The organism is Caulobacter sp. UNC279MFTsu5.1 (assembly GCF_900114015.1).
Classification (GTDB): domain Bacteria; phylum Pseudomonadota; class Alphaproteobacteria; order Caulobacterales; family Caulobacteraceae; genus Caulobacter.
Genome location: NZ_FORN01000046.1, coordinates 1 through 46,905, shown reverse-complemented (window position 1 = coordinate 46,905; position 46,905 = coordinate 1). Strand labels below are relative to the sequence as shown.

At 67.3% G+C, this 46,905-nt stretch carries 42 protein-coding genes and 1 pseudogene; 20 read left to right on the top strand and 23 right to left on the bottom strand.

All coding sequences use genetic code 11. The features are described from left to right. Positions 1 to 286, bottom strand: a pseudogene (locus BM066_RS20945) (transposase); the annotation flags it as partial. 250 nt (positions 287 to 536) lie between these two features. Then, entirely contained in the window at positions 537 to 1,049 is a 513-nt protein-coding gene (locus tag BM066_RS20940; RefSeq protein WP_018061299.1) for a hypothetical protein, read from the bottom strand. Positions 1,050 to 1,393: 344 nt separating this feature from the next. On the opposite strand from BM066_RS20940, the gene BM066_RS26690 reads away from it, so the two are divergent. Both BM066_RS26690 and BM066_RS20935 read left to right on the top strand, forming a co-directional pair. Then, complete coding sequence (locus BM066_RS26690; RefSeq protein ID WP_018061300.1) at positions 1,394 to 1,714, top strand: hypothetical protein; 321 nt, start codon at positions 1,394 to 1,396, stop codon at positions 1,712 to 1,714. After that, a complete protein-coding gene (locus BM066_RS20935) occupies positions 1,711 to 2,367 on the top strand; it encodes an MFS transporter (RefSeq protein WP_026176427.1) in 657 nt (218 codons plus the stop codon). The genes BM066_RS26690 and BM066_RS20935 overlap by 4 nt, the downstream gene beginning before the upstream one ends. 146 nt (positions 2,368 to 2,513) lie before the next feature. Here BM066_RS20935 and BM066_RS20930 read toward each other — a convergent pair whose 3' ends face one another. Next, complete coding sequence (locus BM066_RS20930) at positions 2,514 to 3,968, bottom strand: efflux transporter outer membrane subunit (protein WP_026176428.1); 1,455 nt, start codon at positions 3,966 to 3,968, stop codon at positions 2,514 to 2,516. Between the two features lie 94 nt (positions 3,969 to 4,062). Here BM066_RS20930 and BM066_RS20925 point away from each other — a divergent pair, with 94 nt between their 5' ends. From BM066_RS20925 to BM066_RS20915, 3 genes are all read left to right on the top strand, one after another. Beyond that, positions 4,063 to 4,686: a TetR/AcrR family transcriptional regulator gene (locus BM066_RS20925; RefSeq protein ID WP_026176429.1), complete on the top strand. Its 624-nt coding sequence runs from the start codon at positions 4,063 to 4,065 to the stop codon at positions 4,684 to 4,686. A gap of 77 nt (positions 4,687 to 4,763) precedes the next feature. Beyond that, on the top strand, positions 4,764 to 5,855 hold the full coding sequence (locus BM066_RS20920; protein WP_089930167.1) for an efflux RND transporter periplasmic adaptor subunit: 1,092 nt from the start codon (positions 4,764 to 4,766) through the stop codon (positions 5,853 to 5,855). Then, positions 5,852 to 8,944: an efflux RND transporter permease subunit gene (locus BM066_RS20915; RefSeq protein ID WP_089930166.1), complete on the top strand. Its 3,093-nt coding sequence runs from the start codon at positions 5,852 to 5,854 to the stop codon at positions 8,942 to 8,944. Before BM066_RS20920 ends, BM066_RS20915 begins: the two co-directional genes overlap by 4 nt. Positions 8,945 to 9,371: 427 nt before the next feature. On the opposite strand, the gene BM066_RS20905 is transcribed toward BM066_RS20915, so the two are convergent. From BM066_RS20905 to BM066_RS20845, 13 genes are all read right to left on the bottom strand, one after another. Beyond that, entirely contained in the window at positions 9,372 to 10,277 is a 906-nt protein-coding gene (locus BM066_RS20905; protein WP_089930165.1) for a LysR family transcriptional regulator, read from the bottom strand. Positions 10,278 to 10,375: 98 nt separating this feature from the next. After that, positions 10,376 to 11,356 carry a fumarylacetoacetate hydrolase family protein gene (locus BM066_RS20900; RefSeq protein WP_089930164.1) on the bottom strand — a complete coding sequence of 327 codons (981 nt, stop codon included), beginning with the start codon at positions 11,354 to 11,356 and terminating at the stop codon, positions 10,376 to 10,378. Beyond that, positions 11,353 to 12,282, bottom strand: coding sequence for an NAD-dependent epimerase/dehydratase family protein (locus BM066_RS20895; RefSeq protein ID WP_089930163.1), 930 nt, complete (start codon positions 12,280 to 12,282; stop codon positions 11,353 to 11,355). Before BM066_RS20895 ends, BM066_RS20900 begins: the two co-directional genes overlap by 4 nt. A 6-nt stretch (positions 12,283 to 12,288) precedes the next feature. After that, on the bottom strand, positions 12,289 to 12,849 hold the full coding sequence (locus BM066_RS20890) for a cupin domain-containing protein (protein ID WP_089930162.1): 561 nt from the start codon (positions 12,847 to 12,849) through the stop codon (positions 12,289 to 12,291). 21 nt (positions 12,850 to 12,870) lie between these two features. Further along, positions 12,871 to 14,025: an alpha/beta hydrolase family protein gene (locus tag BM066_RS20885; protein WP_018061311.1), complete on the bottom strand. Its 1,155-nt coding sequence runs from the start codon at positions 14,023 to 14,025 to the stop codon at positions 12,871 to 12,873. Positions 14,026 to 14,036: 11 nt separating this feature from the next. After that, complete coding sequence (locus BM066_RS20880) at positions 14,037 to 14,939, bottom strand: VOC family protein (protein ID WP_018061312.1); 903 nt, start codon at positions 14,937 to 14,939, stop codon at positions 14,037 to 14,039. A 27-nt stretch (positions 14,940 to 14,966) separates the two neighbouring features. After that, complete coding sequence (locus BM066_RS20875; protein WP_018061313.1) at positions 14,967 to 16,082, bottom strand: FAD-dependent oxidoreductase; 1,116 nt, start codon at positions 16,080 to 16,082, stop codon at positions 14,967 to 14,969. Positions 16,083 to 16,191: 109 nt separating this feature from the next. Next, a complete protein-coding gene (locus BM066_RS20870) occupies positions 16,192 to 16,683 on the bottom strand; it encodes a hypothetical protein (RefSeq protein WP_089930161.1) in 492 nt (163 codons plus the stop codon). A gap of 4 nt (positions 16,684 to 16,687) precedes the next feature. Further along, positions 16,688 to 18,838 (bottom strand): TonB-dependent receptor, encoded by a 2,151-nt coding sequence (locus tag BM066_RS20865; protein WP_255367675.1) that lies wholly within the window; start codon positions 18,836 to 18,838, stop codon positions 16,688 to 16,690. Between the two features lie 443 nt (positions 18,839 to 19,281). Continuing rightward, complete coding sequence (locus BM066_RS20860; RefSeq protein WP_026176544.1) at positions 19,282 to 19,908, bottom strand: site-specific integrase; 627 nt, start codon at positions 19,906 to 19,908, stop codon at positions 19,282 to 19,284. Between the two features lie 175 nt (positions 19,909 to 20,083). Further along, positions 20,084 to 21,379: a dienelactone hydrolase family protein gene (locus tag BM066_RS20855; RefSeq protein WP_255367674.1), complete on the bottom strand. Its 1,296-nt coding sequence runs from the start codon at positions 21,377 to 21,379 to the stop codon at positions 20,084 to 20,086. Between the two features lie 528 nt (positions 21,380 to 21,907). Continuing rightward, positions 21,908 to 25,270 (bottom strand): TonB-dependent receptor, encoded by a 3,363-nt coding sequence (locus tag BM066_RS20850; protein ID WP_018062036.1) that lies wholly within the window; start codon positions 25,268 to 25,270, stop codon positions 21,908 to 21,910. A 182-nt stretch (positions 25,271 to 25,452) separates the two neighbouring features. Next, positions 25,453 to 25,830, bottom strand: coding sequence for an exonuclease domain-containing protein (locus BM066_RS20845; protein WP_018113012.1), 378 nt, complete (start codon positions 25,828 to 25,830; stop codon positions 25,453 to 25,455). A gap of 51 nt (positions 25,831 to 25,881) precedes the next feature. On the opposite strand from BM066_RS20845, the gene BM066_RS20840 reads away from it, so the two are divergent. The 3 genes from BM066_RS20840 to BM066_RS20830 all read left to right on the top strand — a co-directional run bounded on the left by BM066_RS20840 (position 25,882) and on the right by BM066_RS20830 (position 27,057). Continuing rightward, positions 25,882 to 26,205, top strand: coding sequence for a hypothetical protein (locus tag BM066_RS20840; protein ID WP_018062034.1), 324 nt, complete (start codon positions 25,882 to 25,884; stop codon positions 26,203 to 26,205). Next, on the top strand, positions 26,202 to 26,798 hold the full coding sequence (locus BM066_RS20835) for an alpha-ketoglutarate-dependent dioxygenase AlkB (protein ID WP_049801096.1): 597 nt from the start codon (positions 26,202 to 26,204) through the stop codon (positions 26,796 to 26,798). Before BM066_RS20840 ends, BM066_RS20835 begins: the two co-directional genes overlap by 4 nt. A gap of 70 nt (positions 26,799 to 26,868) precedes the next feature. Further along, a complete protein-coding gene (locus BM066_RS20830; protein ID WP_018062032.1) occupies positions 26,869 to 27,057 on the top strand; it encodes a hypothetical protein in 189 nt (62 codons plus the stop codon). Between the two features lie 25 nt (positions 27,058 to 27,082). Here the strand turns inward: BM066_RS20830 and BM066_RS20825 are convergent, their stop codons facing one another. Further along, the gene (locus tag BM066_RS20825) at positions 27,083 to 27,985 is read right to left on the bottom strand and encodes a LysR family transcriptional regulator (protein ID WP_049801098.1); all 903 of its coding nucleotides are present in this window, start codon (positions 27,983 to 27,985) and stop codon (positions 27,083 to 27,085) included. 194 nt (positions 27,986 to 28,179) lie between these two features. On the opposite strand from BM066_RS20825, the gene BM066_RS20820 reads away from it, so the two are divergent. From BM066_RS20820 to BM066_RS20800, 5 genes are all read left to right on the top strand, one after another. Then, positions 28,180 to 28,914 carry an SDR family NAD(P)-dependent oxidoreductase gene (locus BM066_RS20820; RefSeq protein WP_018062030.1) on the top strand — a complete coding sequence of 245 codons (735 nt, stop codon included), beginning with the start codon at positions 28,180 to 28,182 and terminating at the stop codon, positions 28,912 to 28,914. Between the two features lie 53 nt (positions 28,915 to 28,967). Continuing rightward, entirely contained in the window at positions 28,968 to 29,567 is a 600-nt protein-coding gene (locus BM066_RS20815) for an NADPH-dependent F420 reductase (RefSeq protein ID WP_018062029.1), read from the top strand. 751 nt (positions 29,568 to 30,318) lie between these two features. Next, positions 30,319 to 30,885 carry a carboxymuconolactone decarboxylase family protein gene (locus BM066_RS20810; RefSeq protein WP_018062027.1) on the top strand — a complete coding sequence of 189 codons (567 nt, stop codon included), beginning with the start codon at positions 30,319 to 30,321 and terminating at the stop codon, positions 30,883 to 30,885. Then, a complete protein-coding gene (locus tag BM066_RS20805) occupies positions 30,878 to 32,095 on the top strand; it encodes a patatin-like phospholipase family protein (RefSeq protein ID WP_018062026.1) in 1,218 nt (405 codons plus the stop codon). The genes BM066_RS20810 and BM066_RS20805 overlap by 8 nt, the downstream gene beginning before the upstream one ends. Next, the gene (locus BM066_RS20800) at positions 32,092 to 32,874 is read left to right on the top strand and encodes a 3-hydroxybutyrate dehydrogenase (RefSeq protein ID WP_018062025.1); all 783 of its coding nucleotides are present in this window, start codon (positions 32,092 to 32,094) and stop codon (positions 32,872 to 32,874) included. Before BM066_RS20805 ends, BM066_RS20800 begins: the two co-directional genes overlap by 4 nt. A gap of 188 nt (positions 32,875 to 33,062) precedes the next feature. Here the strand turns inward: BM066_RS20800 and BM066_RS20795 are convergent, their stop codons facing one another. Beyond that, positions 33,063 to 33,686: a TetR/AcrR family transcriptional regulator gene (locus BM066_RS20795; RefSeq protein WP_018062024.1), complete on the bottom strand. Its 624-nt coding sequence runs from the start codon at positions 33,684 to 33,686 to the stop codon at positions 33,063 to 33,065. Between the two features lie 144 nt (positions 33,687 to 33,830). Between BM066_RS20795 and BM066_RS20790 the strand changes: the two genes are divergently transcribed. The 6 genes from BM066_RS20790 to BM066_RS20765 all read left to right on the top strand — a co-directional run bounded on the left by BM066_RS20790 (position 33,831) and on the right by BM066_RS20765 (position 42,243). Then, positions 33,831 to 35,228 (top strand): efflux transporter outer membrane subunit, encoded by a 1,398-nt coding sequence (locus tag BM066_RS20790; RefSeq protein ID WP_018062023.1) that lies wholly within the window; start codon positions 33,831 to 33,833, stop codon positions 35,226 to 35,228. A 28-nt stretch (positions 35,229 to 35,256) separates the two neighbouring features. After that, positions 35,257 to 36,408, top strand: a complete 1,152-nt coding sequence (locus tag BM066_RS20785) for an HlyD family secretion protein (RefSeq protein ID WP_018062022.1) — start codon at positions 35,257 to 35,259, stop codon at positions 36,406 to 36,408. 40 nt (positions 36,409 to 36,448) lie between these two features. Continuing rightward, positions 36,449 to 38,002 carry a DHA2 family efflux MFS transporter permease subunit gene (locus BM066_RS20780; protein WP_026176540.1) on the top strand — a complete coding sequence of 518 codons (1,554 nt, stop codon included), beginning with the start codon at positions 36,449 to 36,451 and terminating at the stop codon, positions 38,000 to 38,002. Between the two features lie 156 nt (positions 38,003 to 38,158). Beyond that, on the top strand, positions 38,159 to 38,767 hold the full coding sequence (locus tag BM066_RS20775) for a TetR/AcrR family transcriptional regulator (protein WP_026176539.1): 609 nt from the start codon (positions 38,159 to 38,161) through the stop codon (positions 38,765 to 38,767). A gap of 508 nt (positions 38,768 to 39,275) precedes the next feature. After that, positions 39,276 to 40,829 (top strand): DUF1593 domain-containing protein, encoded by a 1,554-nt coding sequence (locus BM066_RS20770; protein WP_018062019.1) that lies wholly within the window; start codon positions 39,276 to 39,278, stop codon positions 40,827 to 40,829. A 25-nt stretch (positions 40,830 to 40,854) separates the two neighbouring features. Continuing rightward, a complete protein-coding gene (locus BM066_RS20765) occupies positions 40,855 to 42,243 on the top strand; it encodes a glycoside hydrolase family 43 protein (RefSeq protein ID WP_018062018.1) in 1,389 nt (462 codons plus the stop codon). 268 nt (positions 42,244 to 42,511) lie between these two features. Here the strand turns inward: BM066_RS20765 and BM066_RS20760 are convergent, their stop codons facing one another. Next, positions 42,512 to 43,477: a hydroxypyruvate isomerase family protein gene (locus tag BM066_RS20760; protein WP_255367673.1), complete on the bottom strand. Its 966-nt coding sequence runs from the start codon at positions 43,475 to 43,477 to the stop codon at positions 42,512 to 42,514. A 175-nt stretch (positions 43,478 to 43,652) separates the two neighbouring features. Here BM066_RS20760 and BM066_RS20755 point away from each other — a divergent pair, with 175 nt between their 5' ends. Next, complete coding sequence (locus BM066_RS20755; protein WP_018062016.1) at positions 43,653 to 43,883, top strand: hypothetical protein; 231 nt, start codon at positions 43,653 to 43,655, stop codon at positions 43,881 to 43,883. A 56-nt stretch (positions 43,884 to 43,939) separates the two neighbouring features. On the opposite strand, the gene BM066_RS20750 is transcribed toward BM066_RS20755, so the two are convergent. From BM066_RS20750 to BM066_RS20735, 4 genes are all read right to left on the bottom strand, one after another. Next, on the bottom strand, positions 43,940 to 44,173 hold the full coding sequence (locus BM066_RS20750) for a hypothetical protein (RefSeq protein ID WP_018062015.1): 234 nt from the start codon (positions 44,171 to 44,173) through the stop codon (positions 43,940 to 43,942). Then, positions 44,170 to 44,865 (bottom strand): YoaK family protein, encoded by a 696-nt coding sequence (locus tag BM066_RS20745; RefSeq protein ID WP_089930158.1) that lies wholly within the window; start codon positions 44,863 to 44,865, stop codon positions 44,170 to 44,172. The genes BM066_RS20750 and BM066_RS20745 overlap by 4 nt, the downstream gene beginning before the upstream one ends. Further along, positions 44,862 to 45,278 (bottom strand): DoxX family protein, encoded by a 417-nt coding sequence (locus tag BM066_RS20740; protein WP_026176538.1) that lies wholly within the window; start codon positions 45,276 to 45,278, stop codon positions 44,862 to 44,864. Before BM066_RS20740 ends, BM066_RS20745 begins: the two co-directional genes overlap by 4 nt. A 2-nt stretch (positions 45,279 to 45,280) precedes the next feature. Beyond that, on the bottom strand, positions 45,281 to 46,905 hold a 1,625-nt coding region (locus BM066_RS20735; RefSeq protein WP_089929135.1), incomplete at its 5' end, for an amidohydrolase.

The following is a 46,905-nucleotide window of genomic DNA, read 5'->3' as shown; positions in this document are numbered from 1 at the left end:
TCCCGATGCGCCGCGGGCGTCACCACTTTTTTCCCAGCAGATCCTTCAACGCGACATTGTCGAGCATCGCGTCGGCCAGCATCCGCTTGAGCTTGGCGTTCTCGTCTTCCAGGGCCTTCAGCCGCCGCGCCTCCGACACGTCCAGCCCGCCGTACTTGGCCTTCCACTTGTAGAAGGTCGGCGAGCTCAGCCCGTGCTTGCGGCACAGGTCCGCCACCGCCACGCCCGCCTCCTGCTCGCGCAGGATCCCGATGATCTGTTCTTCCGTGAACCGTGATCGCTTCATTCGTCCGTCCCTTTCCTGGAGCGGACTCTAGTTATTTCTGGAGGAGTTTCAGGGGGTCACGTCACCAGAAAGCGGACATTCGCCAAGCTGGCTGCGGATGGTCCGCTTCCTCGCGGACCTAGGGTGATGAGAGCCGACCCGAGGCGTCGCGCAAACCGATGTATAGAATTAGATCAGCGTCGGCGGAACGTCGGCGCCAACGCGAGAATGGCTGCAACCTTGCGGGGCGCAACCTCCACCTGAGGACGCGTCACGTGATCCCGAGCTTAGCCAGCGCCTGATCCAGGATCGCCAGATGAGCCTGGCAGATGGGCTCGAGCGCCGCGGCGTTGAGCGACGCGGTATAGGATGCCCAGTCCATCTTGGCCGTGCTAGCGGGATCGTCATTCACTTGGTTTTCGAAATAGATCCGCCAGTCGTTCTCGACCACATCGCTTAGCCTCAGATCCTCGTCGACCATGCGGGCCAGCAGGCCCTCACTCAGAAGGCCCTTTCTTGGCCGCTGAACGAGCCACCCCTGCTCCTGCGCCCTCTGCCAGACTGCAGCCGGCCAGAGCTCTTCGAGAGTCACGGGGAGTGCCACACCCAAATCGCAAGCCGCCTGCAAATGGTCGGGGGTCTGAAGCTTCAGCAACGAGACGTGCTTCCACTTGATGGCTTCCGCTTCGAAGCGCCCGACGGCGTCCAGACCGGCGAAGTCGCAGTCGACGATGAGCGCATCGGCGTAGGAGCCTTGCACGAACGCCGTCAGGCTCGGCGCCACTTGGTATTGAGCACGGGAAAACAGCTGGTTGGTCTTTAGGCTGCCAGTCAGACCCAGCGCATCGAAATAGGCCCCGTCGACACCGAAGCAATGCCGGCCGCTCTGGCGCCGCGCGGTGACTTAGACCTGGCGGCCGCGCCGCCCGTGGAAAACGCCAGATCGCCGGCCCTGTTTGGGAGAGCGAGGTTGGCGCCGCCTTGAGCAAGTCGTAAGCCTATTGGTTTGATTTAAAACTAAATTGTAAGCACTGCGCGATCGTGCGAGCGTCCATCAACGCCCGCCAGAGGCGTCGCAAGCGCCTCCGCCAACGCAGGCGGCGGTTTCCAGAGACCTTGGGGAGTAACATGCGCCAAGAGCAAGACACGCCGATCAGCGTCGCCAGCTTGCTCGACGGACGCTTCAGCCTGGTCCAGCTTGGTGTGGTCGTTCTCGCGGCGCTGGCGATCATCCTCGACGGCTTTGACGGCCAACTCATCAGCTTCGCCATCCCATCCATCGTGAAGGAGTTCGGCGCCTCGCGAACCGAATTTGCGCCGATCGTGGCGATCGGGCCCGTTGGCGTGGGCCTTGGCGCCCCCTTGCTGAAGGACACACTGGGGAGCGTAATGCGGCCAAGCTGGACCTCGGCGGGGTCGCTCTCCCCATCGCCGCGCTCGGAGCCTTGATCGTGCCGCTGATCGAGGGACGCGAGGCCGGCTGGCCGCTATGGTCCTGGCTGTCGCTGGCCGCATCGCCGGTGCTGGCGCTGATCTTCTGGCGCCATGAAACCCGGCTTGCCCGCGCCGGCGGCTCGCCCCTCCTCGATCCGGACGCGTTGCGCGCGCCGGGCCTGGGCCGCGCGCTGCTGGTCGCGCTGCTGTTCTACGCGATCGGCACCTTCTTCCTGCTGTTCTCGGTGTATCTGCAGGGCGGGCTGCACGCGACGGCGCTGAGCGCGAGCCTCACCTTCCTGCCGTTCGGGGCAGACTTCCTGCTGGGACCGCTTTCGACGCCGGCGCCCAGGCGCTTCGTCGGCGGCTATGTCAATCCGATCGGCCTGGGGCTGGAGACCGCCGGCTTCCTAGGGCTGGCCTGGCTCATCGCGGCGGCGCCGATCGGCGCGCCGCCCGCACCCGTGCTGCCGGCCATTATCTTGTTCGCCATCGGGTTCGGTCAGGGACTGGGCTTGCCGTCGCTGATGCGGATGGTGATCGAGCGTGTGACCCGAGCGCTTTCGGGGATGATTGCCGGCGCGGTCAGCTCCACGCTGCAGGTCGGCACCGCGCTCGGCGGCGATCATTGGCGGGGTCTTCTACACGGTCCTGGGACCGCGCTATGATCCCGCAGCCCTAACCCAGGCCTTCGTCGTCGCGCCGCCCCAATCTACCAGGCTCGATTCCGCCACTTGAGTTCGCGGGCTCAGCCAATTTGCTGCGCGCCGGGCTATGAGTCGAAGCGCCGCCCAGGGCGGCACAGGCGGCAAGGCTAACCCGCGCTTGTCCCCGCCGTTTCGCGCCAACCACCGCCCAGCGCGCGGAAAGATCGGATAGAGGCGCGCGCTGCTTCGGTGCGCGCCTGGACTCTGGCGTCCCGCACGGCCAGCAGCCGCGCATCGGCGTCGAGAACTTCGACGAGACTGACGACTCCGGCGTTGTAGGCGGCCTTCGAGGCGTCCCTGGCCTGCGCCAGCGACACCTCGCCGTCGGCCAGAATACGCTCCTGGTCTTCGCGTTTGACCAAGCTGGAGAACGCGTTCTCGACATCTTCGGTCGCCCGTAGGACCGACTGTCGGTAGGCCGCCAACGCCTCGGCCTTCTGACCACGCGCGGCGCTGACCTCGGCGCCGACTCGCCCGAAGTCGAAGAGCCGCCAGCGAAGACCCAGGACCCCCTGGGCTTGCGAGGCCGGGCTCTTGAAGAGCATGCTGCTGGTCGTGCTGGCCGTGCCGACTAGGCCGCTCAAAGAGAACTTCGGGAAATATTGCGACAGGGCTGCTCCGACCTGGGCATTGCTCGCGCGAAGCCGTTGCTCGGCCACGACGAGGTCGGGGCGTCGCCGCAGCAATTCGGCCGGGCCGCCGGCCTCGGCCAGGCCTGGCGCGGCCGGGATCGGCGCCGCCACCGCCAGCTCGGCGCGATAAGTTCCCGGTTGCACGCCCAGCAGCACGTCCATGGCGTTGAGCGCCGCGTCGAGGCCCTCCTCGAGGGCGGGGATGCTGGCCTTGGTCTGCTGCAGGGCGCCGAGCGCCTGCCGGAGCTGGAGTTCGGCCGCGACGCCCTGGGCGCGTTGCCGTCGGACCGTCTCGACGAGTTCGGCCTGGGTCTCCACCTGCTGGCGGGCGACGGCCAACCTGGCCTGCAGGCCGCGCACCAGCATGTAGGTGTCGGCGGTCTGGGCGGCGACCGCCAGCCGCGCGGCGGCGACGCCGGCCCGCGCCCCCTCGTACTGGGCGCGCGCCGCTTCCTGGTCGCGACGCGACCCGCCGAAGACGTCCAGTTCCCAGCCGGCGACGACATTGGCTTCGTACAGCGCGCCGTCGCGATCAAAGTTGGGCGTGGCGGCCAGCAGGCGTCCGGTCGGGGTCTGGGTGGAGGCGCGGGCCTGGGCGCCGCGCGCCTCCACCGAGGCCGACGGCAGCAGGGCGGCGGTCGCCGCCCCCAGGCCGGCCCGCGCCTGGGTCACGCGGGCCGCGGCCTGGGCCAGGTCGAGGTTCTGGGCCAGGGCGCGGTCGACCATCTTGTCGAGGACCGGATCGTTGAAGCCGCGCCACCAGGCGTCGACTGGCGCCACGGGCGCGGGCCTGGCCAGGACGGCGGCCTGGCCCATATAGGTCGACGGGGCGGCGATCGTCGGCGCCACATAGTCGGGACCGATCGCGCATCCGCCCAGCATGGCGACGCCGGCGACCGCGGGAAGGGTCCGAAGGAAGACGGAGCGCATGGCAAACTTTCCGAGCATGACAATTCGTGCGTGACCAAATTCCAATATAGTCACTAGATTGTCAATCGCGGCGGTCGATGTTAGCGTGCCGGCCATGAGCACTCTCGAACCTTCACCTTCAGCGGACGGACAACGCGGTCCTCTCGACCATGACATCCGCGACCAGATCGTGGATGCGGCCGAGGCGCATTTCAGCCGTTATGGCTATGGCAAGACGACGGTCGCCGACCTCGCCAAGGCGATCGGATTCTCCAAGGCCTACATCTACAAGTTCTTCGATTCAAAGCAGGCGATCGGCCAGGCGATCTGCGTCCAATGCCTGGACAAGGTTCTCGCCGCAGGCGAGGCGGGTATTGCCGAAGGCAAGACAGCCGCCGAAAAGTTACGTCGTTTTTTCAGTGGGATAGTCACAACAAGCGCGGAGCTGTTCTTCGAGGACAAGCTGCTCTACGACATCGCGGCCCACTCGGCCGAGGAGCGCTGGCCCTCGGCGATGGCCTATATGGAAAGGGCCCAGGCGCTTCTGAAAGAGATCATCCTGCTGGGCCGCGAGACCGGCGAGTTCGAGCGAAAGACGCCGATCGATGAGATCTGCGAGGCGATCTTGCTGGTCATGCAGAGCTTCATGAATCCGCTGATGCTCAAGCACAATCTGGACGACCTGCCCGAGGCGCCGACCAAGGCCGTCAACCTGGTGCTCAGGAGCCTCGCCCCGTAAGGGCGAAGTGACTAGTTGACAATTTAGTCACTCGCCGCCAGCTTAAGCGCCTCCCGTCAAGGCAGGACCCTTAAGCCATGTCGTCTCGAACCCTCGCCGCCGTCCTGCTCCTGGCCGGCCTCACGCCCTTGGCCGCCTGTGACGGCAGGGCCGACGCCAACGACCCCCGCACCCAGGCCCCGATCGTCCGGGCGGCCGTCGCGGGTCCGGCGGCGACCGGCGAGCGGCGGTTCAGCGGCGTCGTCTCGGCCCGCGTCCAGAGCGACCTGGGCTTTCGGGTCGCCGGCAAGGTGGTCGCCCGCCTGGTCGACGCCGGCCAGACGGTGCGTCTGGGCCAGCCCCTGATGCGCATCGACGCGGCCGACTACGCCCTGGCCGTCGCGGCCCAGAACGAACTGGTGGAAGCCGCCCGCGCCCGCGCCGTACAGGCGGCCTCCGAGGAGCGGCGCTATCGCGGCTTGGTCTCGGCCGGCGCGGTCTCGGCCCTCGCCTACGACCAGGCCAAGGCCGCCGCCGACGCCGCCCAGGCGCAGCTGGCGGCGACCCAGGCCCAGGCCCGCGTCTCGCGCAACGCCGCCGGCTATGCGGTCCTGACCGCCGACGCCGACGGCGTGGTGATGGAAACCCTGGCCGAGCCCGGACAGGTCGTGGCCGCCGGCCAGCCCGTCGTGCGCCTGGCCCATGCCGGCCCGCGCGAGGCCACCATCACCCTGCCCGAGACCGTTCGCCCTGCGCTCGGCTCGACGGCGGACGCCTACGCCTTTACCGGCGTCAAGGCCGGCCAGGCGCGGCTTCGCCAGCTTTCCGACGCGGCCGATCCGCGCACCCGCACCTATGAGGCCAAGTACGTGCTGAGCGGCCCGGCCGCCCAGGCGCCGCTGGGCTCGACCATGGTCCTGGCCCTGCCGGGCCAGGCCAGCAGTGAGGCCCAACGCGGCGTCGAAGCGCCGATCGGCGCCCTCTACGACGCCGGCAAGGGCCCGGGCGTCTGGGTCATCGACCCACGCACCTCCACCGTTCAGTGGCGCGCCGTGCGAGTGGCGTCGCTGGGGACCGAGACGGTGACGATCGCCGGCGGCCTGTCCGGCGGCGACCAGTTCGTGGCCTTGGGCGCCCACATGCTCCACCAGGGCCAGAAAGTCCGCGTCCAGGCCGGAGAGGTCCAATGAACTTCAATCTCTCCGCCCTGGCGGTCCGCGAGCGCTCGATCACCCTGTTCCTGATCATCGCCGTGACCTTCGCCGGCGCCTTCGCCTTCATGAAGCTGGGACGCGCAGAGGACCCCAGCTTCTCGATCAAGGTCATGACCATCGTCAGCGCCTGGCCCGGCGCCACCGCCCAGGAGATGCAGGACCAGGTCGCCGAGCCGCTCGAAAAGCGCCTGCAGGAATTGAAGTGGTACGACCGAAGCGAGACCTTCACGCGGCCCGGCCTGGCCTTCACCACCCTGACGCTCAAGGACCAGATCCCGGCCAAAGAGGTCCCCGAACAGTTCTACCAGACCCGCAAGAAAATGAGCGACGAGGCGGCCAACCTGCCGCGCGGGGTCTTGGGCCCGTTCATCAACGACGAGTACGGCGACGTCACCTTCGCTCTCTACGCCCTCAAGGCCAAGGGCGAACCCCACCGCCAGTTGGTGCGCCAGGCCGAGACCTTGCGCCAGAGGCTGCTGCACGTCCCGGGCGTCAAGAAGGTGATGATCATCGGCGAGCAGCCCGAGAAGATCTTCGTGGAGTTCTCCCAGGCCCGCCTGGCAACGCTAGGGGTGAGCCCCAGGGACCTCTTCGCCGGCCTCAATGATCAAAACCTCGTCACGCCGGGCGGCTCGATCGAGACCCAGGGCCCGCAGGTACAGATCCGTCTGGACGGCGCGCTCGACGACCTGGAGAAAATCCGCCAAACGCCGATCGTGGTCGGCGGCCGCACCCTCAAGCTGGCCGACATCGCCGAGGTCAAGCGCGGCTACCAGGACCCCGCCACCTTCCTGATCCGCAACGGCGGCGAGCCGGCCATCGAGCTCGGGGTGGTGATGAAGGATCGCTACAACGGCCTCCAGCTGGGCAAGAGCCTGGAGAAGGAAGCCAAGGCCATCTCCGCCGAAATGCCGCTAGGCATGAGCTTCGCCAAGGTCACCGACCAGTCGGTGAACATCAGCGAAGCCTACAACGAGTTCATGCTGAAGTTCTTCGTGGCGCTGGCGGTCGTCATCGTGGTCAGCCTGGTTAGCCTGGGCTTCCGGGTCGGGCTGGTGGTGGCCATGGCCGTTCCGCTTACCCTGGCGGGCGTCTTCGTGATCATGCTGGTCACCGGCCGCGACTTCGACCGCATCACGCTGGGCGCGCTGATCCTGTCGCTGGGCCTGCTGGTCGATGACGCCATCATCATCATCGAGACTATCGTCGTGAAAATGGAGGAAGGCCGCGACCGCGTCTCGGCGGCGACCTATGCCTGGGGCCACACGGCCGCGCCCATGCTGTCGGGCACGCTGGTGACGATCATCGGCCTGATGCCGGTAGGCTTCGCCAAGTCGACGGCCGGCGAATATGCCGGCAACATCTTCTGGGTCGTGGCCTTCGCCCTGATCACCTCGTGGTTCGTGGCGGTGATCTTCACGCCCTATCTCGGCGTGCTGATGATCCCCAAGATCAAGCCGGTCGAGGGCGGACACGCGGCGATCTACGACACGCCGCGCTATCGCCGGCTGCGCGCGATGGTCACCTGGACGGTGGACAACCGCTTCAAGGTGGCGGCCGGCGTCGGCGTGGCGATGGTCATCGCCGTGCTGATGATGGGCGGGACCAAGAAGCAGTTCTTCCCCATCTCCGACCGGCCCGAGGTGCTGATCGAGGTGCAAATGCCCGAAGGCCAGAGCATCGCCTCGACCAGCCAGGCGGTGGAGAAGGTCGAGGCCTGGCTGCGTCAGCAGCCCGAAGCCAAGATCGTCACCAGCTACATCGGCCAGGGCGCACCGCGGTTCTTCCTGGCCATCTCACCGGAACTGCCCGATCCCTCCTTCGCCAAGATTGTGGTGCTGACCCCCGACCAGAAGGCCCGCGAGGCGCTCAAGCGTCGCCTGCGCCAGTTCACGGCCAGCGGGTCGGTCCCCGGCGCCAGGATCCGCGCGACCCAGATCGTGTTTGGTCCGCCCTCCCCCTTCCCCGTGGCGTTCCGGGTCATGGGTCCCGACGCGGCGAGTGTGCGCCAGATCGCCGAGCAGGTCCGCACGGTGATGCTGCGCAACAACGGTTTGCGCCAGGTCAACACCGACTGGGGCGAGCGCGTCCCGACGGTCCACTTCGTGCTCGACCAGGACCGCCTGCGGGCCTTCGGCCTCAACTCGAGCGATGCGTCGCTGCAGCTTCAATTCCTGCTGACCGGGGTTCCGGTGACCCAGGTGCGCGAGGACATCCGCTCGGTCGAGATCGTGGCGCGCACCACCGGCGCCGATCGTCTCGACCCAGCCAGGCTCGGCGCCTTCACCCTGGTCGGCGCATCGGGCGAGCGCATCCCGCTCGACCAGATCGGACGGGCCGAGGTGCGCATGGAAGATCCCATCCTGCGCCGTCGCGACCGGCTGACGACCATCACCGTGCGCGGCGACATCGACGAGCGGCTGCAGCCGCCAGACGTCTCCACCCAGGTTCTCAAGGACCTAAAGCCGATCATCGCGACCCTTCCGGCCGGCTACAAGATCGAGATGGGCGGCTCGATCGAGGAGGCCGGCAAGGCCAACGTCGCGCTGGCCGCGATCTTCCCGCTGATGTTCATCCTGATGATGGTGGTGATCATCTTCCAGGTCCGCTCGCTGTCGGCGATGTTCATGGTGCTGCTGACCGCGCCCCTGGCCCTGGTCGGGGTCGCGCCGACCTTGCTGATCTTCCACCAGCCGTTCGGGTTCAACGCCATCCTCGGGCTGATCGGCCTGGCCGGCATCATCATGCGCAACAGCCTGATCCTGATCGGCCAGATCCACACCAACCAGGAGGATGGTTTGGACCCGTTCCACGCCGTCATCGAGGCGACGGTGCAGCGGGCCAGGCCCGTGATCCTCACCGCCCTGGCCGCCATCCTGGCCTTCATCCCGCTGACCTTCTCGGTATTCTGGTCCTCGATGGCCTACACCCTGATCGGCGGGACGATCGGCGGGACCATCCTGACTCTGGTCTTCCTGCCGGCGCTCTATGCGATGTGGTTCAAGATCAAGGATCCTGGGCTCGACGTCGCCAAGGCCCATAGGCCGGAACAATTGGCGACTTGACCGGCGCCCCCGTCCCAGCCCGTCCTCGATAACTCATCGCTTCGACCTGGAGTCCGACCATGACCGTTCCTGAAACCAACCTGGCCGACCAGATCGCCCGGGAGTCTCCGGCCTGGAGAGCTTCAGGCGATGATCGCCGCCGGTGGGCGCCCGCCCATCGGCGCCCCCCTGGAGTTCTCCCTGACCGAGGCCGGCGACGGCTGGGCGACGTTCGAGGACGCCAGGGGCGGATCCCGTAGCCTCTCTCCCGCCCTCTCGCCCCCGTCAAGGCCGCGCCACAACCGGAGCGCTCCAGAAACATGACCTTCAGGCCTGCGCCGACCGGCAATCCACGCCCCCAGTCGGACCTTTAGGATGAGGCCGATTTTGGCTGCCGCTAAACAGGCTAGCCCCGCCGATCTCGGTAAGAGAGTCAGGTTCCGAATGATCAAGCGTCGCTTGCCACCTGACGCAACTGGTCGAGAAACCAGATCACGCCCGGATCGCCCTCTCGCGAGCGATGCAGCTGCACCATCTGGCGCATCGCTGGAAACGGGAACGGAAGCGGAGCGCACTTGAGCGGCAGTACCTCCATGCTCAGTCGCGCCAGGCGTTCATGCATCACCGCCAGGCGGCGTGTCCCCGGCAGCAACCAGGGCACGACGGCGAACGAGGCCGTCGTCACCTCCACCCGCCTTTGCCGTCCCAACTTGGCGACGTGGCGTTCGGCGAAGGAACTGCGCCGCTCCTTGCCGATCTCGACCACGATATGGCCGCTGTCGAAGAACACCTCCTCGGTGAGGCCCCGGTCGAAGACCGGATTCTCCGCCCAGCCGACCACGACATGGTTCTCCTCGAACAGCAGTTGCGAGGGATGGTCCGAAGACAGGAACTCCTCCGGCGTGATGATCAGATCGAGGTCCCCCGTCTCGAGGGCCTGCAGCATGACCTCGGACGGCGCGAGCGTATGGACCTGCACACCCGGCGCGATACGCTGAAGCCGGCGCAGCAGGGGCGACACGACGACCAGGGACACGTAGTCGGAAGCGCCGATGCGAAAGAGGCGCTCGGACGTCTCTGGCTCGAAGGCGGTCGTCGCCGACACCAGGGCTTCGATATCGGCCATAGCTCGGTCGACCAGCGGCGCGAGACTGACGGCGAACGGCGTGGGGGCCATGCGCCGCCCATAGGTCACGAACAGGGCGTCGCCGAAATAGTCGCGCAGGCGGGCCAGGCTCGCGCTCACCGCGGGCTGGCTGAGATTGAGACGCCGCCCGCTCTCCGAGACGCTGCGCGTCATCAGCAATGACGACAGGAGCACCAGCAGGTTCAGGTCAAGGTTCTTGAAACGCATGACGTCCTCCCGCCCGCCGCCATCTTCTCCATCAATTAGGATGATGGGTTATGCGTCAAAGCATAATCACTTGAAGCGGCCTGACGCTCCGAGCCAGCTCAGCGGCCGGCTTGCGCGACCCTCTGCTCGATCGCGCCGAACAACGGTCCGTCGTCGAGGCCTCGCGCCTCCATGCGCACGCGGTCGCCGAAGCTCATGAAGGAGGTCCGCGGCGCGCCGTGAGCGACGATCTCGGCCCCGCGGCGCTCGGCGATGCAACTGGAACCCACCGCGGCATGGTCGAAGTTGGCCACCGTGCCCGACCCCACGATCGTGCCGGCGCAAAGGTCGCGGGTCGAGGCGGCGTGGGCGACCAGATCGTGGAAGCCGACGTCCATGGCCCCGCCGTGGGCGTTGCCAAACCGCTCGCCGTTCCAGTCCACGGCCAGGCGCAGGTTCACCCGTCCCTCGTGCCAGGCTTCACCCAGGGCGGCAGGCGTCACGGCCACCGGGGCCATGGAGCAGGCGGGCTTGGCCCGGATCCAGCCGAAGCCGGTCTTCATCTCGACCGGCGCGATGGTCCGCAGCGACCAGTCGTTGATCTGGACGACCAGCTTGATGTGACCCAGCGCCTCGTCCGGCGTCACGCCCATCGGCACGTCGTCGACGATCACCCCGAACTCACCTTCGAAGTCGATCCCGTCGGCCTCGCTGGGAAAGCGTGCCACCTCGTGTGGCGCCAGGAAGCGGTGCGACAAGCCCTGGTACATCAAGGGGCGATCAGTCTCCGGATGCGGGATGCCGAAGGCCTTGGACATCAAGGCCCCGTGGCTCGGGAAGGCCGACGCGTCCAGCCACTGATAGGCGCGCGGCAGCGGGGCCATAGCCTCCTTCGAGGCGAACGGAAAGCCGTCGGCCGCCTCCCCCCGGTTCAGCGCAGCATAGCGGGCGCCCAGCGTCTCGGACGCCCGGCCCCAGTCTTCCAACGCCGCCTGCAGGGTCGGTAGACCCTTGCCCGCCGAGACGGCGGTGGTCAGGTCGCGCGACACCACCACCAGCCAGCCGTCACGGGTTCCGTTGTTCAAGGTGGCCAGTTTCATGACGAGGTTCCTTCCAGGCGCGCGAGCGCGCGGGTGACCAGGCGCTCGAGGTCGCCGTCGTGGCGAAAGCCCAGAGCGTCGGCGAGCGGGGTGGCGAGCGGCGGCAGGCGTCCGAACTGGACCTCGATGGTGGGGTCGGGCGCATAGGCGACGAGGTCGACGGGCGCGCCGCACCGCGCCGCGACGGCGGCGACCAGGTCATCGGCCCGCACGCGCAGGGCCGGGAGGGTCAGGGCTCGGTCGGGCGCGCGCGGCAGGTCGAGACCATGAACCAGGGCGTCGGCCGCCGCGTCGGCCGAGATCAGCCAGAACGTGGCGTCGGGACCGACCGGCAAGGTCATGGGTTGTCGGTCTCGCAAGGCCTGGAACAGCGCGCTCATGAACGCTGATTTCAGTCCCGAAGGGCCGGGCGGCCGCGCGACGACGCCGGGAAGCCGCAGGGCCACCCCCTCGATCCGGCCTCGCCGGGTGAAGTCGGCTAGGGCGGTCTCGGCCATCAGCTTGTGGGCCCCGTAGGTCATGGCCGGTCTCGGCGGCGTGCTGTCGTCGACTCCAGCCACCGGCAGGACATCGCCCAGAACGGCGATGCTGCTGGCGTAGACCAGACGGACCGGCCTTTCCCGCGCGGCGAGCCGCTCGATCATCGCCAGGGTCGCGTCCAGATTGGTCCGGCGCGAGGCCGCGGGGGCGGCCTCGGAGGCGCCGCCTGGCAAGGCCGCGAGATGGATCACCCGATCCGCGCCGGCCAGGGTGGCGTCCAGCCTTTCCGGGTCGGCGAGATCGCCCGTCGACCGTTCGTGACCGCCGGCGTCGAACGGGGTCAGGTCGGCCAGGCGCAAGCGCTCGTCCGGTCCCAGCCGTCGCGCCAGCGCCTCGACGACCGCCCGGCCGATGAAGCCGCCCGCCCCGGTGACCAGGGTCAGCATGCGCGATCAGCTAAGGCCGTCGACGAACTGCCCGTCGATCAGGATGAAGGCGATCCGGCAGTTCCTGCCCGAGCGGTTGGCCCAGGCGTGGTTGGTGCCGCGCTGGACGACGATGTCGCCGGCCCGCACCGTGGTCTCGCCCTTGTCGACGATCAGCACCAATTCGCCTTCCAGCACGATGCCGTAGTCGATCGTTTCGGTGCGATGCATGAACGGGTGGGGAGCCCCCTCCTTCCCGTGTGTCGAGGCCTCGCCGGCCCCGATCGCCTCGAAGTGCTCGCGCGCGGCGTCGGCGTCGAGCGCCCGCAGTTCGGCGGTCTCCGGTGGGATGTCCAGCACCCGGATGCGCGTTCCGCCCTTGGGCGGGGGCAGGATCAGGCGGTCCTCGCGCGGCTCGGGGCTGTCGCGGTCGATCCGGGCCGGCGTCTCGCGGGTGTTCCACACCTCGTGGAAGATCGGGCCATGGGGGCCGATCTTCTCGACACGGGTCGGCGGGGCGTCGGAGACGATGATGGCGGCGCCGTCTGCGTCATGGCCGGTGACGACGCGGCGGAAGGGGGCGGTCATGGCGGTTTCCTCTGTTCTGGATCAGTCGACGCGCCCGCCGAAGGTCTCGGCGATCCAGTCGGCGATGAAGTCGCGGCCGAAGCTCATGTTGTCGACGCCGACGTGCTCCACGCCGCCCTCGCGGTCGGTGAAGATCTTCAGCGCGCGCTTGGGGCTGGCGACCAGCTGGTCGAAGGTGCGGCGGGCGTATTCCAGGCCGATCTGCCGGTCGCGCTCGCCGTGGGTGACGAGGAACGGGACGCGGATCTTCTCGACCACGCCGTCCAGGGTCATGCCCTTGGACTTGGCCAGGAAGTCGTCCATGTCCTTGGCCCCGAACACCCAGCGCACGTGGTCCCAGTAGTGCGGTACGGGGTTCTCGCCCTCGCGCGCCAGGCGCTTTTGCTGCACTTGGGCCCAGTCGTGGTTGGCGCCCCAGACGGCGCCCAGCGTCAGGCGCGGCTCGAAGGCCACCGCGCGCGGCGTGTAGTAGCCGCCCAGCGAGATGCCGGCCATGCCGATGCGGCGCGGGTCCACGTCGTCCCGCGCCTCCAGCCAGTCGACGACCTTGGACGCCCAGCGCTCGCTCTCGTGGGTGGCGGGCAGGCCGTGCAGGCGCAACGCCTCGCCCGAGCCCGGCTGGTCGATGCACAGGGTCGAGACGCCGCGCTTCTCCAGCGCCTGCGGCAGGCCGCTGAAATAGAGCAGCTCCTTGCAGCTATCGAGGCCGTTCACATAGATCACGATCGGCGAAGGCCCCTCCCCTGGCGCGCGGGTCAGGACGCCCGGGATGATGACGCCCTCGTAAGGGATCTCGATCCGCTCGGCGTTCTCGCGACCAAGGCTCATGGCCCGATCGAAGGCCTCGCGCGCCTTGGCGTAGGTCGCCTGGCGGCCCGGATGACCATGACCCTGCATGCGCTCGGCGGTGATGTAATAGAGGCTGGCGCGCTGAAGCTTCCGACCCGCGCTGAAATCTCGGCCCAGCGCTTCGTCCTCGGCCGCCAGCTCCGAAAGCTTGTCGGCCATGGCCACCCAGTGTTTCAGGAACTCGCCCGTGCCGGCGTCCTCGCCGCGCGCGGCGGCGTCGCGCAGAGGTCGGCACATCTCGTCGATCTCGCCGATCTGGGCGCCGCTCTCGAGCGCGATGTCGACCGACAGGTTCCAGACGTAGTTGCCCGGGAAATATTCAAACATGGTCGCGATCCTCAGAGCGCCGGCGCTTGCCAAAGGCCGTGGTCGGCGACCGGGTGCGGCATGGTCTGCGGACCGCCCACGCCCACGCCCCACTGATCCATGACCTCGGCCGACGGCTTGCGGACAGTGGCCACCCAGGCCTCGTCGTCCACCGCCTCCAGTTCGGAGGTGTATTCGACGATGTTTCCAGCTGGCGTGACGAAGTAGGAGAAGGTGTTGTTGCCGGCGGTGTGCCGCCCCGGCCCCCACTGGATGTCGAAGGCGTTCCTCTTCAGCCGGGCGACGCCGCGCATCATGTCGTCGACGGTCAGCACGTCATAGGCGACATGGTTCAGGCACGGCGGCCCCGGCAGGAAGGCCAGGCGATGGTGCCAGCTGTTGCAACGCATGAAGCACATGAAGTCGCCGAGCCAGTCCGAGACCTTGAAACCCAGCGCCCGCTCGTACCAGGCGACAGCGGCCTTGTGGTCCGGCGAGTGCAGGACCACGTGGCTGATCTTGACGGGGATGGCCTCGCCCCGGACCAGCGTCCGGAACGGCCCTGCCTCGACCTCGGCCGAGATTTCCATGGCGCGGCCGTCGAGATCGAAGAAGCGGAAGCCATAGCCGCCGCCCAGCGTCTCAAGGGCGTGCGGCGGGGCGATGATCCGGCCGTCGGCGGCCAGAACCTGGGCGTGCAGGGCGTCGACGTCGGCCCGGGTCTCGGCCGCCCAGGCGATCAGGTCGACGCGCTTCTCCGCCGCCTGGCGCAGACGCACCACGTACTTCTCGGGCGCGCCGGCGGCGGCGAAATAGGCCAGGCCATCCTCGGAGGCGACCTCGGTCAGCCCCCAGACATCGGCATAGAAACGCCGCTCGGCCTCGAGGTCGGGTACGGCGTAGCCGACGTAGCGGATCTCCGAAACGCGAGCCATGGGGGAAACTCCTTGGATGGGCCGTCGTCAGATCGGACGGGCGGTGACTTCGAACATCTTGCGGGACTCGCTGGCGGTGTCGGCCGGCGGTCCCTTGCCCAATTGGGCGTCGCCGATGGCGCGCGAGCGTTCGACGATGTAGCGGCAGCGCTCCTGGCGGCGGGCCTGGAAGGCTTGGAACGCTTCCCGTGGCGTCGATGCGCGCGCCAGTTCCTCGGCCAGGACCAGGGAGTCCTCGATGGCCATGCCGGCCCCCTGCCCCAGATGCGGCGTGGTGGCGTGGACGGCGTCGCCGATCAGGACGATCCGGCCCTTGTGCCAGTCGCCCTCGACGAACAGCCACTCCAGCGGCTTGTAGACCACCTCGTCGTCGTCGGTGATCCGGGCGGCCAGTTCGGCGATCGCCGGTGGCGCCTGGGCCAGGCGCTCGCGCATGGCGCGGGCCAATCCCTCGCGCTCCAGGCGCTTGCCGACGGGCTCAGGCGAGGTGACGTACATGTACATGCGCGTGGCCGAGAGCGGCACGAGGCCGACGCCGATCGGGCCTTCATAGGCGCACAGGCTGGTCACGCTCTCGGGACGGTCGAAATTGTAGCGCCACACCGATTGACCGGTGGGCTCAGGCGCCGGCGCGTCGGGCAGGATCGCCTGTCGCGTCGCCGAATAGAGGCCGTCGGCGCCGATCACGAGGTCGTAGCGGCCGGTCGAGCCGTCCGAGAAGGCGACATCCACGCCCGTTCCGTCGTCCTCGAAACGCTCGACGGTCACGCCAAGACGGATGGTCGCGCCGGCGTCCCGGGCTCGGTCGCCCAGCACCTTGTGCAGGGCCGGGCGACCGATGCCGACATTGGCTGGATAGCCCTCGGCCAGTTTGGGCGCCGGGATGTGGGCCACCTTGCGGCCGTCCGGCAGGTAGACCTCGACATGGTCGAAGCCGAAACCGGCCTCCAGGTAGTCGTCGAGAATGTCCAGCTCGGCGACGGCGCGCACCACGTTGGCCTGCTGGATGATGCCGACGCCGTAGACGGTCCAGGCCGGATCGCGCTCGATGACCTCGACCTCGAAACCGCGCCGGCGCAGGGCGATGGCCGAGGTCAGCCCGCCGATGCCGCCGCCCACGATCAGAATTTTGGCTTGCTTCAAGACCCTTCCTCCATCCGCGGGTCGAGCCGCGGATCTTGCTTGCGCGCCGACACTAGGCGCCGGCCAAAGCATCTGAAAAATGCATTGTTTGGATGCTGATCGATTGGATCTATGGATGGGTTGGCGGTGACGGCGAGACACTCTTCACGGGCTCGGCCAGTGTCGCGCGCAGCGCCCACGGTGTGACCACGGCCGCCAGCACGGCCCCGTACAGCGTCTTGAACGCCAACAGCGCCGGCAAGCTCAGCGGCCCGGCGAGCGAGGCGGCGGCCATCGCCAGGCCGCCCAGGCCGATGGCCGCCGGGACCGCCAATCCGAGCGCCCTCGCCCATAGCGGCCATCGCCCCACCCATAACGGCGGAGCGGCCGTCAATCGACCGGCCCTCAGCCGCGCCCTGGCGATCAGCGACGGGACGAGCACGCTCATCAGCGCGACCATGAAGGTCTGGACCGGAAAGTCAGCCGCGAAGCCCCGCTCTCCGAAGGGCGCGATCGGCGCGCGGCCATGGAACAGGAGCCAGGTGAAGCCAGCGCTGAGCGCTGCGTTGATCGCCACGCTGACGCCGGTCTCGACCAGGATGTAGGAACGGACGCCGGACATCGCGTCAGAACTTCGCCGACAGCCGCAGGCCGTAGGTCCTGGGCGGCCGCACCTGATTGTAGATCACGCCGGCCTTGGCCGGGCTCTGCAGCGAGTTGGCGAAGACGACCTCGTTCTCGATGTTGTTGACGAAGCCGGTGAACGACCAGCGCCCGGCGGCTGTCTCATAGGTCAGGCGCGCGTTCGACATGGCGTAGGCGCCCTGGTGGCCCGCGTCCAGGAAATCGACCGACAGATAGCGCGCGCTCTCCAGCCGGGTGTCGGCCCCGAGGATCACCTTGGCGCCGTTGGCCAGCGGGAAGGTGTGCTCCCAGCCCAGGTTCAGGACGAACTTCGGAGCGTTGACGACGGGACGACCCGAGCAGTCCACGTCGTAGATCCTGGCCGCCGGGCTGGTTCCGGTCAGGCTGGTCACCGTCGCCGAGCACCCTACCGCGGGCGCGACGCCCGTCGGCGAATAGGCCTGGTAACGCAGCTCGTCGTAGCGGGCGTGCAGATATTGTAGGTTGGCCGACACCAGGTCGTTCGCCGTGGCCTGGAACAGCAGCTCCGCCTCGGCCCCATAGATCGTCGCCTTGCCGGCGTTCTCGGTCTTGAAGAGCGGCGCGTAGATGTTTCCGCCCGGTGTGCTGGCCGCCAGGACCGCCCCCAGGTGGGAGATCTGCTGGTCCTTGTAGTCCCAGTAGAACCCCTCGACGTTCAACTGCAGCCGGTTGTCCAGGAAGCGGTTCTTCGAGCCGACCGTATAGGCCGTTAGGCCTTCGGGCTGCGACCAGTTCTGGCCGCTCGCCGCGAACAGCACCCCCGACTTGTATCCGGTCGCCACCGACGCATAGAGCAGTGAACGTTCGGCCAGGTCGAAGTCCAGCCCCGCCTTCCAAGTCGCCTTCTTGAAGGTGACGTCCGAAACCGCCGTGGTCGGCACGGTCAGGATGATCGGCGTGAACGCCGGGGTGAAGCCGACGAAGGGCCGGCTCTCGGCGTAGCTGTCCTGCTTCTTCTCGTCCTTCGTCCAGCGCAGGCCGCCCGTCGCTCGCAGGCGGTCGGTCAGCGACCAGCTGGCCTGGCCGAAGACGGCCACGCTATGAGTCTTCAGCTTGGAGCGGATGTAGGAGGCGTTGCTGGCCTGGTCGAACAACTGGTCGGCGTCGACGTCTTCGGAGAAGCCGTAGGCGCCGACGACCCAGGTCAGGCGATCGGTCTTGGCCGACAACCGCGCTTCGAGCGAGGTCTGCTCGGAGAGTTCGGTGACGTCGATCAGGAAGCTCGACGCATAGCTGCGGAAATCGAGGTCGGTCTTGCGCCAGGCCGGGATCACCGTCAGCTTGGCAAAACCGAGGTCGGCGTTGATCGTCGCCTGGGCGCCGTAGAACTTGTTGTTCTGGTAGCCGTCGCTGTTGGCGATCAGCTGCGGGACAGGCGCGGTCGGATTGCGCGCCAGATAGGCGGCGACCACCCGCGGGTCGCTGGGCCCCAGCCGCGCATCGCCGCCGACCAGCGGCATGATCGTCCCGCCCGAGCCCATGCCGCCGACATCGGCGTAGTCCAGCGACAGCGTCGCGTCGAAACCGCCGGCGGGGTCGAACCGGAGCTGCGCGCGCGCGGCCTTGGTGTCCTCGTCGTCATAGCCGTCGCTGAAATAACCGTCGTGCCGGGCCAGTTGGCCCGACAGCCGCAGGGCCGCGTTCTCGCCCAGCGGCAGGTTGACGGCGCCCGACGCCTTGAGCGCGTCGTAGTTGCCGTATTCGGCGGAGACCTGGCCGCCCAACTCGCCCAGCTTGGGCTTGGCCGTGATCACGTTGACCGCGCCGCCAGTGGCGTTGCGGCCATAGAGCGTGCCCTGCGGCCCCTTGAGGACCTCGATCCGTTCGAGGTCATAGAACAGGCCGGCCGGTGCGGCGGGTCGCGAGAGATAGACGCCGTCGAGGTTGAACGCCACGCCCTGCTCGGCGAAGGCGTTGGCGCCGAAGGTGCCGACGCCGCGCAGATAGATCTGGGTGAAGGAGGCGGCGGGCGCGATCTGCACCGCCGGGATCAGGCGCGTGAGGTCCGTGGCCTGAGTGACACTGGCCTTGGTTAGCGTATCGCCAGCCACGGCGCTAACCGCGACGGCCGCCTTCTGGAGATTCTCCTCGCGCCGCTGGGCCGTGACCACGACCTCTTCTAGGGCGACCGATGGAGACGCCTCCTGCGCCCTGACCTCGCCTCCGCCGAGCGCACACGCGATCGCCGTCCCGGCCAAAAGCCAAGCTCTCATGCTTCCCTCCCTTGGCGTCGCTCTCGTGGCGACGTCCAGGCATGGTCACTCCAGACACGATATATGAGAAATCTATTGTTTTGATGGATTTCAATCATCAAAATGGATGGATTAATCTCGCCTGCTGTCAGGACCGAAGGCGCAGATGCCTTGGTCGAGCAGCCAACAACACATCCCCAAGCCACGCCGACCAGTTTACAATGGGCGACAGGCGCCGACCGACGGCATGGCAGAACTGCGCCAAAAGCCGCCATTGGGCCGGCTCCGGGAACACGACCTTCGCCGACCAGACCATCTCGTGACCGTCGGCCACCGCGGCACGATCTGGAGCGGAGCGCGACCTACAGATCGATCGCCTCAGACATCTCAAGGGCGTCGTCCACCTCGATGCCGAGATATCGAACCGTGCTTTCCAGCTTCCGATGCCCGAGGAGAAGCTGGCAGGCCCGCAGGTTGCCTGTCTTCTTGTAGATCATGGCGACCTTGGTTCGTCTGAGGCTGTGCGTCCCATAGGCCCGCGGCTCGAGCTCGATCATCGAAACCCACTTATCGACGAGTCGGGCGTATTGCCGGGTGCTGACGTGCTGTCCCGAGCGACTGCGGCTCGGAAACAGCCAGTCGTCGTATCGACGGCCGCGAACCTTGATCCATGCGGCCAGAGCATCTCGCGTGGGCTCGGTGATCTCGAAGGGGACGGGTTGACCCGTCTTCTGCTGAATGATCGTCCCACGCGCCCTGATCAACCCGCCTGGCGCCACGTCGCTGACACGCAACTTCACCAGGTCGCAGCCTCTGAGCTTGGCGTCGATCGCGCAATTGAACATCGCCAAGTCGCGTACTCGCCCGTTGGCTTTCAGCTGCTGGCGAATTCCCCAGATATGCTTGGGCTTGAAGGGTGGTTTGGGGCCGATGATACGGGCTGTGTTCCAGGGCCGCTTGGGCGGAAGGAAGAGGTCAAATTGAGCCATGTTCGCTTCCTGCGAATTGGCTACTCCCCTCGCCTCATCCTACTACGTTTGAACTAGGTTCGTTGACGTGCCGCGGAGCGGCCCTTGCGCCGATCCAGGTTCCTGACCTTGGCTTACCGACGCCAATGGCGATCTACGACCCTGAGCGGAGGTCTCGCCATGGACTTATGCGGCCCTAAGGCTGCACCCCGAGCGCCATCAATTGCTCGACCCCGTTGGTGTTCTTCGGGTTCAGCACCAAAGACTGGCGATAGGCGGCGATCGCCAGGGCCTTGTCGCCGTTCTTGGCGTAGGCCTCGCCCAGGCTGTCAAAGGCGTTCCAGCTGTCCGCGTGGATCTCGGTGCCCAGCCGAAGCAGGGCGACCGCCGCGCCGATGTCGCCGTCGCCCATGCGCTGGTAGCCCCAACTCACCAGTTCGTCATCGGAGAGCGTGAAGTCCGGCTCCCGGGCCTTGAAGTCCTGGTAGACGCTCGAGGCCTTGCCGAAGCCCTGGCGGGCCAGTTCGGCGGCGAAAGCCGCTCGGGTGGGCGGCGCGCCCTGGCTGTGGGTCACGCGGGTGATCAGCAGGTGGGCGGGCGCGCCGCTCTTGGCGGCCGGCAGGTCCAGGAACGCCCGGCTGGCCGCGTCGCCTTTCAGATAGGCGTCCAGGAACCGGCGGACATAGGTCTCCATCCAGGCGGTTGCGGTCGACAACTCATCCTTGTCGTAGTCGCTGTAACGGTTGTCGCCCAGCAGGCGCTGGCCGAACATTACCGAGAAGTTCTCGTGCACCATCGGGGCCAGCGTCACGCGGTAGATATCGGCGTACTTCATGTGGTTGAGCGGGCTGGTGACCTCGTTGCGCCCCTCCGACAGATCCTCGATCTCACGCGGCCGAGCGGCGATAAAGAGCAGGGGTGCGGTAGCGCGCGCCTGGGTGGCGTAGGCGGCCTGCTTAAGCAACTGGGGCCAGTACCGGACCGAGCCGTCCAGGGCGACCAGGGCGTCGATGCGGCTATCCTTGGCCGCGGCCAGAACATTGGCCAGGCCGCCCCAGCTATAGCCGATCACGGCCAGGCGATTGGTGTCAGCCTGGGACAGGCCATGGGCGTAGCCGATCAGGAATTCGATGTCGCCCGCCTGGGCCTCGACGCCCTCCAGGTCGGTTGTCATGCCGCGCTGAGCCTGACCCAGGCTGGGGCTCGCGATGACCACATAACCCTGGCTGGCCAGGTATTCGCAGAGGTCGGCGTTCTCGAACGCCCAGGCGCTGAAGCTAGGGGCGTAGATCACGACCGGGAACTTGCCTGATACGGCGGCGGCGTCGCGATGGGCCTGCATCGGCGCGGCCAGCTCGGCCTTGGCGCGCTCTGGCGACAGGGCGCTGGTCCGTTGCCGGGCGAACGCGGCCTCCAGGGCCGCGCGCTCGGCGGGCGTGTGTTCGAAATCGTCGTCGCTAGCGCCGATCTTGAGATAGTCGGCGACGGTCATAGTCGGCTTGGCGGTCTTTGCCGCAGGGTACCAGACAAAGGTCTGGATCGGCCGCGCTCGCTCTCCGGTGACCACTTTGCCCGTGGCGACGTCGGTGAGCCCCCGATAGGCGCGGGAGAAATCGTATTGCTCGACGACCTTCAGTCCCACCGCGTGCGGGCCGGGCGGGTTCGCGCGGGTAAAGTTAGAGTCTGCGAGGCCAACGGACGGTGCAGCAAGAAGCACCAGCAACAGAAACAATACGCGCATGTCTTTCCCCTCGGGCGGGGCAGCCATGGCCGCGTTCCCGAACGGCGCCAACTAAAGCTTCTGTAATGTGAAGCTGTGAGACTCAGACGCCCTTATCTCCCGCACGCCGCCGAGAGCTTGTCCGTTTCCCCCCCTCTCCGCCGATCCGAAGGTCTGCATCGCCGGCCGGGCAGCGCCAGTTTCTGACGTTAGCGCATCTCCATGAGGGTGACGTTCGCCGTTCGGGAACGGCAATCGGCGGATCGAGCAGACCAAGGCCCGCCCCGCCGACGGCTCAGATCAGAACTCGTAACGCAGTGAGACCTGCATGTACCAAAGCGACAGACCCGTGTTGCGGGTCTTGGTCACCGAGGTCGGGACACTGGAGTAGCGGTAGCGATCGCAGGTGGAGACGTTGGTCGCCACCGCGTTGCCGGCGGCGTCCGCGCAATCGACGCGGGCCAGGGTGTTGATGTCGCCATATTCCGACACCAGGCCCCAGTCGCGGTTGATCAGGTTCAGCACGTTGCGGACGTCGACCTGGAGCTTTAGCTTGTGGCCGTCGATCAGGGTCGGCAATTCCTGGCTGAACTGGGCGTCCAGGCGGTTCACCGGGGCGTTCGTGTTCGAGTTCTTCTTCACCAGGCCGGTCGGCAGGTCGAACTGCGTGACGTATTTCCTGAACAGCGCCAGGTCGTTGGGCGTAGCGAACCGAACGATGCCGAAGTCCAGGCCGCTGGCGCCGCCGGTCCCGCTGAGGTCCGGCACGTACAACATCTGGGCCGTGCGGTTGACGCCGAACACCTGGCTGCGGCCCGACTGGCGGTCCTGCATGTAGAAGCCGAACGGACGGCCGTCCTGGCGCTCGGCGAAGAGCGTCACGCGGGTCTCGTTGTCGCCGAAGAACTTCTTCCGGTAGCTGAACTCGGCCTTGTAGCGGTTCTTGATCTCGTAGACCGAGCGGCCCAGGTAGTCGCGGTTCGGGTCCATGCCGGCGGCGACGCCGCCGTACAACGAGCCGGCCGTGGTGCCGAAGAACAAGCCGGCGTTGATGTCGTTCATGTTCTGGCGGGCGTAGCCCAGCGAGAAGTCGCCGCCCCAGTCGAAGCGCTTGGATATCTGGGCCGAGGCGGTCCAGCTGTCGCCCTTGTCGGCGTTGGTGACAATGACGTCGCGGTTCGAGCCGAGATTGGTCGACGACTTGCCCGGCGTGGAGGCGGCCAGGCCGTCATAGCGGATGCGGCCGTCGGGCAGGAACTTCTGGACGCCGTTGATCACCAGCGGCTGGGCGCGGCTGTCGTAATAAGTGATCTCGTTCTTGGCCTGGGTGGCGATGTAGTTGACGGTGGCGGTCCAGCCCTCGGTCCACTTGCCCGAACCGCGCCACTCGCCCGAGAGGTAGAGCTTCCACTGGCCCGGCATCTCGAAGCTGGGCGACAGGGCGATCACCTCACTGAGCGGCGGGATGGTCGGCGAGCCGGTCAGGGTGCCTTGCTGCAGTTGCTGGACGACCGTCGGAACGGCCAGGCCGAACTTCGGGTCGGTGTTCAGGTTGTTCAGCGCCGCGGCGCCGATCGCCTGGGTGAAGCCGGGCGTGCCGCCAGTCTCCGTGAAGGCGCCGTTGTTGTTGCGCTGGATGGTGACCTGCGAGGTCGCATAACCGGTGTTGTAGAAGGAGATGCCGGTCAGGACGTCCGGCGAGCCACCGGCGAACAGGCCGAAGCCGCCGGTGAAGCGTAGGCTGTCGGTGGCCTTCCAATCTACGGAGACGCGCGGCATCAGGACGGACAGCCCGTCGATGGTCTTTTGGTTGTTGAAGCCGTTCCGGCTGGTGAAGTTCGGGTTCAGGATCGGACGGTCCGGCTCGTCGTACCAGTCGAAGCGGAAGCCGGCCGAGACCTGCAGGTCGTCGGTGATGTCCAGGGTGTCCTGGGCGAAGCCCGAATAGGTCCAGTAGGTGCTGTTGAACGCCGCGTCGTTCGGATTGCCGGTGACCGAGTTGGCATAGATCAGCTGGCTGGCCCTGCCGGCCTGATAGTCGGCGATCGAGTCGAAATAGTACTGGCCGCGCGAGTTGGGCACGAAGACGTCGAAAACGTCGGCCTTGCGGGCCTGGGCTCCGACCTTGAAGCGGTTGTCGCCAAGGCTGTACTCGGCCACGGCCTGGTAGCGGGTCTCCTGCTCGTCCAAGGCGTTGGCGTGGCGGAACTGGTCGGGGCCGAAATAGACCTGCGAAAAGCCGGCGGCGCAGCTGGTCAGGGTGGTGTCCGAGGCGGCCGCAGTGCAGATGCGCACGTCCGAGAAGTTCTGGCCGCCCGGCGGGTTCTGGCCGTTGCGATAGTCGCGATAGGTGGCCTTCAGCGTGGTCGACAGGTTGTCGGTCCAGTTGGAGTGGACTTCCAGCGTCGTAGCCTCGTCGCGGTTGGCCTGCTGGTACCAGTGCGAGAACAGCGAGGCGACGCCGGCGGCCAGGTCCGTGCGTTGGAACGAGCTGCTCTCGGCGTAGCGATAGGTCAGGCTGGCGCGGTGCTTGTCGTTGATGTTCCAGTCGATCTTGGCCGAGTACTTCTTGTCGGTGACCGGCGCGGTCAGCGGAATGCCGCCCAGGCTGTAATCGCTGGCGTAGTTGTTGTTGTAGGTGCTGACGATCGAATCGATCGTCGTCTGGGTTAGGCCGTTCGAGAAGGTGTTGACCGCGCCCGAGCCCGGCGCGCCGAACTGGGTGGTGTCCAGGGTCTTGTAGGTCTCGTAGCTGACCGCGAAGAACAGCTTGTCCTTGATGATCGGGCCCGACAGGAACCCGCCGTAGTTCTTCTGGCTGATGGTCTGCGGCACGCGGGTGTCGCTGTAGTGACGGCCGACCATGCCCTCGTTCAGGTAGTTCACGAAGCCGACGCCGTGGAACTTGTTGCCGCCCGAGCGGAGCACCAGATTCAGCGCGCCGCCGACGAAGTCGCCGTTCTCGACATCGGTCGGGACGGCGGCCACGGCGAACTGCTCAACGGCGTCGAGAGTCACCGGCCCCCGCGCGGTGCTCATGCCGCCTTGAGCCAAACCGAAGTTGTCCTGAGCCGACACGCCGTCGACCGCCAGGCGGTTGAAGCGCGGGTTCGAGCCGGCGATCGAGATGCCGCCGGCGTTGGTGCCAGCGCGGCCGCCGCTCAGGTCCTGGGCCACCAGGATGTCACGGCGAGCGAAGTCGCGGGGATCGCGGGTGACGGCCACAACGGAGTTCAGATCATCGCGGTTCAGGACGGTCTTGGGGCCCTGGTCGTTGTTAGTGCGGCTGGCGGCCGACACCACGACCGCCTCCACCTGCGCGCTGTCGCCCAGCTCGACGTCCAAGTCAGTGGTTTTGCCGAGGCTCAGGAACAGGTCGGTGTAGGTCTTAGAGGCGCCATCGGGCGTGGAGACCGTCACCGTGTACGGGCCGCCGACCCTCAGCCCGCGCGCGTCGAACGCGCCCGTCGCACCGGTCATGGTCACCGCGCGCGTGCCCGAAGATGTGTGCAGTACGGTGACGCTGGCGTTGGGCACGGCGACGCCGCCGTTCATCACCTGCCCATGCAGGGCCGCGGTGGTTTCCTGCCCATAGGCAGCGCTGCTGGCCGCAATGGTCAGCGCGCTTAAGGCGGCCCCCGCCGCCAAACGCTTCATCAACATCGATTTTCCCCTCTTTGCGGCCCAAGCCGCAACCAAGGGCGTCACATTGCTCCGCCGCCGGAGGAATCGAAGAACAACGTGGCGGTTTCTGGCGGCCCGGGTTGCGACAGGACGCGGCTGCCTGGGATTTGAACGCTGGTCAGCGAGCGGCGCTCGCTCCTTAGGCGTAGTGAAGTAACGCCTTACTTGCGCGGCTGCCGCGGCGGGACTCTTGATTCCAAAGACATGGGAAACGAGATCGGATTTCGGCTTAGAAAAATGGCGTCGTCGATGCCGGTCAGGGCGGTGATTTCGGGCGGGATTGGCCGCGTCGGCTGGCGAAAGCCGTGGAAAGCCTTGCCGACTTCGTAGATCCTCCCGTCCACCCCGTAGCGGAACGGGACCATGGCCAGCTCGATGATCTCGTCCTGACGCCAGTCCAGGCCCGTAGTCTCGACGTCGCGGCCATCGCTTCCAGATCCGGGGCCTGATCCTCCATATCGCCCGCATAGCGCCAGAGCCGATTCCCAGGCAAGTCGCGGCCTCGTCAGGACCAACCCCCATTTCGCGTTCCGGTCCATTGACTCCCGCCGGCCAATGAGAACAATTGGAGAACAACCTGGACATCCGCCATGCCCCCTTCCCCGCGTCGCGGACGCGTCGCCGCGCCCGCCGGCCAGCCGCCCCATGTCTGGCGCAAGAGCATCGAGAAATTGACCCGCCAGCACGAACAGGCCGGCGCCCCGCCCAACCTCACCCTCTGCTTCACCTTTCCCAGCGGCCGCCCCGCCTCGCGCAGCCGTGTGACCTTCGTCTTGCCCGAGCATGTGCCCGACTTTGACGGCGAAGAGGCCTGGTTCGAGATGGCGCTGACGGCCGGCGTCCCGTGGTCGTATTGGCGCGCCGTGCGCCAGGTCGATCCGCCCGCGACCACCAGACAGGCCGACGCCCGATGAGCGTCCAACCGAGCCTCTTTGACCTGCCGCCCGCGCCGCGCTGGCCCATGCCGCAGGGCTTCGCCTATCGGCCCGACCTGATCGGCCCGGCCGAGGAATGCGACCTGGTGGCTCGGTTCGCCGACCTGGACTTCAAGCCCTACGAGCACCTCGGCTATCTGGGCAACCGCCGGGTCGCCAGCTTCGGCTGGCGGCGGGACGACAGCGGCCGCATGATCGAGACCGGCGAGCCGATCCCCGACTGCCTGCGCCCCTTGCTCGACAAGGTCGCCGCCTTCACGGGTCTCGCCCGCGAAAGCTTCCGCCACGCCCTGGTCACCGAATATGCGCCGGGGGCCGGCATCGGCTGGCATCGCGACCGCCCGCCCGCCGTGGCCATCGCCGGCGTGTCGCTGGTCTCGCCCTGCAGCTTTCGTCTGCGGCGAAAGGCCGGAGACAGATGGGACCGCGCCACGATCGAGGCCCAGCCCCGCTCGGCCTATCTGATGAGCGGGCCGGCCCGCAGCGACTGGCAGCACAGCATCCCGCCGGTCGCCGCGCTGCGCTATTCGGTGACGTTCCGGACGGTGCGCGCGCCAAGGCCAAGCTACTGACGGATACGTGTTTTGAGGCCGTCCCATCGGAACGACAGGATGGGCGTCACACCAGGACGGGAAAGCCAAGATGATCGAGCGGACATTCCAGCCCGGCGAGCAGGTGCTGCGCACCGGCGTCGACCTGCCCCATCTGGGCGTCTTCAGCGGCCAAGTCTACGAGGTCGAGGACTTCGAACGCCACCACGCCGAAGGGCTCTATGTCCGCGGCGTCCCCGAAGGCCTGGACCCGGGCAGCTTCCAGCCGATCGAGGCTTGAGGCCCGGTGAGCGACCTGCCGCACATCAGTCGCCGGATGCGGACAGCCCTGTAAGCAGCGGTGCGTAGCCAGCGAACTTCAGGGACAGAAATTCGATGAAGAGCCGCACGCGCTTGGTCTTGCGCGTCTCGCCCTGGGTGAGAATCCAGAGCGCGCCGTTGAGGCGTGGCTCGATGCCCGGCGCCCTCGCCAGCAAGGGGTCGGCGTCGCCAACGAAGCACGGCAGTCTTGTCATACCGATGCCGTGCCGCACCGCGGCGACCTGCGCCTCGGCGTCCGGAGCCCTGAAAGGCGCCCCGGCCGCGCGGATCTCGCCCGCGTTGGCCCAGTCGGGGACGCCACGATCGTTGATGACGATCGGCCGGATCGGCCCTATCGCGCCCGCACGCCACTTGGCCAGCAGATCGCGGGACAGATAGACCCCACCGGCCAGTTGCGGTCCCATCAGGCCGTGGAGATTGAGCGGCAGAATCTTGCGGTCGACGACGAAGCGGATCGCTACATCGGCCTCCCGGTTGGTCAGGTTCGCCACCTCGCCGGTCGATAGGATCTCGATCTCGATGTCCGGATGCAGGCGGGCGAAATCGGCCAGGTCCGGCATGAGAAGGTGGGTCGCCAGGAACGGAGGCAGCGTGACCCGTAGAAGTCCGCGTGCGCTCTGGTCCCGGCCAAAGACGCGGGTCTCCAGTTGGTGAGACGACGCTTCCATCTGCTCGGCGAACTCGACGACTTCCTCGCCCGCGGGCGTAAGGCGGTAGCCCGACGGCCGCTTCTCAAAGACCTGCACCCCCAGCCGTTGCTCGAACTGAGCGATGCGCCGGAGCACGGTCGCGTGGTTCACGCCGAGACGCTCGGCGGCGGCCCTTACCGAGCCGCTGCGCCCGACGGCGAGGAAGTAGCGAACATCGTCCCAGTCGACCTTTTCCACGGTGCGATCTTGCACCGTGACGCGCAATCCGCAAGGTTCATGTCGCCCATACCACGAAGCTCGATCAATCATGCGGATCGTTTTTGCACCATCGATGTGCGTCGTTCCACACTGAAAGCCCGGCTCCGGCAGGCCTATTTCGGGGCTCTTGGATCGTCCTCGGGCGATCAAACGAAACCTGGAAGGAGAAGATCATGGGCAAGCTTGAAGGCAAGGTGGCGGTCGTCACGGGCGGAACGAGCGGCATGGCGCTGGCCAGCGCCAAACGCTTCGTCGAGGAAGGGGCTTATGTGTTCATCACCGGTCGGCGGCAGGAGGCGCTGGACGAGGCGGTGAAGGCGATCGGCCGGAACGTGACGGGCGTGCGCGGCGACGCGGCCAATCTCGACGACCTCGACCGCCTGTTCGATACGGTCAAGCGCGAGAAGGGCAAGATCGACGTGCTCTATGCGAGCGCCGGCATGGGTGAAGCTGTGCCGCTCGGCGAGATCACCGAACAGCACTTCGATACAACCTTCGGCCTGAACACGCGTGGAACCCTCTTCACAGTGCAGAAGGCCTTGCCGCTGTTCAACGACGGCGGGTCGATCTTCATGACCGGGTCGGTGGCCTCGCTCAAAGGGTTTCCGGGCTACAGCGTGTACGCGGCCAGCAAGGCGGCCCTGCACGCCTTCGCCCGCGGGTGGCTCAACGAGCTGAAGGGCCGAAACATCCGGGTGAATGTGCTGCATCCGGGACCGGTCGCCACGCCGATGCAGGATCAGGTCCTGACCGAAGAGGCCAAGAAAATGTTCGAGTCCCTGATCCCGAGGGGAACGATGGGCCGTCCCGAGGAAATCGCGGCCGCCGCGCTGTTCCTAGCTTCGGACGATTCGAGCTTCGTGAACGGGGTGGAGTTGGCGGTCGACGGCGGTTTTTCGGCCATCTGAATTCGCGCCGGATCGCCCCCGGCGACCGATCCCAACACCACAGGAGAACCATCATGAGCTATGCGATCATAGGGTTCGGCAAGATCGGCCAGGCCCTGGCCCACGCCTTCGCCCGCAGGAACATCGAGGTGGCCGTCGCCAGCCGCCACCCGCCCGGGGCCTTGGCGCCGCAGGCGAAAGCTATCGGCCCGACGGTTATCGCCAAGTCCCTGCAGGACGCCCTCAAGGCCGACACGATATTTCTGGCTGTCCGCTCCGAGTCTCATCGGGATGTCGCCAGGACCCTGCCGAGCTGGGAAGGCAAGACCCTCGTCGACGCGACGAACTCGCAGGCTCCGCTGGAAGAGATGGACGGCCTGCTGTCCTCCGCGTTCGTCGCCAAACTCTACGCCGGCGCCAAGGTCGTGAAGGGCTTCAACCACTTGGGCGCCATCGCTCTGGCGACGGATCCAGTCGTCGTGGGCGGTCACCGCGTCGTCTTCCTCGCAAGCGACGACGAAGATGCAGTCGCGCCCGTGGCGACCCTGGCCAAACAGCTCGGCTTCGCCCCCGTCAATCTGGGGCGGTTCGACGAGGGCGGCGCGCTGGTTCACGCCCGCGGTCCCGTCTGGGGTCCGCTCATCTTCCAGAACATGTTCAAGAAGGAGCAGTAGCGGATTGGGCCAATTGCGGGAGGGGTGATTCCCGAGCCCTTCCGCCCGCTCCACTTGGTCTGTGGCTGGGCCGCGCCATAACCAGACTCTCAGACCGCGCCAGAAACACGACGTCCACCCCGGCCCCCACCGGCGATGATCAACCCGGCGCTGGGCGGCGCCAACCCGTAGCGGGAGGCTCGAAGTGGCCGATGGCATGCTTGAGACCGGAGTAGTCTAAAGCACCGCGCAGAAAAGTGGCCGCCGGTTTTCCGCAAGCGATGCGAAAACAAAAATCTAGAGCAAGCCGAGCGATTCCGACATCGCCCGGCTTGCTCTAGGGTCCGGCCGCCCCAAGTCGCATGGGGCATCGGCTGGCGCTTAGGATAAGCGCGATGACGCAGCGATCCGGCGCCAACTTTGCCCGGATGAAACACCTCGCCCCTGTCGAGCCGGTCTTTCCGGCCGATAGCTCGCCGACGCTCGAACAGGCCAACATGGACGCGTGAAGGCGCCACGAGCGAAGATTGCCGCTGCCCACGGGGCGTGACATCGCGCCGGATTCAGCGGATCGGCCCAATCCTGCCGGGCGGCCAAGTCAGCTCCGCCATGGGGACTGGCGCTTTTTCCGAAGAATTGTGATGTCGGCGAGCAACGCGGCCCCTTCAATCGACGTCATCCCACCATATCTCTGCTGCACCGCACCATAGGCTCGGCGCCCCTCCTGCGTCGCCAGGCCCACGGCCGCTCCTCGCTCGTCGAAGGATCCCAGATGCGCCTTCCCCTGATCGCTCCCGCCGACCTCTCCCCCGAACAGAAACCGCTCTACGACGACATGCGACAGGGGATCGCCGGCCACTTCAACGCCTTCAAGGTCCAGCGCGAGGACGGCGCGCTGATGGGGCCGTGGAACCCGTGGCTGCACGAGCCGGCGATCGGCAAGGCGATCTGGGACTTCACCCTGGCCATGACCGCCAACGCCGTGCTGCCCGACAATGTCCGGCAGATCGCCATCCTGGTGGTCGGGGCTCGCTATGACGCCGCCTACGAGATCTACGCCCACATCGCCGTCGCCGAGCGCGAGGGCATGCCGGCCGAGCGCCTAGCCACCCTGGTCGCTGACCTCAAGCCCAGCGACCTGGCCCCGGACGAGAGCATCGCCTTCGACGTGGCCTACGCCCTGAGCCGCGGCGGCGTCCTGCCCGAGCCGCTGTACGCCCTGGCAGTCAAAACTTTCGGCCAGCACGGCGCCAACGAGTTGATCTACCTGGTCGGCCTCTACGCCCTGGTCTCGGTCACCCTCAACGGCTTCAACGTCCCAGTCCCCGAACGTGAATAGCCGGCTCCAGCCAAGGCGCCGGGGGGCGGTCGCCCCGGCCGAGCACCCTAAAGCCAACGCCACCGCCTTCGAGAGCGTCGCCCTACTGCTGCAAGGCGGCGGCGCGCTCGGCGCCTATCAGGCCGGGGTTTACGAGGCCCTCCTTGACGCCAATGTCGAGCCGACCTGGATCGCCGGCATCTCGATCGGAGCGATCAACAGCGCGATCATCGCCGGCAATCCGCGTGAACATCGCGTCGCCAAGCTGCGCGCGTTCTGGGAGCTGGTCAGCCAGCCCCGCGACTGCGGCTGGGTCAGCGGCTGGACCGACCTGCTGAACGGCGACGCCGCGCGCGGCTGGGTCAACCAGCTGTCGGCTGGCCAGATCGCGGCCAAGGGCGTGCCCGGGTTCTTCACCCCGCGGGCCCCGCCGCCGTTTCTGCGGCTGGCCGGCGCTCCGGGCGCGACCAGCTGGTACGACACCTCGGCCCTCAAGCCCACTCTGGAGCGGCTGGTCGATTTCGACCGCATCAACGCCAGGACCATGCGCTTCAGCGTCGGCGCGGTGAACGTCCGCTCCGGCAACTTCGCCTATTTCGACAACGAGACCGACACCATCGGCCCCGAGCACATCATGGCCAGCGGCGCCCTGCCTCCGGCCTTCGACGCGGTGGAGATCGACGGCGAGTTCTACTGGGACGGCGGTATGGTCTCCAACACCCCGCTGGACTGGGTGCTTTCGGCGCGGTCGGACCTCGACACTCTGATCTTCCAGGTCGACCTGTGGAGCGCCCAGGGCGTGCTGCCGCGCGACCTGTCGGAGGTGGCGGTGCGGATGAAGGAGGTGCAGTTCTCCAGCCGCACCCGCGCGGCGACCGACAGCTTCAAGCGGATTCAGAAACTGCGCGCCGCCTTCAACGAACTGCTGGCCCAGATGCCGCCGCAACTGGCGGCCACGCCCCAGGCCCAGCTCCTGGCCCAGGCGTCCGACCCCGCCGTCTACAACATCGTCCAGCTGGTCTACCGCTCGGCCACCTACGAGGGCCAGTCGAAGGACTACGAGTTCTCGCGTCGGACGATGGAGGAGCACTGGGACGCCGGCCGCCGCGACGCCCTGCTCACCCTGGCCCACCCCGAGGTCCTGACCCCGCCGACCGCGGCCCACTCGGTCCAGACCTTCGACTTCACGACCCCCAAGCCCGCTTCCTCCCCCGGAAAGGACCGACCATGAGCCTTCAAGACAAGGTCGCCGTGATCACCGGCGCCGCCAGCGGCATCGGCAAGGACATCGCCAAGGAATTCCTGGCCAACGGGACCAAGGTGGCCATCGCCGACCTCAACATCGACGCCGCCAACGCCACCGCCCTGGAATTCGACCCCAGCGGCCAACGCGCCTTCGGCGTGGCCATGGACGTCACCGACGAGGACCAGGTCGAGACCGGGATCGCCGCCGTCGCGGCTCGGTTCGGCGGGATCGACATCCTGGTCTCCAACGCGGGCGTCCAGATCGTCGGGCCGCTGGACACCTACAAGTTCTCGGATTGGAAGAAGCTGCTGGCCATTCACCTGGACGGCGCCTTCCTGACCACCCGCGCCTGCCTGCAGCGCATGTACGCCCAGGGTCGCGGCGGCAGCGTCATCTATATGGGCTCGGTGCACTCCAAGGAGGCCTCGGTGCTCAAGGCCCCCTATGTCACCGCCAAGCACGGGCTGGAAGGCCTGGCCAAGGTGGTCGCCAAGGAGGGCGCCAGGCACGGGGTCCGGGCCAACATCATCTGCCCCGGCTTCGTCCGCACGCCCCTGGTCGACAAGCAGATCCCCGAACAGGCCAAGGAGCTGGGCATCAGCGAGGACGAGGTCATCAAGACCGTGATGCTGAAGGAAACCGTCGACGGAGAATTCACCACGGTGGACGATGTGGCCCGCACGGCGGTGTTCCTGGCGAGCTTCCCGACCAACGCCCTGACCGGCCAATCGGTCGTGGTCAGCCATGGCTGGTTCATGCAGTGAGCAGCGCCGGCTTCCGGGACGCGCCCATAGCGGACTTGGAAGTCTCGCGAAAAGCAGACCTTCGATCGCGAGACCGGGAGCATGCGCCGCTTAGCCTCGCCAGAAGCTTGGGCGCTTGGCAGGCGCGCTGAATGGCTCCGACATCGCCCCCTCTTGCGAAGGGATGCTTCCGTATCCGCCGTCGCGGCTCAACCTCCAGACGGCGTCACATCCTTCAAGTCATAGGCGCGAACGAAGACGTCGACCGCTGCTTCGGCCGCCCCGACCAGATCCGTTTCGGCGATCGCATCCACCGCCCCTTCCATGAGCCTTTGAGCCGGGCCGGCCTCGCACAGGGCGAGGAAATGGGCCACCGCCCGCCATGGGTCGGCCCGGCGCATGCGTCCGTCATCCATGGCGCGGCTGAAATCCGCCGCCATGCGCGTCCAGCCGCGCTTGGGACCGTTTTCGAAGAAGAGCTTGCCGAGATTGGACTTGGCGCCCTCGGCATAGATGATCCGTCGGAAGGCGACGATCTCCGGATCGCTGAGGAAGCGCAGATACTGGATCGCGAACTCGCCCAGGCCAGTGGGAAGATCACGATTGTCGTGGAAGCGGTCGAACAGCGGATCGATCATCGTCGCGCCCTTCTCCAGCATCACCGCGACCAATAGATCCTCCTTGGACGCGAAGTAGCTGTAGAGGGTCTGCTTGGAGCCCCCGACCCGAGCGGCGACCTCGGACATGCTGGCGGCCACATAGCCACGCTCGAGGAACACGCCCTTGGCGGCCTCCAGAATGGCCAATCGTCTCTCTTCGGTCTTGACCCGCATGCGGCGTTTCTCGGCCCCTCAATCTTTTCTGGACCAACCAGTACACTTTTCGCTTGACGACGTCATCCGAAAATATAAATGGACCATACGGTACGGTCTTAGAAAGTCCCCTACATGCCCTCCCCCGCCCCCCGGCGCGCCCTGATGGCGTGCCTCCTGTCGGCCAGCTGCCTTTGCGCCTGCGCCGCCGTTCCGAAACTTCCGCCCGCCCAGACGATCAAGCCGCCGCAGACCTACGCCGCCGAAGCCAGCCTGGCCGCCCCGGCCGCCCACTGGCCTTCCGATCGCTGGTGGGCCGCCTATGGCGACCCACAGCTGGACGCCCTGATCGACGAGGCTCTGAGCGGCTCGCCCGACCTGGCCGCCGCCCAGGCTCGGGTCGCCAAGGCCCAGGCGCTGGCGGGCCAGGCCAAGGCCGCCACCCTGCCCAGCGTGACGGCCAACGGCTCCTACGCCTCCGTCAAGCAGAGCTACAACAACGGCATCCCGCCCGCCTTCGTGCCGCAGGGCTACAACGACAGCGGCCGGGCCACCCTCGACTTCACCTACGAACTGGACTTCTTCGGCAAGAACCGCGCGGCCCTGGCGGCGGCGACGTCGGACGCCCAGGCCTCGCGAGCCGAGGCGGCGCAGGCTCGCCTGACCCTGTCGACCAACATCGCGGCCGCCTATGCCGATCTCGCCCAGTTGTTCGCTGACCGTGACGCGGCTCGGGATGCGGTCCGCACCCGCGAACAGACCGCCCAACTGACCGCCGACCGGCGCGAAAACGGTCTGGAGAACCAAGGCGCGTCCGAGCAGGCCAAGGCCAATCTGGCCGCGGCCCGCGCCGGCCTGGCGGCCGCCGACGAGTCGCTGGGCCTGACCCGCAATCGCATCGCCGCCCTGCTCGGGGCCGGTCCCGACCGCGGCCTGGCGATCGAACGTCCAAAGGTCGGCGCCCTGAAGGCCTTCGGCCTTCCCGCCAACCTGCAGGCCGACCTGATCGGCCGTCGGCCCGACGTCATCGCCGCCCGCCTGCGGGCCGAAGCCTCGGCCCATCGGGTCAGGGAGGCCAAGGCCCAGTTCTATCCTGACATCGATCTGGCGGCCTATTTCGGCCAGCAGTCCCTTGGTCTGGACCTCTTCGCCAAAGGCGGCTCGCGCATCGGATCGATTGGTCCCGCCGTGCGCTTGCCGATCTTCGACGGCGGCGCCTTGCGCGCCAACTATCGCGGCGCGGCGGCCGACTACGACGCCGCGGTGGCCAGCTACAATGGGACCCTGACCCGGGCGCTGCAGGACATCGCCGACGCCGCGGTCAGCGCCCGCGCCCTGGACGCGCGCCTGTCGGAAAGCCGCAAGGCCTACGAGGCCTCGCGCAACGCCCACGACATCGCCCTGCAGCGCTATCGCGGCGGCCTGTCGACCTATCTCGACGTCCTGACCGCCGAGGACGCGATGATCACCAACCAGCAGACCGTCGCCGACCTCGAAGCCCGCGCCTTCACCCTCGATGTGGCCCTGGTGCGCGCCCTCGGCGGCGGCTTCCACGCCGCCTGAACCCATCCCCTTCCCGGAGCCATCCCCCATGTTTGACTCTCAAGACACGCCTGAGACCCAGACCACCGCCGCCCTTTCGTCCGACGCGAACGCCCACGGCAAGCGCAAGGTCCTGTTCGCCGGCCTGGCCGCCGCCGTCCTGCTCGGTGCGGCCGGTTACGGCGCCTACTACGCCCTGGTCGGCTCGCATCACGTCGAGACCGACAACGCCTATGTCGGCGCCTATGTCGCCCAGGTCACCCCTCTGGTCGGCGGTCCGGTGCGCGAAGTCACGGTCAACGACACCCAGGCCGTCAAGCGGGGCCAGGTCTTGGTCGTGCTCGACGACACCGACGCCAGGATCGCCCTGGCCTCAGCCCAGGCCGACCTGGCCAGGGCCCAGCGCAAAGTGCGTGGCTATCTGGCCACCGACCGGAGCCTGTCGGCCCAGATCGCCGCTCGCGACGCCGACGAGAACCGGGCCGCCGCAACCCTGACCGGCGCCCAGGCCGACCTTGACCGGACCCGCGTCGACCTTGATCGCCGCAAGGCCCTGGCCGTCACCGGCGCGGTGTCGGGCGACGAACTGACCCGCGCCCAGAACGCCTTCGCCAACGCCCAGGCGGCCTTCGCCTCGGCCAAGGCCGCCCAGGTCCAGGCCGTCGCCAACCGCGCCGCCGCCGCTGGCTCGCTGGCCGCCAACACCGTCCTGACCGACGGAACGAACATCGACACCAATCCCGAGGTCGCCGCGGCGCGCGCCCGGGTCGACCAGGCATCGGTGGACCTGGCCCGAACCGTCATCCGCGCGCCGATCGACGGCGTCGTGACCCGTCGCAACGTCCAGGTCGGGCAGAGGGTCGCCGCCGGCGCGGTCCTGATGCAGGTCGTTCCCGTGCAACAGGCCTATGTCGACGCCAACTTCAAGGAAGGCCAGCTGCGCAAGGTCAGGATCGGCCAGCCGGTCGAGCTGGAGGCCGATCTCTACGGCGGTTCGGTCAAGTATCGCGGCACGGTCGTTGGACTGTCGGGCGGCACCGGCTCGGCCTTCGCCCTGATCCCCGCCCAGAACGCCACCGGCAACTGGATCAAGGTCGTCCAGCGCCTGCCCGTCCGCGTCGCCATCGATCCCGCCGACCTTGAGGCCCACCCGCTGCGCGTGGGCCTGTCGATGAAGGCGACCATCAACACCGCCCGCTGACCACCCGCATCCGCCCCTCGCACAGCCAAGGACCGCCGTCATGGCCAAGGCCCCCGCCGCTGTCGCCGCTTCGGCGACATCCCCCGCGCCCCTCACCGGACCGGCGATGATCTTCGCCGGCCTGGTTCTGGCGGCCGCCAACTTCCTGGTGGTGCTCGACACCACCATCGCCAATGTTTCGGTGTCGAACATTTCCGGCGCCCTGGCCGTCTCGCCCAGCCAAGGCACCTGGGTGATCACCTCCTATGCGGTGGCCGAGGCCGTGGTCGTGCCGCTGACCGGCTGGCTGTCGGCGCGCTTCGGCGCGGTTAAGGTTTTCGTGGCCGGGATGATCGGGTTCGGGCTCTTCTCGTTCCTGTGCGGCCTGGCCCCCTCGCTGAGCCTGCTGGTGCTGTTCCGGGTGTTGCAAGGCGCCTGCGGCGGTCCATTGATGCCGCTGTCACAGACCCTGCTGCTGCGTGTCTTTCCCAAGAAATACGCCGCGGCCGCCACCGGGCTGTGGGCCATGACCACCCTGGTCGCGCCCATCCTCGGCCCGATCCTGGGCGGAACCCTGTGCGACAACGTCGGCTGGGCCTTCATCTTCTGGATCAACGTGCCGGTGGCGGCGATCTGCAGCTGGTTCGCCTGGCGGCTGCTGCGCAACCATGAGACGCCGCTGGCCAGGGCTCGGGTCGACTTGGTGGGCCTGGGCCTGCTGATCGTCTGGGTCGGCGCCCTGCAGGTCATGCTGGACTTGGGCAAGGAGCACGACTGGTTCGCCTCGCCGATGATCACGGGCCTGGCCATCGTCGCGGCGATCGGCTTCGCGGCGTTCCTGATCTGGGAGTTGACCGAAAAGAACCCGATCGTCGACCTGCGGGTGTTCCGCCATCGCGGCTTCACCGCCAGCGTCACCACCCTCAGCGCCGCCTTCGGAGCCTTCTTCGGCATCAACGTGCTGACCCCGCTCTGGCTGCAGCAGAACATGGGCTACACGGCCACCTGGGCCGGCTACGTCTCGGCGCTGCTGGGGGTGACGGCGGTGATGGTCGCCCCACTCGCGGCCGGCCTGTCGGCCAAGGTCGATCCGCGGCGGCTGGTGTTCATGGGCCTGATCTGGATGGGCGTGATCGCCTACATGCGCAGCCTGGCCAACTCGGACATGGGCTTCTTCGATATCGGCCACTGGCTGCTGCTCATGGGCTTTGGCATGCCGTTCTTCTTCGTGCCACTGACCGGCCTGGCCCTGGCTAGCGTCAACGAGCCGGAAACCGCCAGCGCTGCGGGCCTTATGAACTTCTGCCGCACGCTCTCGGGCGCCGTCGCGACATCGATGGTCACCACGGTGTGGTCCGACAGCGCCAGCCGCAACCGCAGCGAGCTGTCGGGCCTGCTGAACGGCGCGCAGGACGCGATGGACCAGATGACGGCCAGCGGCCTGTCGCCCGATCAGGCGCGGGGCAATCTCGAGCAGTTGGTCCAGGGCCAGGGCGTGATGCTGGCCACCAACCAGGTGTTCCTGGCGATGGCCGCGCTGTTCATCGCCGCCGCCTTCATCATCTGGCTGGCGCCACGCCCCACCCGGGTGGCCGACACGTCGGCGGCGCACTAGAGCCTGTCGGGTTCAGATGAAACCATCCGAACCCGATAAACAGGCTCTAGATTCAAAGAGCTTAGAGCGCATTTGGCGAGCGAAACCGCTCCCGCCTTCACCCCACGCGCTCTAGCGCGCTCTCCGTCTCAAGGTGTTTCCACAAGGATCTCGATTGTGAAAACCAAGCCCCAGACCTCAGACCTCCCCCACCGACCGGCGCCCGATCGTTTGATCGATGCGGCCACGGAACTCTTCTACCAGCATGGCTTTCGGGCGATCGGCGTCGACGACATCGCCGCCCGCAGCGGCGTCACCAAGACGACCCTGTACCGATATTTTCAGTCCAAGGACGATCTGGCCGCCGCCTGCCTGACCAAGCTCGCCCTCGAGGATCTCGACGAACTGATGATCATCGCCAGGCAGCTCCCCGACAAACCCTTGGCGCAGATCCGCGCGGTCGTGACGGCCGCCGCCGCCAAGGCGACGCATCCAAGCTACCGCGGATGGCTCCTGTCCAATCTCGAGGCCGAAATCAGCGACCAGGACCATCCGATCCGCCGGGTCGGCAGGCTCTACAAGACCCGGCTGCGCGATCACCTGATCGAAACGGCCAGGCGGGCCGGCTTCGGCGCGCCCGTGTCACTCGCCGACGGCCTGCTGCTCCTGATCGAAGGGGTCGGCGCCAGTTGGCACAGCCTGGGCGCGGTCGGTCCGGCGGCCAATCTGACGCTGAACTGCGAACTGTTGATGCAAGGACATCGCGCCGTGGCGGACGCCGCTTAACGGGACCGCCAAGCGGCGAGACAGCGCCATTTGCGGACCTTGGCTCACCTCCAGGAAGGCGACGTTCAGGGCGCGGGACGTAGGGGGCGAGATTGGCTGACCTGCAGGGAATGGACAATCGACCTGTGGCCGGCGGGCGGCTGGCCTCGGATCGTTTGAGCGGGGCGACGGGCGCAAATCGACGGCCGAACGCCAAGGTCCGAGATTTAACCAGACAAGACTAGACTGCTCGTGCCGGCTTCGACGCCTTCTTGCCGCGCTCCTTGGCGCATCCGCGCCGTAACCGTGAGCGGCGGTCGCCAGTGAACGGTGCTCTACGCCTTGGCTTATAGAGATGACGAGATCCGCCGCGCCTTTCGACCCACGATATTCACGCTTCGCATCACTCAACGGTTGCGCTAACCATTAGTCAGACAAAAAGAGATGGGGCAGGAAGGTGTTCGATGATGGACTGGCGTTGCATTCGCCACGAGGGCGCCAAATCCAAACACCGACATGTAGCGACCAAATGAACGGCGCGACGGACTTGTTCGCGGCCCGGCAGCCGGCCGGCGGCGACGCGCAGGCGCGTCTTTGCGGCCAGGCCATGCGGGACGGACAACGGGAAAAACACCCTCGTAAACTGGCGAGACTGCTTGCGATCGCCGCCACTCTGGCCACCTTCGCCTGGCCCGTGGCCGCCCAGGCGCCTCTTCCTGCGCCCACGGAACGCCAGCGCATGATCGTGCTGAGCGACATCGAGGCCGATCCCGACGACACCCAATCCTTCGTGCGGCTCATGCTCTACGCCAACCAGATCGACCTGGAAGGGCTGGTGGCCACGACATCGATCCACATGAAGACCTCGACGCATCCGGAATCGATCCGCCGCATCATCCAGGCCTATGCCAAGGTCCGCCCGAACCTGGTCAAACACGAAGCCGGTTTCCCCACACCCGACCGGCTCGGCGCTCTCGTGAGCGAAGGGCAGCCGGACTACGGCATGGTCGCGGTCGGGACGGGCAAGGATACGGCCGGGTCGCGGCTGATCATCCAAGCGCTGGAGCGCGACGATCCACGCCCGCTCTGGATCTCAGTGTGGGGCGGCGTCAACACGCTGGCCCAGGCCCTCCACACGATCCGCGAGACGCGCACGCCCGAAGCGGCCCGCCGCCTGATCGCGAAGCTGCGGGTCTATACGATCTCGGACCAGGACGATGGCGGGGCCTGGATCCGCCGGAACTTTCCCGAGATCTTCTATGTCGTCAGCCCCGGCGGCTATGGCGCGGGAACCTGGACCGGCATTCACACCGTCATCGACGGCGCCGACAACCGCACGGTCAGCAACAGCTGGCTGCGCGACAACATCCAACAGGGCCATGGTCCCCTGGGGGCCCTCTACCCTGACGTGTCCTATGGCATGGAAGGCGACACGCCGGCTTTCCTGTCGCTGATCCCCAACGGCCTGAGCGATCCCGAACACCCGGATTGGGGCGGATGGGGCGGCCGCTACGAACTCTATACGCCGGCCGTCGCCACCACCGATCCGAGCGGTTTCAGCGGGGTGACCATCGAGCCGGAGACCCGGCCGATCTGGACCAATGCGATCGATACGTTCACGCCGCAGGTCGCCCAGGACTTTGGCCGCGCTCACACGACGGCGGAACGATCAAAGGACTTCCGCGCCGGAATCTGGCGATGGCGCGATGATCTGCAGAACGATTTCGCCGCACGGATGGACTGGACGACGCGGCCGTTCGCCCAGGCCAATCACCCGCCGGAGGTGAGGCTCGCGCACCCCAACCGATTGACCGTGAAATCAGGCCAGCGCTTCGTCTTGAGCGCGGTCGACAGCACCGATCCCGATGGCGACAGCCTGAGCTTCCAATGGCTGCACTATCAGGAGATCGGCCACTGGCAGTCGGCGATTCCCAATGGCATCGCCGCCAACATCCATACGGTCGACTTCACCGCGCCCATCGTCACCGCGCCGCGTGAGGCCCACTTCATCGTTCGGGTGACTGACAAGGGGACCCCGCCCCTCACCCGCTACAAGCGGGTGATCGTGACCATCACCCCCTGACCCGACGCCAGCTGGGATCACGTCCATGCTCTCGAGACCCGTCCTGCTCGCGCTCGCCGCGCTGACGATCGGTCTGTCCGCCGCCAAGGCGCGGGCGGACAATCCGATCATCCAGACCCGCTTCACCGCCGATCCCGCGCCGTTGGTGCATGACGGGGTCGTCTATCTCTACACCAGCCATGACGAGGACGACGCCGAGGGCTTCAAGATGCTCGACTGGCGGCTCTATAGCTCGACCGACATGGTCAACTGGACCGACCGGGGCGTCGTGGCCTCCCTCAAGACCTTTCCCTGGGCCGTGCAGACCAACGACGCCTGGGCCCCGCAGGTGATCGCCCGGGACGGCAGGTTCTATCTCTACGTGCCGATCAGCGTCGCGGGATCGCCCAAGAACGTCATCGCCGTGGCGGTAGCGGACAATCCCGCCGGACCGTTCAAGGATGCCCTCGGCAAGCCGCTGATCGGGCCGGGCCGCGACAACATTGATCCCACCGCGTGGATCGACGACGACGGCCAAGCCTATCTCTACTGGGGCAACCCGAACCTTTGGTACGTCAAGCTGAACAAGGACATGGTGTCCTATTCCGGGTCCATCACCAAGATCGAGCCCGGTATCGGCGACTATCAGGAGGGGCCCTGGTTCTACAAGCGCCAGGGCCGCTACTACATGGCCTTCGCTTCGACCTGCTGCCCGGAGGGGATCGGCTATGCGATGAGCGACGGGCCCACGGGGCCATGGACCTACAAGGGTCCGATCATGGACCACGACCCGCGCGCGACCGGAAATCATCCGGGCGTCATCGACTACAAGGGCGGTTCCTACGTCTTCGGCTTCAGCTACGAGCACAATTTCGCGCTGACGCCGATCCATCACGAGCGCCGATCCGTGTCGGTGGCCAAGTTCGACTACAACGCCGACGGGACCATTCCGAACCTGGGCTGGTGGGACAAGGCCAGCGCGCCGCAGGTCGGGACGCTGAACCCCTACAGGCAGGTCGAGGCCGAGACGATCGCCTGGACCTCCCGCCTCAAACGCGATCGCGATCGGCCGTACGACTGGGCGCCAGGCGTGACGACGGCGCAGGACGATCGCGCGAGGGTGTACGTCACGCGGATCACCGACCGCAGCTACATCAAGGTCGCCGGCGCGGACTTCGGCCAGACGGGCGCCAAGACCTTCGTCGCCAACCTGGCCAACGGCCGGCCCGGGGGGGCCATCGAGCTCCGGCTCGACAGGGTCGACGGTCCGGTGATCGGCACGATGCAGGTCGGGGCGACGGGCCCGGCGGGCCAATGGCGCGAACAGACGACTCCTGTCACGGCGGCGACGGGGGTGCGCGACCTGTTCCTGGTGTTCAAGGGATCCGGCGACAACCCGATGTTCGATTTCGACTACTGGCGCTTCGAGCAGTGACGACAATGGAACGGCGAGACAGATGCGGAAGGCGTGTTGGACGATTACGGCGGCGGCGATCGCCCTCTTCGCGGCCGGCCCCACGTTCGCGGGACGGCCGTCGCCGGCCACAGGGCGCGATGTCAGAATCCCGCCCTGCCCATCGTTCCCGTAGCCCATTGGGCTGGAATCCGCCAGAAGCGCCACGCGACCGCAGCTCAGAGCGGCGATGACCAGGGCGCCGCGAGCGCCATCCGTCCCAAGCAAGCCGCCGCGTCAGCGGAGGTCCTCACCCCTGGTCAATTTCGCGATAGGCGGCGACCAGGCGCTCCTCGCCGGGACGTCCGGCCTGGGAATTGCCATGCTCCATGCCGATCACGCCCCCATAACGCCGGGACTTCAGCCACCGGACGATCGAGGCGTAGTTGATCTCGCCGGTGGTCGGCTCCTTGCGGCCTGGATTGTCGCCGAACTGCACATAGGCGACCTCGCTCCAGCAGGCCTCCAGCGTCGGGATCAGATTCCCGAACTGAATTTGCGCATGGTAGAGGTCGGCGAGGACCTTCACGGCCGGGCTGTTCAAGGCGCGCGCGATCGCGAACCCCTGCGGGATCGTCTGCATGTAGACGTTGGGATGGTCGATGCGGGTGTTCAGCGGCTCCATGACCATGACCAGGCCCTGTGGAGCCACGATGTCGTTCGCCCGGCGCATCACGTCGATGATGCGCGCCGTTTGGATATCTAGCGGCGTCTTCGGATCCAGGAACCCGGTGACCACCGTCATGCACTTGGCGTTCAGCCGCTTGGCCACGTCGACGGACGCGCGAATGTCGGCCAGGAACGCGTCCCGCTCCGCGTCATCGGGGCCGCCGAGCACGGGCCGGAACTGAGCCCACTTGGGCATGCTGGCGACGAAGACCCCCATCGTCATGCCGCGTTGCTCGAGCGCCCGCGCCATTCGCTCCTGCTCTTCCACAGGACGGTCCCGCGCCTGGTTGTCCTCCCAGGCGGTGAACCCCTGGTCCGCCGCAAAGGCGATCTGCTCGATCAGCCCGCCGCGGCTGGCGAAACTGCCTTCATGGGGTGCGAAGGCGAGCGAAAAGCGCGCCGCGTTCGACCTGCCGCCCTGGGCGGCAGCCAGTCCCGACGCCAGGGAGGCGACGGCGCCCGCCGCAAGCACGGTCCGACGGCGAATGATCATTTCAGGCTCCCCAGCTAGGCGACGATCGCGCCAGAAAAAGCCATCACACGCCACCCGCTAATCAACAATGGACGCCCAGAGGCTTGGCTCTTCAGATCGCCAGCAGGAGCGATCATGCGCCAATTGCAGATTCTGGAGCCGCTCCCGAAACACGACCTTCAACGCACTATCCCGCCGGCAATGATCGCCCCCATCTGAGACGTTCAAAAAAGGTCTGCTACAGAGAGCCATGGTCACTGCCGGACGTGTCATCGAAATCGCTGCTCGCCTTCGCGAAGAGGGTGCGGCTGCTGTTGCTGATCAATTGGCAACCGCCCACGAGGGCGTTTTCAACGGCACTGAGCTTGCGATGAAGTGGCGGTTCTACGTCGCGCAGGCCCGCAAGTTGAACACGCTGAGCGCACCGACCCGTCAAGAAGTCGAACAAGTGTGGCGTGAGCTACAGGTCGCGCTGTCCTGACGTCAGATAGCCCCCCAATCGGTCCGTCAGGGCGTCCGGTCTCCAGCCGGGCTGCGCTAGAAGCAGACTCGGAAACCGCTCCAGGAAGCGGACCCTTCGCCGCCCAGGGCCAGATAGGCGTCCGGGCCGACCGGAATATAGCGAAGGGCGTCGAGGCCCGTGCGGTCCGCCTTGGCCAGGTAGCCGTAGTCCTCGTCCGACCGGACCAGCTTGAACACGGGCGCGTCGGCGGCCTGGGCGCCTCCAGCGCCGGCCAGAGCGGCCAGAAGGATCGTCGCCGCCAGCCTCACGAACGCTCTCCACGGATGGCGTGCAGCACCGCCAGCACCGCGACCACCACCACGCTCAGCACCAGGCTCCAGGCGCTCGCGAGCAGCACGCCGACCGCGCCGCCGATGGCGCCCAGGGCGAAGGCAGCGACCGGCGGCCAGGTCTTGAGGATCCGCGCCCGCAGCGCCTCGTCAGGCCGTCCCCGGGCGATGGCCAGGTCGACGAGGTCGATGGCGATCTGAGTGACGTTGCCAGTCATCATGGTAGTGGGCGCCAGGTGGGTGAAGACCGCGCGGGCGCCGACGTTCTGCACCGCCATGGCGACCACCCCGACCAGGCCCGCCAGCATGACGCCCGGCGCGTTGGCGTTCGCGGCGGGCAAGGCCTTGACCGTCAGCAGCATGAAGGCCAGCAGCAGGATCGCCTGCAGGATCAGGACCAGGACCTCGCAAGGCTGGCCCCGGTTATTGCGCCAGCGGATCAGGGCGTAGGTGGCGGCGGCCGCGCCGACGAACACCGGAAGCGCCAGCAGCTTGGTCGCCAGGCCGCCGGCGTCGCCGGCCAGGCCGACGCCCAGCATGACCAAATTACCGGTGGCGTGGGCGACGAAGAGGCCAAACAGCAGCACAAAGCCGATCACGTCGACATAGCCGCCGACGAAGGCCATGCCCATGCCGGTGAGGCCGGCGAGACGTTTGGGGCCGGCGATCATTGGGCGGGCTCCTTCTGGACCAGGATCGCGACGAGCATGAAGCCGCCGATCAGGCCGATGTGCTCCAGAAAGGTGTTGAGCGCATGGAAACGCTCCATGGGGTCCGAGACGATCCAGAAGGGATGAGCGATCAGGGTGGCTATGGCGGTGAACACCGCCAGGGCGCCGGCCGCAAGCCAGGTGGCGCGACCGAAGATCACCGCCGCCGAACCGCCCAGTTGGACCAGCACGGTGGCGACGACGGTCAGCCAGGCCGGCCGCAGTCCGAAGTGCGCGGCCTCGGCCAGAGCGCCGTGCAGGTCGGCGATCTTGCTCAGGCCGCTCCACCAGTAGGGCAGGGTGAGCAGCCCCCGGGCCAGGATCGAGAGCCCGGGGGATCTCAGCAGGGCCGCGATCGGCGTGGGCGTGGTCATGTTCATACCGCCCAGCAGCCGCAACCGAACGCGCCCCAGAAGGAGCGGGCGTCGGAAGTCGGCGCCTCGCCCCCCAGGGCGGCGGCGTGGTCGTGGCCGTGGACGCCGCAGCCGTTGGCGCAGCCGCAAGCCGAGGCCAGGGCCCTGGCGTGAGACTTCGAACGATCCTGGTAGCCGCCGAAGGTGCGCACCGGCGACCAATCGGGCATGGGCGGGGGCAGGGACGGGGCCAGCTTGGAATAGTCCCCCTCGCCATGCACCACCTTGCCGCCCAGCAGGGTCAGGACCGAGCCCAGGTGCGGGATCTCCTCTTCGGGCACGCGCAGATAATCGGCGCTGAGCACCGCCAGATCGGCCAGCTGGCCGACGGCGATCTGGCCCTTCGAGCCTTCCTCATTCGAGAACCAGGTGTTGGCCGTGGTCCACAGGCGCAGCGCTTCTTCCCGGTCCAGGCGGTTGGCCGGCGGATAGAGGCGCGTGCCGCCCACGGTCTTGCCGGTGACCAGCCAGTTCAGGGAAACCCAAGGGTTGTAGCTGGCCACCCGCGTGGCGTCGGTGCCGGCACCGACCGGGATTCCGGCCGCCAGCATCCTGTTGATCGGCGGCGTCGCTTCGGCCGCCTTGGCGCCGTAGCGGTCGATGAAGTACTCGCCCTGGAAAGCCATGCGGTGCTGCACGGCGATGCCGCCGCCGAGGGCCGCGATGCGGTCGATGTTGCGCTCGCTGATCGTCTCGGCGTGGTCGAAGAACCAATGCAGGCCGTCGAACGGGACGTCCTTGTTGACCGTCTCGAAGACGTCCAGCGCCCGATCAATGGTCTGGTCATAGGTGGCGTGCAGCCGCCAGGGCCAGCGCTGCTCGGCCAGCAGGCGGATCACCGGTTCGAGATCGCTCTCCATGTTGGGCGGCATCTCGGGCCGCTCGACGCGGAAGTCCTCGAAGTCGGCGGCGCTGTAAACCAGCATCTCGCCCGCACCGTTATGGCGGTACTTGTCGTCGCCCTGCCCCGGCTTGATCTGCTTGGACCACGACTGGAAGTCCGACAGCTCCGCCTTTGGCTTCTGGGTGAACAGGTTGTAGCTGATGCGCAGGGTCAGCTGGTCGTCGGCATGCAGCTTTTCGACGATCGCGTAGTCGTCGGGATAGTTCTGGAAGCCGCCGCCAGCGTCGATCACCCCGGTCACGCCCAGCCGGTTCATCTCGCGCATGAAGTGGCGGGTGGAGTTGAGCTGGTACTCGGGCGGCAGCTTGGGCCCCTTGGCCAGGGTGGCGTAGAGGATGGTGGCGTTGGGCTGGGCCAGCAGCAGGCCGGTCGGCTCGCCCGAGGCGTCGCGCTGGATCTCGCCGCCCGGCGGGTTGGGCGTGTCCTTGGTGTAGCCGACGGCGCGCAGGGCGGCGCGGTTGAGGAGGGCGCGGTCGTAGAGGTGGAGGATGAACACCGGCGTCTCGGGCGCGGCGGCGTTGATCTCGTCCAGGGTCGGCAGGCGCTTCTCGGCGAACTGGTGCTCGGTGAAGCCGCCCACCACCCGCACCCACTGCGGCGGCGGGGTGTTGGCGGCCTGCTTCTTGAGCATGGCCATGGCGTCGGCCAGGGTCGGCACGCCGTCCCAGCGCAGCTCCATGTTGT

What these genes read in the sequence shown, in the direction of transcription:
- BM066_RS20900 (WP_089930164.1), bottom strand. Translation starts at nt 11,356, where the DNA reads ATGAAACTGGCCACCTTGAACAACGGAACCCGTGACGGCTGGCTGGTG.
- BM066_RS20810 (WP_018062027.1), top strand. Translation starts at nt 30,319, where the DNA reads ATGCGCCTTCCCCTGATCGCTCCCGCCGACCTCTCCCCCGAACAGAAA.
- BM066_RS20845 (WP_018113012.1), bottom strand. Translation starts at nt 25,830, where the DNA reads ATGGACCGGAACGCGAAATGGGGGTTGGTCCTGACGAGGCCGCGACTT.
- BM066_RS20820 (WP_018062030.1), top strand. Translation starts at nt 28,180, where the DNA reads ATGGGCAAGCTTGAAGGCAAGGTGGCGGTCGTCACGGGCGGAACGAGC.
- BM066_RS20890 (WP_089930162.1), bottom strand. Translation starts at nt 12,849, where the DNA reads ATGACCGCCCCCTTCCGCCGCGTCGTCACCGGCCATGACGCAGACGGC.
- BM066_RS20740 (WP_026176538.1), bottom strand. Translation starts at nt 45,278, where the DNA reads ATGACCACGCCCACGCCGATCGCGGCCCTGCTGAGATCCCCCGGGCTC.
- BM066_RS20920 (WP_089930167.1), top strand. Translation starts at nt 4,764, where the DNA reads ATGTCGTCTCGAACCCTCGCCGCCGTCCTGCTCCTGGCCGGCCTCACG.
- BM066_RS20870 (WP_089930161.1), bottom strand. Translation starts at nt 16,683, where the DNA reads ATGTCCGGCGTCCGTTCCTACATCCTGGTCGAGACCGGCGTCAGCGTG.
- BM066_RS20905 (WP_089930165.1), bottom strand. Translation starts at nt 10,277, where the DNA reads ATGCGTTTCAAGAACCTTGACCTGAACCTGCTGGTGCTCCTGTCGTCA.
- BM066_RS20830 (WP_018062032.1), top strand. Translation starts at nt 26,869, where the DNA reads ATGATCGAGCGGACATTCCAGCCCGGCGAGCAGGTGCTGCGCACCGGC.
- BM066_RS20745 (WP_089930158.1), bottom strand. Translation starts at nt 44,865, where the DNA reads ATGATCGCCGGCCCCAAACGTCTCGCCGGCCTCACCGGCATGGGCATG.
- BM066_RS20885 (WP_018061311.1), bottom strand. Translation starts at nt 14,025, where the DNA reads ATGTTTGAATATTTCCCGGGCAACTACGTCTGGAACCTGTCGGTCGAC.
- BM066_RS20755 (WP_018062016.1), top strand. Translation starts at nt 43,653, where the DNA reads ATGGTCACTGCCGGACGTGTCATCGAAATCGCTGCTCGCCTTCGCGAA.
- BM066_RS20815 (WP_018062029.1), top strand. Translation starts at nt 28,968, where the DNA reads ATGAGCTATGCGATCATAGGGTTCGGCAAGATCGGCCAGGCCCTGGCC.
- BM066_RS20840 (WP_018062034.1), top strand. Translation starts at nt 25,882, where the DNA reads ATGCCCCCTTCCCCGCGTCGCGGACGCGTCGCCGCGCCCGCCGGCCAG.
- BM066_RS26690 (WP_018061300.1), top strand. Translation starts at nt 1,394, where the DNA reads ATGCGCCAAGAGCAAGACACGCCGATCAGCGTCGCCAGCTTGCTCGAC.
- BM066_RS20880 (WP_018061312.1), bottom strand. Translation starts at nt 14,939, where the DNA reads ATGGCTCGCGTTTCGGAGATCCGCTACGTCGGCTACGCCGTACCCGAC.
- BM066_RS20800 (WP_018062025.1), top strand. Translation starts at nt 32,092, where the DNA reads ATGAGCCTTCAAGACAAGGTCGCCGTGATCACCGGCGCCGCCAGCGGC.
- BM066_RS20765 (WP_018062018.1), top strand. Translation starts at nt 40,855, where the DNA reads ATGCTCTCGAGACCCGTCCTGCTCGCGCTCGCCGCGCTGACGATCGGT.
- BM066_RS20860 (WP_026176544.1), bottom strand. Translation starts at nt 19,908, where the DNA reads ATGGCTCAATTTGACCTCTTCCTTCCGCCCAAGCGGCCCTGGAACACA.
- BM066_RS20785 (WP_018062022.1), top strand. Translation starts at nt 35,257, where the DNA reads ATGTTTGACTCTCAAGACACGCCTGAGACCCAGACCACCGCCGCCCTT.
- BM066_RS20795 (WP_018062024.1), bottom strand. Translation starts at nt 33,686, where the DNA reads ATGCGGGTCAAGACCGAAGAGAGACGATTGGCCATTCTGGAGGCCGCC.
- BM066_RS20930 (WP_026176428.1), bottom strand. Translation starts at nt 3,968, where the DNA reads ATGCGCTCCGTCTTCCTTCGGACCCTTCCCGCGGTCGCCGGCGTCGCC.
- BM066_RS20925 (WP_026176429.1), top strand. Translation starts at nt 4,063, where the DNA reads ATGAGCACTCTCGAACCTTCACCTTCAGCGGACGGACAACGCGGTCCT.
- BM066_RS20780 (WP_026176540.1), top strand. Translation starts at nt 36,449, where the DNA reads ATGGCCAAGGCCCCCGCCGCTGTCGCCGCTTCGGCGACATCCCCCGCG.
- BM066_RS20915 (WP_089930166.1), top strand. Translation starts at nt 5,852, where the DNA reads ATGAACTTCAATCTCTCCGCCCTGGCGGTCCGCGAGCGCTCGATCACC.
- BM066_RS20770 (WP_018062019.1), top strand. Translation starts at nt 39,276, where the DNA reads ATGAACGGCGCGACGGACTTGTTCGCGGCCCGGCAGCCGGCCGGCGGC.
- BM066_RS20850 (WP_018062036.1), bottom strand. Translation starts at nt 25,270, where the DNA reads ATGTTGATGAAGCGTTTGGCGGCGGGGGCCGCCTTAAGCGCGCTGACC.
- BM066_RS20855 (WP_255367674.1), bottom strand. Translation starts at nt 21,379, where the DNA reads ATGACCGTCGCCGACTATCTCAAGATCGGCGCTAGCGACGACGATTTC.
- BM066_RS20790 (WP_018062023.1), top strand. Translation starts at nt 33,831, where the DNA reads ATGGCGTGCCTCCTGTCGGCCAGCTGCCTTTGCGCCTGCGCCGCCGTT.
- BM066_RS20895 (WP_089930163.1), bottom strand. Translation starts at nt 12,282, where the DNA reads ATGCTGACCCTGGTCACCGGGGCGGGCGGCTTCATCGGCCGGGCGGTC.
- BM066_RS20835 (WP_049801096.1), top strand. Translation starts at nt 26,202, where the DNA reads ATGAGCGTCCAACCGAGCCTCTTTGACCTGCCGCCCGCGCCGCGCTGG.